Below are 56,725 nucleotides of genomic sequence, written 5' to 3' on the forward strand. Positions count from 1 at the left end.
GTTTCCAGCGAAGCCAAGTGCAACGAACTGAAGGCTGCCATCGAAGGCGGCGCCGATTTCGCCCAGGTCGCCCGCGAGAATTCGAGCTGCCCGTCCAGCCGCGACGGCGGCAACCTCGGCTCCTTCGGCCCGGGACAGATGGTGCGTGAATTCGACACCGTCGTCTTCAGCGCGCCGCTCAACGTCGTGCAGGGGCCGGTGAAGACCCAGTTCGGCTATCACCTGCTGGAAGTCACCAGCCGCGAAGACTGATCCTGCCCGCCCCACGCTTCGGCGTGGGGACGCAGTATTTTTTCCACCATCGCGGATGATTTCCGCCAAGCGGCGGTCCAATACGGCACGACCAAATCAAGAGGTATGTGCCATGGGACTGTTCGACAGAATCAAGGAAAAACTCGGCTTCGGCGATGCCTCCAACGAGGCGCAGAAACCGGTTTCCACCCCACCGGCGGATGTCGCCAGTACCAGCGCCGAAGGCGTCACACTGGACTCCGGCCGCCCCACCGCTACCGCCAATGCGACCACCCACACCGACGCCCCGGCCATGTCACAGGTCGACGTCGCGGCGAAGCTCGACGCCATGGCGGCCAGCCATCACGAGCAGCTCAACTGGCGCACGTCCATCGTCGATCTGCTCAAGCTGCTCGGTCTCGATAGCAGTCTGGACGCGCGCAAGGAGCTGGCCAACGAACTGCACTGCCCGCAGGACAAGATGACCGACTCCGGCACCATGAACATCTGGCTGCACAAGACCATCATGCACAAGCTCGCCACTCACGGCGGCAATGTGCCGCCGGAGCTGCTGCACTGACGCCGGCGAATGCCGGCCAATAAAAAAGGCTGCCCCGCATGACGGTGGCAGCCTTTTTCGTTACCGGCGCTCGCTGCGGTCAGGGCCGCTTGGAGCGATCACCACGACCGAAGCCGGGGCGCTGCCCTTCACCCGCCGGCGGACCGCGCCGCTTGGCCGGAGCCGGTTTGTCGCCGCCGGCGCCTTCGGGGCGCTTGCCACGCTTGCGATTCACATCGCTCGGACGCTCGGCAACCGGCGTGCCACGGCCCTGCTCGGCCGGACGCGGCTTGCGCGCCGGCTGCTCGCCACGCGGCTTATCGCCGATGCGCGGCAGGTCGGCTTCACCGGCCGGACGCAGCACACGCGGGCGGCGCTCGCCACGCGCCAGCGGCTTGGCCACCTTGCGCTGCAGACGGTCGATCTTCTCCTTGGCGCGGGCCTTCATCTCCGGCAGCGCGACCGGCGTCAGGCCGACCTCCTGACTGAGGATATCCACCTCGGCCTGCGACATCTCGCGCCAGCGGCCCATCGGCAGATCGGAGGTCATGAACACCGGACCGAAGCGCACCCGCTTCAGCCGGCTGACCACCAGCCCCTGGGATTCCCACAGGCGGCGCACCTCACGGTTGCGGCCTTCCATCACCACGCAGTGATACCAGTGGTTGAAACCTTCGCCGCCGGGTGCTTCCTGAATGTCGGTGAAGCGCGCCGGGCCGTCTTCCAGCATGACGCCGGTCTTCAGGCGCTCGATCATCTCGTCGTCGACTTCGCCGCGCACGCGCACCGCGTATTCGCGATCCATCTCGTAGGACGGATGCATCAGCCGGTTGGCCAGTTCGCCATCGGTGGTGAACAGCAGCAGGCCGGTGGTGTTGATATCCAGCCGGCCGATGTTGATCCAGCGGCCTTCCTTCGGCCGCGGCAGGCGGTCGAATACGGTCGGGCGACCTTCCGGATCGTTGCGGGTGCAGATTTCGCCGTCGGGCTTGTTGTAGATCAGCACGCGCCGTACCACGGCGGCTTCTTCGCGCTTGATCAGGCGGCCATCGACGGCGATCGCGTCGAGCCGGTCCACGCGCTGGCCGAGGCTGGCCACCGCGCCGTTGACCTTGACCCGGCCTTCGCTGATCCATTGTTCGATATCACGTCGCGAAGCCAGCCCCATGCGGGCCAGGACCTTCTGCAGTTTTTCGCCGTGGGCGACGTGAGGGGTGGAATCGTCATGCTCGGTCATTCTGGGCACCTCCCGGTGTGTCAGTTCCGATTGAAAGGGCGCGAATCATACGCGCATCGACGTCCGCACGCACGGTTTGCGCACGGATGCACCGACCGTTCAGCCGAGAGCGGCGAGCGCATCGGCGGTGGCCTGCCGGATACGCGCCCAGTCGCCACCGGCGAGGCTGGCCGCATCGATCATCCAGGTGCCGCCGACGCACATCACATTACCGAGCGCCAGGTACTGCGCGGCGTTGCCCGCGGTGACGCCGCCGGTCGGACAGAAGCGCACGTCGGCGAACGGCCCGCCGAACGCTTTGAGCGCGGCGATACCCCCGCAGACTTCAGCCGGGAACAACTTGAAGCGGCGATAGCCCAGCGCATAGCCCTCCATGATTTCCGTCGCCGTGGCGATACCCGGCAGCACCGGCACCGCACATTGCACGCCGGCCTCCAGCACCTCCCGGCTGGCACCGGGGGTGACCACGAACTGCGCGCCGGCCGCTTCCACCTGATCCATCATGCGGCGGTCGAGCACGGTGCCGGCGCCGATGCACAGCTCGGGACGCTCCTCGCGCAGCCGGCGGATCGCCGTCAGCCCGTGCGCCGAACGCAGGGTAATTTCCAGCGTGCGCAGGCCGCCCGCCGCCAGGGCATCGGCCAGCGGCAGGATCTGTTCCTCGCTGCCGATGGTGATCACCGGCAGGATGCGCGCATTCACGCACAGCTGCTCGATCAGATCGTTCTTCAGTTGCATGGTCATGGGCAATCCTCAGGGCTTCAGGGGCACCAGTAGATCTCCAGCGGTGAATGGATGAACGCGCGGATCGGCATTCGCAGCGCGTCGGCGTTCAAGGCCTGGCGCAGGGTTTCCAGCTTGGCCATGCCCTGGATCGCCAGACACTGCATGCGCGCCGAGGCCAGCAGCGGATAGGTCATGCTCAGGCGCTCGCGCGGCTCGGTCGGCGCGCACATCGCCACGCAGCGATCCGGGCAGTCGGCCCGCAGCGCGTGGTCGAGACGCGCACTGTCGGGGAACAGCGACGCGGTGTGGCCATCGTCGCCCATGCCCAGCACCAGCACGTCGATCGGCTGGCCGAGCTCGGCCAGGCGTCGGTCCGCCAGTCGTGCGGCTTCCTCCAGCGTGGCCGCCGGATGATACAAACCAATGAACTGCGCCACGGCTGCGGCGTTCTGCAACAGATGACGACGCACCAGCCCCTCGTTGCTGGCCGCATCGCTCGGCGGCACCCAACGTTCATCCGCCAGGCTGATCTGCACCCTGGACCAGTCCAGCTCACGGCGCGACAGTTCCTCGAAGAACGGCACCGGGCTGCGCCCGCCGGATACCACCAGGCTGGCCACGCCGTGGGTGCGCACCGCGTAATTCAGCACCTTGGCCGCGTCGTCGGCCATCAGCCGTGCCTGCCCAGCGGCGTCGGCCAGACTGTGGGCAACCACGCCGGTGGGCAGGTCGAGTTCAGAAATCGCCATACCAGGACCTCCCGTCACGAGTAATCAAGGCAATCGAAGCCACCGGCCCCCAGGAGCCGGCAGGATAGAGTTTGAGACTGTCGCCAATACGGGTCCAGCCATCGACCAGCTGATCGCACCATTGCCAGGCGTACTCGACTTCGTCGCGGCGCACGAACAGATTCTGATTGCCCTGCATCACCTCCAGCAGCAACCGCTCGTAGGCGTCCGGGATGCGCGCGCTCTTGTAGGTCTCGGAAAAATTCAGCTGCAGCGGCCCGCTGCGCAGGTGCATGCCCTTGTCCAGGCCCTGCTCCTTGGTCATCACCTGCAGGGAAATGCCCTCGTCCGGCTGCAGGCGGATGATCAGCCGGTTGCTGATCAGCGAGCGCTGCTCGGGCGCGAAGATGTAGAACGGCGGCTCCTTGAAATGGATGACGATCTGCGACAGCTTCTGCGCCATGCGCTTGCCGGTACGCAGGTAGAACGGCACGCCGGACCATCGCCAGTTACAAATGTCGGCGCGCAGGGCGACGAAGGTTTCCGTGCTGCTGGTGGCATTGGAATTCTCTTCCTCCAGATAGCCCGGCACCGGCTTGCCGCCGGCGATCCCGGCCGAATACTGGCCGCGCACCACGCGCTGGCTGAGGATGTCCGGCGTGATCGGCGCCAGCGCCTTGAGCACTTTTACCTTCTCGTCGCGGATGCTGTCGGCGGTGAGGTTGCTCGGCGGGTCCATGGCGATCAGGCAGAGCAGCTGCAGCAGGTGATTCTGGATCATGTCGCGCAACTGGCCAGCCTGGTCGAAGTAGCCCCAGCGCCCTTCGATGCCGACGGTTTCGGCCACGGTGATCTCCACATGCGAGATGTGGTGCTGGTTCCACTGCGTCTCGAACAGGCTGTTGGCGAAACGCAGGGCAATCAGGTTCTGGACGGTTTCCTTGCCCAGGTAATGATCGATCCGATAGATCTGGCTCTCGGCAAAGTACTGCGCGACTGCATCGTTGATCACCCGCGACGACGCCAGGTCATGGCCGATGGGTTTCTCCAGCACCACCCGCGCCTGCGCGGCCAGCCCGGCGCCGGCCAGGTGTTCACAGATCGCGCCGTACACCGCGGCGGGCGTGGCGAAATAGGCGATCAGCGGCAGCCCGGCGCTGACGTTCTGGGCCAGCACGGCGTAATCCTCGCCGCGGCGAAAATCCATGCGCAGACAGCACAGGCGCGCCAGAAAGCGCTGCAGCACGGCATCGTCCAGCTCGTGCGGCGGGATGTAACGGCGCAGGGCCTGATCGATCCGCGCCATCTGCTCATCCGGTTCGCCGCCCTCGCGTGACAGTGCCAGCAGCCGCGTATCGGCGTGCAACAGGGCGGCGCGGTCGAGCTGATAAAGCGCGGGAAACAGCTTGCGCAGCGCCAGATCGCCCAGCGCGCCGAACAGGGCAAAAGTAATGGGTTCAACGTTGATCGCAGGCATAAACGCTCGTGGTCAGTGCAGTGTGGGCTTCGGCGCCGCTCGAATGGCCGGGCACCGGCTCGCGGTCATACGTGCCGCGCGGCAAGGCACCCCTTCAGCAACAGACCGAGATCGTCGCAAAAGACTCGCGAGAATCGGAAAAAATTCTGTTCCGACGATGCACGGTGCCGGACGGCCGCGCCGTCATGGCTTGCGCTTCTTCGCCTTGCCGAGGATTGCGAGGCGCTCGGCCGCCTGTTGCCTGACGGCCTTGCGCTCTTTGTTCTTGAGCTTCTTCCAGCGTTTGATCTCGTCGCGGCTACGACCGCAGCCGACACAGATGTCATCCTTGAGCTTGCACAGATCCACGCAGGGATTGTCCACCTTGTTGCCCACGGCACCTCCAACGCAGGGCGGCCTCGCGTTGCGCAAGGCCGACCGGCGTCAGTGTTGCGTGCTCAACCGATCATTTCCACCAGTACTCCACCTGCACGCCGAAGTTGGAGCCGTGCTGGGCATCACCGAAGGCCCCGCTGTCCGAGAGCGCCGAGCCGGCAGCCATCAGGTTCGCCGCACGCTGGGCGGCGTCGTTCCACTGCGCATAGGTGTAATACAGGCGTACTTCCGGCCGCGCCCAGAACGCCGGGCCGGCCGGCGACCAGGTCGGCGCAACGGTGAATTTGCTCAGCTTGCGCGTGCCGTCGGCGGCGTCGATCTGATCGTGACCGAGCTCGGTCACCAGCTTGAACTGCTCGGTGAAGGCATAGGTCGGACGTACCCCGACCGACCACCAATCCTGGTCGCCGCCGTCGACACGTTTGTCCTTCTGGTAGACCACCTGGAACTGCCCGCCGAAACGGGGCGTCAGCTGCCAGTCGAAATACTCGACCACGCGCCAGCTCTTGGCGCTGTCGTCCAGCGTGACATCGCCGGTGTAGCCGAGCCCGGTCCCCGGGCCTTCACCGTACTGCAGTGCCAGGGTGTTGCTGCCGCCGAGAAAGCCGTCCTGCTTGTGCTGCGCGGTCACCGCCCAGCCGCTGTGGGCGTCCTCGCTGTCGGGCTTGTCGATGTAACTCACGCCGAACTCCAGCTCGCCGCCAGGATTGCTGTCAAAGCCGCCGACGTTGAAGTCGTGGCGATTGATGTAGTCCTTCTGGAACACGCTGTCCTTGCGTGAAAAGGCGTAGCTGTACTTCAGGCCGCCGATCTCCATATCTTCCACGCCGGCACCGGTGGCGCTCTGGTTCCAGTAGTAGAAGTCGGAGATATGGATGTCGTTACGTTTGTAGAAGCGCCGCCCGGCCCACAGCGAGCCGTTGTACAACGCCGGCACCTTGCTCCACTCGGCATAGGCCTGCACCATCCGCGCCCAGCCGTGATCGCCGGTGAATTCCGGGGTGTGGCCGTACTGGTTGTACAGCGCGGCCATGCCTTCCAGGCTGAGCACCGAGCCATCGGCAAAGGTGTAGAGATCCTGACGCAGATCGAGCTCGGCGTACTGCTCGCACTCGTTGCCGAGACGGTACTTGCTCGGCGCGCCGGGCAACTGGAAGCAGGATTGCGTCCCGCCCTCCACCGAATCGCCGACGCCGCTGCGCAGGTAGCCGGAAAACTCCAGCGCCTGACCGCTCAGCGGCAGCACGGCGCACGCCACGGCGGCAGCCAGACTCATTCCTGCGGATATTGTTATTTTCATGTCCACTCCGTTCGCTGTTGTTGTTATTCGTTATCTGCAGGTCAGCACGGCGACAAGCGCTGCCTGGGTCGAGCCGCTGCGCGCGCGTTAGCGGGCAATACCGCTGCGCTCGCGCCCGCTGTACGGCACGCCTCTTTCGCCAGGCGTGCGGCCGTTCGGCAAGGCCTCGATGACACCGAGCCGCCCGCTGCCCGCCGCGCGGGCAGCTCGCTGGTCCAGTCGCTCGCCGGTGTGCGCATCGAACAGCAGCACCTTGTGCGGATCGAACTGCAACTCGAGGGTTTCGCCGGCGCGCGGAGCCTGGTCCGGGGCCAGTCGGCACGACGCCTTGACCTCGTTCAGGCTGAAGAACACCAGGGTGTCCGGCCCGGTGGGCTCGACCACCTCGATCTGGCAGCGCAGCGAGCAGCCGTTGCCCGTACCGTCGGCCAGGCCGATCTGCTCCGGGCGGATGCCGAGAATCACGTCACGCGCGTGCCACTGCTCATCGGCCGGCAGCGCCAGCGGAATTTCACAGCTCGCCTGATCGCTGTTGAGCACGGCGACCCAACGCCCACTCTGCTGGCGCAGCCGCACGGGGACGAAGTTCATCGGCGGCGAGCCGATGAAGCTTGCCACGAACTGGTTGGCCGGGTCGTTGTAGATCTCGTGCGGCGTGCCGAACTGCTGGACGATGCCGTCCTTCATCACCGCGACTTTGTCGCCGAGCGTCATCGCCTCGATCTGATCGTGGGTGACATACACGGTGGTGGTCTTCAAGCGCTGATGCATCAGCTTGATTTCGGTGCGCATCTCCACGCGCAGCTTGGCGTCGAGGTTCGACAGCGGTTCGTCGAACAGGTAGATCTTCGGCCGCCGCGCCAGCGCCCGCCCCATGGCCACGCGCTGCTGCTGGCCGCCGGAGAGCTGCGACGGCTTGCGCTCGAGCAGCGCCTCGATCTGCAGCAGCTTGGCGACCCGCGCCACCTCCTCCTCGATCTGCGCCGCGGGCACCTTGCGCATCTTCAGGCCGAAGGCGATGTTGTCGCGCACGCTCATGGTCGGGTACAGCGCGTAGGACTGGAACACCATGGCGATGTCGCGATCCTTAGGGCTGGCCTGGCTGATGTCCTCGCCGTCGACCAGGATCTCGCCGCCGGTGATGTTCTCCAGCCCGGCGATGCAGTTCATCAGGGTGGATTTGCCGCAACCCGACGGCCCGACGAGGATCAGGAACTCTCCCGCATCGATCTTCAGGGCGATGTTCTTCAGTGTTTCGACCTTGGCGTTGCCGTAGGTTTTCTGGACGTTGCGCAGTTCCAGGGATGCCATGTTGTTGTTCTCCTCAACCCTTGACGGCGCCGGCAGTGAGCCCGCGCAGGAAGTACTTGCCGGCGATCACGTAGACCACCAGCGTGGGCAGGCCGGCGATCATCGCGGCGGCCATGTCGACGTTGTATTGCTTGGCGCCGGTGCTGGTGTTCACCAGGTTGTTCAGCGCCACGGTGACCGGCTGGGTGTCGCCACTGGCGAACACCACGCCGAAGAGGAAGTCGTTCCAGATCTGGGTGAACTGCCAGATCAGGCAAACCATGATGATCGGCACCGACATCGGCAGCAGGATGCGGCCGAAGATGGTGAAGAAGCCGGCGCCATCGAGCCGCGCCGCCCGCACCAGCGCATCCGGCACGCTGACGTAGAAGTTGCGGAAGAACAGCGTGGTGAACGCCAGCCCGTAGACCACGTGCACCAGCACCAGGCCGGCGGTGGTATTGGCCAGGCCGAGCTTGCCGAGGGTGAAGGACGCCGGCAGCAGGATCACCTGGAACGGCAGAAAGCAGCCGAACAGCAACAGGCCGAAGAACAGCTGCGAGCCGCGGAAGCGCCACATCGACAGCACGTAGCCGTTGATGGCGCCCAGCGCGGTGGAAATCAGCACCGCCGGGATGACGATCTTCACCGAGTTCCAGAAGTAGCCGCCGATGCTGTCCCAAGCCGTCAGCCAACCCATGGCGCTGAACGCTTCCGGCCAGCTCAGCAGGTTGCCGGTGCGGATGTCTTCCGGCGTCTTGAAACTGGTCAGCAGCATCACGATCAGCGGTATCAGATAGACGGCGCAGGCCAGCAGCAGCGTGGCGTGGATGGTCAGGCGCCCGAGGGTCAGGCGCGGTTGCGCGAAGTCAGACATGGCGCTTGGTCCTCAGCTCGGAATACAGGTACGGCACGATGATCGCCATCACCGCGCCGAGCATCAGCATGGCGCTCGCCGCCCCCAGGCCCATCTGGCCGCGGGTGAAGGTGTGGGCGTACATGAACATCGCCGGCAGATCGCTGGAGTAGCCCGGCCCGCCAGCGGTCATCGCCGCCACCAGGTCGAAGCTCTTAATCGCGATGTGAGCGAGGATCATCAGTGCGCTGAAGAACACCGGGCGCAGGCTCGGCAGCACGATGCGCAGGTAGATGGTGGGCAGGCTGGCGCCGTCCACCTGGGCGGCGCGGATGATCGACTGATCGACGCTGCGCAGGCCGGCGAGGAACAGCGCCATGACGAAACCCGAGGCCTGCCACACCGCGGCGATCACCAGGCAGTAGATGACCCGGTCCGGGTCCACCAGCCAGTCGAAGCGAAAACCCTCCCAGCCCCAGTCGCGCAGCAGCTTGTCCAGGCCCAGGCCGGGGTTGAGCAGCCACTGCCAGGCGGTGCCGGTGACGATCATCGACAGCGCCATCGGGTACAGGTAGATGGTGCGGATCAGCCCTTCGCGGCGGATGCGCTGGTCCAGCAGTACGGCAAGTACGACGCCGATCACCAGGCTGATGGCGATGAACAGGCCGCCGAAGACCAGCAGGTTCTGGCTGGCGACCCACCAGCGGTCGTTGTCCCACAGGCGCTCGTACTGTTGCAGGCCGGCCCACTTGTAGCTGGGCATGAAGCGCGAGTTGGTGAACGACAGCAGGAAGGTCCAGCCGATGTAGGCGTAGAAGCCGACCAGCACGATCAGCATGCTCGGCGCCAGCACCAGTTTCGGCAGCCAGCGCTGCAGGGCGTCGAGCGGCGAGGCCTTGGCGGGCCTGGCTTGAAGCGCGATGGAGCTCATGGATGTGATCCCTCATGGAAATCCGGGATGTCGTCGTCCGCGGCACATGCCAAGGCATGTACCGGGGACGCACGTTTCGGGAATCGGGCGGCGCTATCCGCCCGTAGCGTTACTGCACGGCCTGGATCGCCGCCGCCAGTTGCTTGGCCGCCTTTTGCGGGTCGGCCTTGGGGTCGTTGAAGAAGTTGGTGACAACGTCGAACACCGCGCCCTGCACATAGCTAGAAGCCGCCATGCCGTGGGCCAGGCTGGGCTGCAGACCGCTGTCCTGTGCGGCCGCCTTGAAGTCCTTCATCGACTGCTGCGCGCAGGCGTCGAACTCGCTCATGTCCATGTCCTGGCGAACCGGGATCGAGCCCTTGTTCTGGTTGAAGAACGTCTGGAACTCCGGCTCCAGCACCGTGCGCGCCAGATCGACTTGGGCCTTGCGGTTTTCCTCGTCGCTGAGCTTGAACATGGCCAGCGAGTCGATGTTGTAGGCGAAGCTGCCCTGGGTGCCGGGGAACGGCAGGCACTGGTAGTCCTTGCCGGCCACCTGGTTGGCGGCGGTGAACTCGCTCTTGGCCCAGTCGCCCATGATCTGCATGCCGGCCTTGCCGTCGATGACCATGCCGGTGGCGCGGTTCCATTCGCGGCCCGCGGCATCGGCATCGATGTAGCCGCGCAGCTTCTTCAGGGCGGCGAACGCCTGGACCATCTTCTCGCCGGTGAGGGTGTCCTCATCCAGTTCGACGAAGGCCTTGTGGTAATCCTCCGGGCCGAGAATGCTCAGCACGAAGTCCTCGAACACGGTGCCGTCCTGCCAGGGCTGGCCGCCGTGGGCGACCGCGATGAAGCCGGCGGCCTTGAGCTTGTCGGCCGCGACGAAGAACTCGTCGAGGGTTTTCGGCGGCGTGGCGCCGGCCTTCTCGAACACCTCTGGGTTGATCCACAGCCAGTTGACCCGATGCACGTTGACCGGCACCGCCACGTAGGAGCCGTCGTACTGCATGATCTTGGTCACTTGCTTGGGCAGCAGCTCTTCCCACTTGTCCGCCTTGGCGGTTTCGTCGAGGTTGGCCAACAGGCCCAGCTCACCCCACTCCTGAATGTCCGGCCCCTTGATCTGCGCGGCGGCCGGCGGATTGCCGGACACGGCACGGGTCTTCAGCACCGTCATGGCCGCCTCGCCGCCGCCACCGGCCACGGCGAAATCACGCCAGCTGTGGCCTTTCTTCTCGACCAGTTTCTGCAGCGTGTCGGCGGCGCGCTTTTCGCCACCGGATGTCCACCAGTGCAGCACCTCGACCTCGCCGGCATGGGCGGCGAGCGGCAGGGCGAGGGAAATGGAAAGAGCGAGGTGATGGAACGCTTTCATGTCTGAGCACCTTCTTGTTTTTATCGGGCAAGGCGTGGTCGCTTGCGTTGATCCGAGTCTATGCGCGCCGCAAGGGGCGCTGGGTAACGAAGGGATAGGCAATGGTCACCGTCTGGTTACAAACCGCGGTGAAATGTCACGCGCCGCGAAAACGGCGCGTTTCAGTCATCGCTCGACGCCTGGCGCGGCAGCGTCAGGGTGACCCGCAGGCCGCCTTCCGGCAGGTTGCGCATGCTCAGCTCGCCACCGTGGGCGTGGGCGATGTTGCGGGCAATGCCCAGCCCCAGGCCGTAGCCCTGCTGCTGGCCGGACAGCCGCACGTGCGGTTCGAACACCTGCTCCAGGCGCTGCTCCGGCACACCCGGCCCCTCATCGTCGACATGCAGCACCAGCAGCTCGGCGCTGTCCTCGAGACGCAGATGGGCACGCCCACCGTACTTCAGCGCGTTGTCCAGCAGGTTGCCGATGCAGCGCTTGAGCGCCAGCGGCTTGCCCGGATACGGCCGTAGCGCGCGGCCGGCGAGCGTCACGCAGTCACGGTCAGTGGCCTGATAAGGCTCGACGATATGTTCGAGCAGCACGTTCAGGTCGACCGCCTCGATGTTCTCGTGGATATCGGTGTCCTTCACGCACTGCAAGGCGCCCTTGACCAGCAGCTCCAGCTCGTCGAGATCGCGACTGAACTTGGCCTGCACGGCTTCGTCGTCGAGCAACTCGACGCGCAGGCGCAAGCGCGTGATGGGCGTGCGCAGGTCATGGGAAATCGCGCTGAACAGCTGGCCACGTTCGCTCAGGTAGCGATTGATGCGCTCGCGCATGCTGTTGAAGGCGCGGCTGACCTCCACCACCTCGCTGGCCCCCACCTCGGCGAGCGGGCGCATCTCCCCGCCCACCGCCATGTCCCGCGCGGCCTTGGCCAGGCGTTTGAGCGGACGGCTCTGCCAGCGCACCAGCAGACCAATGAACAGCAGCAGAAAGACGGTGGTGAGCACGATGAACCACAGCTGCTGCGCCGGCAGCCCCTCGTCTTCCAGGCTGACGTACGGCGCCGGCATCAGCGTGGCGAGGTACAGCCACTCGCCGGGCGCGATCTGGATCTGCGTCACCAGCACCGGAGGCGCCAGGGGCTCGAAACTCAGCGCATAGTGCGCCCAGGAGCGCGGCAGCTCGTCGAGCGCGATGCCGCTGTTGAAGATGCGCAGGTCTTCCGGGCTGACGAACTCAACCGTCAGGTCCACTGCGCTGCCGAGGCGTTGACGCAGCACCCGATCGACTTCGCCGAGCACCAGCCGCTTGCGCGGCGTTTCGGGCAGGATCTGCATCTGCAGCGGCCGGTCGTTGAGCGAGACGAAGAAACGCGTGCCGCCCATGCTGCGCAGCTGATCGAGCACCAGCGGCCGATACCCCAGCGGCAGCGAACGGAAGTAGCCGACGCTGGCGGCCATCGACTGCGCCAGGCTGCGCGCCGTGGTGATCAGCCCTTCGGTCTGACTGGCGCGCAGCTGCGACAGCCAGATCAGGCTCGACAGCCCCTGAGCGAGCAATACCGCCAGCAGCGTCAGCGCCAGCATGCGCCCCAGCAGCGAGCGCGGCACCGGCAACAACCGGCGCCGCCCGGTACGCAGGTTCATGATTGCGACGTCACCTGGGCCGCCAGCAGATACCCGCAGCCACGCACGGTACGGATCAGCCGCGGCGACTTGCCGGTATCGCGCAGGCGCTGGCGCAGGCGACTGACCGCCATGTCGACGATGCGCTCCAGTGGCATCACCTCGCGGCCGCGGGTGGCGTTGGCGATGGTGTCGCGGTCGAGAATCTGCTGCGGGTGGTCGAGAAACAGTTTGAGCAGGGCGAAGTCGGCGCCGGAGAGGAACACCTCCTCGCCATCGGCGTGGAACAGGCGATGGCTGACCATGTCGAGCCGCCAGTCATCGAAGGCCAGCACATCGCTGCCGCGCTCCTGAGCGAAGCTCACCCGGCGCAGCAGCGCCTTGATCCGCGCCAGCAATTCTCGCGGGCTGAATGGCTTGCCGAGATAATCGTCGGCGCCGAGTTCCAGGCCGATCACCCGGTCAGCTTCGTCGGAGCTGGCGGTGAGCATGATGATCGGCATCGACGCCAGGCGTTCGTGTTCGCGCACCCAGCGACAGAGGCTGAAACCATCCTCGTCGGGCAGCATCACGTCGAGGATCACCAGATCCGCCGGCTGCTCACACAGCGCCTGGCGGAACGCGGCGCCATCGGCCACGGTACGCACCTGGAAGCCGGAGCGGCTGAGGTAGGCCTGTAGAAGCTCGCGAATTTCCTGATCGTCATCGACCAGCAGCAGCTGTTTTCCCGTCTGGCTCACATCGCATCCCTTTTCTTGTTGTTATCCGGTCACCCGGCTGCGTCCCTGGTGCCGCGCCTCAGGCGCCCTCCAACAGCGGTTGCAGGGCGACGCCGGCACCTTCCAGCCCCGGATACGGAGCGGTCACCAGCCATACCGGCAGCTGATCGAAATAGCCGCTCATGCGCCCCTTGTCCCGCAGGCTCTGCTGGAAATCGCTGGCGAGGAAGAACTCGGCGAAGCGTGGCACCACCCCACCGACGATGTACACCCCGCCCCGCGCGCCCAGGGTCAGCACGTTGTCGCCGGCCACGCGCCCGAGCCAGCGGCAGAACTGCTGCAGCACCTCGACCGCATAGGGCTCGCCCGCCAGTGCAGCGGCGGTGACCGCCGCCGGCGAATCGACCGTCACCGCGCGGCCATCCAGTCCGCAGCTGGCGCGGTACAACGCCAGCAGCCCCGGCCCGCTGAGCACCGCTTCGGCATTCACGTGACCGAGCTGGCGATGCAGATGAGCCCAGATCGCGGCCTCACGCTCGCTGCCAACCGGCAGGCAGATGTGCCCGCCCTCGCCCGGCAGCGCCCGCCAGCCGCCGCCCTGCAATGGCAACAGCGTGGCGACGCCCAGGCCCGTGCCAGGCCCTATGACCAGACGCGGCCGGCCGGGTTCGGGCTCGCCTGGGCAAACCGTGATGCGTTCGCCCTCGTGCAGGCGCGTCATGCCCAGCGCCATGGCGGTGAAGTCGTTGATCAGCAGCAGCTGCGCAAGCCCGAGGTCCGCACAGAACGCCGCGCGGCTGAGTTGCCAATGGTTGTTGGTGAAACGGAACACGTCGCCGCCCACCGGCCCGGCGCATGCCAGGCAGACCGCCTCGAGCGTTTCCAGCGGCTGACCGACCGCCGCCAGATAGGCGCGGATCGCCAGCTCCGGGCAGGCGTAATCTGCCGTGGGCAGCACGCGGACCTGCTCGACGCGCTGATCGCGCCAGAGGGCGAAGCGCGCATTGGTACCGCCGATATCGCCGACCAGTGCCGTCTTCACTGCAACGCCTCCAGCCCGGTGGTGAACGCGCTGGCGCCCTGCTCCGCGCTGCTGAACGCCGCGCGCATGAAGCCGAACAGCTCACGGCCGCAGCCGATGCCCAGGTCTTCCGGGCGCGTGGCCGGCTTGCGCGCCGCCCATTCGAGCGGTTCGACCAGCACGCGCAGCACGCCGGTTTCGCCATCGACGCGGATGATGTCGCCATCGCGCACCCGCGCCAGCGGCCCACCGTCCAGCGCCTCCGGGCAGACATGGATGGCCGCCGGCACCTTGCCGGAGGCGCCGGACATGCGCCCGTCGGTGACCAGCGCCACCTTGTAGCCACGGTCCTGCAGCACGCCGAGGAACGGCGTCAGCTTGTGCAGTTCCGGCATGCCGTTGGCCTTCGGCCCCTGGAAGCGCACCACGGCGACGAAATCACGCTCCAGCTCGCCTGCCTTGAATGCCGCGGCCAGCTCGCTCTGATCGATGAACACCCGCGCCGGCGCCTCGACCACGCGATGCTCCGGCGCCACGGCGGAAATCTTGGTCACGCCGCGCCCGAGGTTGCCCTCCAGCACGCGCAGTCCGCCTTCGGGCGAGAACGGCCGCATGGCCGGACGCAGGATGTTCTCGTCCAGACTCTGCTCCGGGCCGTCGCGCCAGACCAGCTTGTCACCGTCGAGGAACGGCTCCTGAATGTAGCGTCGCAGGCCCTTGCCGACGACGGTATGCACGTCCTCGTGCAACAGCCCGGCGTCGAGCAGCGTGCGCACCATGAACGGCACCCCGCCACAGGCGTGGAAATGGTTCACGTCGGCCTGGCCGTTGGGGTAGACCTTGGCCAGCGTCGGCACCACCTCGGACAGGTCGGCCATGTCCTGCCAGGTCAGCTGGATGCCGGCGGCGCGGGCGAATGCCGGGATGTGCAGGGTGTGATTGGTCGAGCCGCCGGTGGCGTTGAGCGCGACTACCGAGTTGACGATGGCCTTCTCGTCGACGATCCGGCACAGCGGCGTGTAGCTGCCGCCCTGATGCGTCAGGCGGACGACCTGCCGCGCTGCCTCGCGGGTCAGCGCATCGCGCAGCGGCGTGTACGGATTGACGAACGACGAGCCCGGCAGGTGCAGGCCCATGATCTCCATGACCACCTGATTGGTGTTGGCGGTGCCGTAGAAGGTGCAGGTGCCGGGGCTGTGGTAGGACTTCATCTCCGACTCCAGCAGCTCCTCGCGACTGGCCTTGCCCTCGGCGTAGCGCTGGCGCACTTCGGCCTTTTCCTTGTTGGGAATGCCCGACGGCATCGGCCCACCGGGCACGAAAATCGTCGGCAGATGGCCGAAGCGCAGCGCGCCGATCATCAGCCCGGGAACGATCTTGTCGCAGATGCCGAGCAGCAGCGCGGCATCGAACATATTGTGCGACAGAGCCACCGCGGTGCTCATGGCGATCACCTCGCGGCTGGCTAGGCTCATCTCCATGCCCGCCTCGCCCTGGGTCACGCCATCGCACATCGCCGGCACGCCACCGGCGAACTGGCCGACCGAACCGACCTCACGCAGTGCCTGCTTGATCAGCTCGGGAAAGTGCTCGTAGGGCTGATGCGCGGAGAGCATGTCGTTATAGGCCGAGACGATGGCCACGTTGGCCTCGTTCATCAGGCGCAGGCGCTGCTTGTCTTCGCTCGAAGCACAACCGGCGACGCCGTGGGCGAAGTTGGCGCACTGCAGCTTGCCGCGCTGCGGACCTTCGCTGGCCGCCGCGGCCATCATCGCCAGATAGCGTTCGCGGGTCTTGCGACTGCGCTCCACCAGGCGCTCGGTGACCTGTTGAACTCGTGGATGCATGTCTTACTCCCGTTGCGAATTGAGGATTCCGACAACCATAAACCATCCGAGGCGGGTTGAAGTTCCGAGGCGATGGGAAGGTGAGTGCTTAGGCACGGAAGAACGGGTTCTTCGCACTTGGTTGTCTTAGGGCCGACGCCGAACGCAAGCGCCCACGACCGACGCCGGAGCGATCCCGCCGGTTCGCTTCCGGGTCGCGCGGATTCGACGACGTTTTGCCCGCCATCGCCGCATGCGTCACACTTGCGCCCTTCGAGGGCCCGGCCCCTTTCCACAGTCGAATCCAACGCATGACCCGCTCCCCCGTTCGCCGTCTGATCTTCTCCGCGCTGCGCCGCCTGCTGTACCTCTGGGTGCGTTCGGAAACCATCAACCAGTCCGCCTTCACCCTCAAGCTCGATCGCAGCAAGCCGGTGTTCTACGTGCTGCAACAGGCGTCGCTGAGCGATCTGGCGGTGCTCGACGTCGAGTGCGCCAAGGCCGGGCTGCCGCGCCCGGTGGCCGATGTGGCGGTGGGCGAGCATGTCGAGCCGGCGGCGTTCTTCTTTCTCAACCCGGCGGCGAGCTGGTTCGGCCGGCGTTCCCGGCTGGTCGCCCCGCCGACCCTGGTGCGGCTGGTCGGCGCGCTGGAGCACAACGCGGTGGAGAACGCGCAGATCATCCCGGTCAGCGTGTTCTGGGGGCAGTCGCCGAACCGCGAGACCAGCGCCTGGAAGCTACTGTTCGCCGACAGCTGGGCGGTCACCGGGCGCCTGCGCAAGCTGCTCAGCATCCTGGTGCTGGGGCGCAAGACGCGCGTGCAGTTCTCCGCGCCGATCCAGCTCAACGAGCTGGTGGCGCAGAACAAGGGCCACGAGCGTACCCTGCGCATGGTGCACCGCATGCTGCGCGTGCACTTTCGCAATCAGAAGACCGCGGTAATCGGCCCGGACCTGTCGCACCGGCGCAACCTGGTCAAGGGGCTGGTGCATGGCCCGCAGGTGCGCGAGGCGATCCGCGAGGAAGCCGCGCGCGAGAACATCGCCCTCGACAAGGCCGAAGCCCGCGCACTGCGCTACGCCAACGAGATCGCCTCGGACTACGCCTACACCGCCGTGCGCTTTCTCGAAGTGGTGCTGTCCTGGTTCTGGAACAAGATCTACGACGGCATCCGCGTCAGCCATATCGAGCCGCTGCAGGACGCCGTGCGCGGCTACGAGGTGATCTATGTGCCCTGCCATCGCAGCCACATCGACTACCTGCTGCTGTCCTACCTGCTGTTTCGCAACGGCCTGACGCCGCCGCACATCGCCGCCGGCATCAACCTCAACATGCCGGTGATCGGCGGCCTGCTGCGCCGCGGCGGCGCCTTCTTCATGCGCCGTTCGTTCAAGGGCAACCCGCTGTACACCGCGGTGTTCAACGAATACCTGCACACGCTGTTCAGCCGCGGCTTTCCGGTGGAGTACTTCGTCGAGGGCGGCCGCTCGCGTACCGGCCGCATGCTGCGACCGAAGACCGGCATGCTGGCGCTGACCCTGCGCAGCTACCTGCGCTCCTCGCGCCTGCCGATCCTCTTCGTGCCGGTGTATGTCGGCTACGAGCGCGTGCTGGAGGGCCGCACCTACCTGGGCGAGCTGCGCGGCGCGGCGAAGAAGAAGGAATCGATCTTCGACATCTTCAAGGTCATCGGTGCGCTCAGGCAGCGCTTCGGCCAGGTCTGGGTCAATTTCGGCGAACCGCTCAAGCTCAACGAATTTCTCGATCAGGAACAACCGGGCTGGCGCCAGCAGAACCATGCGCCGGAGTTTCGCCCCGACTGGCTCAACGCGACGACCAACCGTCTGGCCGAGCGTATCGCCCAGCGCCTGAACGAGGCGGCGGCGGTCAATCCGGTGAATCTGGTGGCGCTGGCGATGCTTTCCACCAGCCGTCAGGCGCTGGATCGCCGTTCGCTGGCGCGGATTCTCGATCTCTACCAGCGGCTGCTGCGCGCGGTGCCCTACTCGCCGCACACCACGCTGCCGGAGGGCGATGGCGAAGCGCTGATCGCCTACGTGCAGAGCCTCGAGCTGATCGCCGAACAGAAGGATGCGCTGGGCGACATCCTCTATCTGGACGAGCAGAACGCGGTACTGATGACCTACTACCGCAACAACGTGATGCACATCTTCGCCCTGCCGGCACTGCTGGCGAGCTTCTTCCAGAGCAGTTCGCGCATCAGCCGCGCGCAGATCCTGAGCTACAGCGAGGCGCTCTATCCGTATCTGCGCGCCGAGCTGTTCATGCGCTGGGAAGTGGAAGAACTCGCGGCGGTGATCGACCAGTGGCTGGCGGCGTTCGTCGAGCAGGGGCTGCTCAAGGTGGACGGCGAGAATTACGTGCGCCCGGCGCCGAGTTCGCGGCAGTTCGTCCTGCTCACGCTGCTCTCGCGGGTGATCGTGCAGACGTTGCAGCGCTTCTACATGGCCACCTCGCTGCTACTCAACAGCGGCCAGCACAGCCTGAGCGCCGAGGAGCTGGAAAACCTCTGCACGGTCATGGCCCAGCGCCTGTCGATCCTGCACGGGCTGAACGCGCCGGAGTTCTTCGACAAGAGCCTGTTCCGCCACTTCATCCAGGGGCTGCTGGAGCAGAACGTGCTCAGCGCCGATGCCAGCGGCAAACTCGGCTACCACGACGACCTCGGCGAGGTGGCCGAAGGCGTGGCCAAGCGCGTGCTGCCGGCGGAGCTGCGCCTGTCGATTCGCCAGGTCGCGCTGGAACGCCACGAGGACGAGACGGCGCAACAGCCGGATGCCGATCAGCGCGACTAGCTCAGTCGCGGCGCTCCAGCAGGCTGGCGTCGATCTGATCCAGGCGGTTGACGCCGCACAGCGCCATCGCCGTGGCCAGTTCGGCCTGCAGGCTGGCCAGCAGTTGCATCACCGCCGCCTCGCCGCCGGCCGCCAGCGCCCAGGCCCAGGGGCGGCCGATCAGCACGCCCTGCGCACCCAGGGCGAGCGCGCGGAGCAGGTCGACACCGCTGCGAATGCCACCATCGAGCAGAATCGGCAGCTGCCCGCCGAGTGCCGCGGCGACCGCCGGCAGCTGATGAATGGTCGAAGCCACGCCGTCCAGCTGTCGGCCGCCGTGATTGGAAACGACGATCCCATCGACGCCGCAATCGAGCGCACGCAAGGCGTCGTCCGCCTCCATGACGCCCTTGAGCACCAGCCGCCCCGGCCATTGCGCGCGCAGCCAGCGGATATCGTCCCAACTCACGCGCGGGTCGAACTGCGCATCCAGCCAGGCCTTGAAGGCGCGCAGGTCGCTGGGGTCGGCCACGCGGTCGCTGAGGTTGCCGAAGTGATGCGGCTTGCCGCGAATCCCCACGTCCAGCAGCCAGCCAGGACGCTGCGCCAGCTGCGTGGCCTTGGCGAGCCGACCGCGCCAGCTGGCGTCGAGCATGCCGTTGCGTATGTCGCGCCGACGAATCCCCGCAACCGGCAGATCGACGGTGAACAGCAGCGTGTCGCAGCCGTTGCGGCGTGCCTGCTGCAACAACCCCAGCACCGCATCGCGGTCACGCAGCATGTAAAGCTGGAACCAGCACTTCTGCGCAGTCGCCGCATGCACCTCGGCCAGCGCGCAGATCCCCACCGTGGACAGACTGAACGGCACGCCGACCGCCGCCGCTGCCCGCGCCGCCTGCACTTCGCCGCGGCGCGCATAGAGGCCGGCCATGCCCAGCGGGGCCAGCGCCAGCGGCATGCTGGCGGCCTGACCGAGCAGTTCGCAGCGGGTGTCGAGGTTGTCCACGTCGCGCAGTACGCGCTGACGCAGGTTGAGGCGCTGCAAATCCTCGCAGTTGGCGCGCAGGGTCTGCTCGTCGTTCGCGCCGCCGTCGATGTAATCGAACAGAAAGCGCGGCAGGCGCTGCCGGGCCAGGCGCCGGTAGTCGGCGCAGCTGGCGGCCAGACGATAGGACGCAAGGGTCATGGCGTGCTCCTCAACCGGTCACCCGCCGCCACAGCGCCCGGCTCACCACGCGCAGCTTGTCGCGCGGGGTGAAGCGCTTGAGTGTGGCCTTGACCACGCCCTCGGTGAAGCGCGTGCGCTTGCTGTAGTCGATATGCACGTCCACCAGCACCGGCCTGCCCTCGCCGGCCAGCGTCATCGCCCGGGTGATGCCGTCGGCACACTGCTCGTTACTCTCGATGGCGACGAACGCCGCGCCGGTGGTTTCGGCCAGCGCGGCCAGGTTGAGCGGCCGCAGCACGGTGCAGGTCTTGCGGTTATAGGGAATCTCCTGCGCCTGGGCGATCTGCGACAGCTCACCATCGTTGAACACGAACAGCACCAGATCGAGCCCCAGGCTGCTGGCAGTGACCAGTTCCAGGCCGGTCATGCGCAGCGCGCCGTCGCCGACCACGCCCACCACCTGGCGCTGCGGATTGGCCAGCTTGGCACCGATCATGCCCGGCACGCAGTAGCCCATCGCATTGAAGTCGCTGGGCGAGATGAAGCCGCGCGCGGCGTGGATCGGCATCAGCTCGGCCAGCAGAAAGGTGTGGTTGCCATCGTCGGCGACCACGATCGCCTGGTCGCTGAGCTGCGCGCGCAGTGCCTGGCAGAACACCGCCGGATTCACCCGCCCGTGGCTGTCGTGCTGCAGCCACTCCTTGACGTACGCAGCCTTGTCGGCGGCGATCCGTTGCGCCAGCTCGCTGCGCGGCGGCGCGCTGCGCATGGCGCGGACCTCGGCCAGCAGCGCCGGAATTAGCTGCTCGGCCGCGCCGGCCAGGGCGACGCGCGCGGGGTAGTTGGCGCCGAACACCTGCGGGTTGATGTCCAGGTGAATCAGCTTCGCCGGCACCGGCATGCTGTAGCTGCCGGTGGGGATTTCCGCGAAGCGCGTGCCCACCGCGAGCAGGCAGTCGCAATCGGCGAAGGCATTGGCCGCAGCCGGCACCGCGTAATCGCCGAAGCCCATGCCCACATGCAGCGGATGCGTGGCCGGAAAGGCGCTGAGCCCCTGCAGCGTGGTGCACACCGGCGCGGCGAGCAGTTCGGCCAGCTGGATCAGCTCGGCCTGCGCGCCCATCGCGCCCCAGCCGAGAAACAGCCCGGGCTTGCGCGCGTCGACCAGCAATCGCGCGGCCTGGCGCAGCAGCGCCGGATCGAGCTGCGGGGCCGGTGGTTCGGCGGTGAAGGCCGGCATCTCCTCCACCTCGCCGAGGAAGTTGCCGATGTTGTACGGCAGCTCGACGAACACCGGGCCCGGCTCGCCAGTGGTGGCGATGCGATAGGCCTCATACAGCGTGGGAATCACCTCGGCGTGACTGAGGATGCGAAAGCTCGCCTTGGTGATCGGCGCCAGCAGCGCGTGCTGGTCGATGTCATGCAACTGGAACTGCCGACCGCTTTCGCTGTGGATGCCGCCGGAAAGGATCAACATGGGAATGCCGTCCAGCCCTGCTTCGCCGATGCCGCTGGCCGCATGGGTGACGCCGGCGGCGGGCACGATCACCAGCGTGCCGATGCTCGAGCCGGTGCGGCTGAACGCATCGGCCATGAAGGCCGCGCCGCATTCGTGCGTCACCAGCACCGGCTGGATGCTTGGCGAGGCGTTCAGCTCGTCGTACAGCTCGGTGTTGTGCACGCCCGGAATGCCGAAGGTGTGGCTGACGCCCAGCTGTTCCAGGGCAAAGCGTGCGAGTGCGGCGCCGGTCTTCTTCATGGTGGTTCTCCTTGTTCTTATGCTTGTTCTTATATGTCAGGCGTCGCCGGCGATGGTCTGCGCGGCGCGACGACCGTTGAGGATGCAGTTGGAGAGAAAGGTGCCTTCCAGCGAACGGATGCCGCTGATGCCACCGCCGCCGAAGCCGGCTGCCTCGCCGGCCGCATACAGGCCGGGCACGGGCTCGCCGTGGCCATCGAGCACCCGTGAATGCAGGTCGGTGAGCATCCCGCCCATGCTCTTGCGGCTGATCAGCCGGGTGCGGATGGCGATCAGCGGGCCGCTGCCGGCATCGTGGATCGGTCGTGGCGCGCAGGTGCGGACCCGGTCGCCGCGCCACTGGCGCAACTGCTGCAGGCGGCGCAGCTGTTCGTCGTTGTACAGCGCCGGACCACGACGGATGCCGGCGTCGTAGCGCGCCAGCGTGGCCGCCAGCAGGTCCTGGTCGAGTCGGCCGTCACCAGCCAGCGCAGCCATCTTCGCGGCCAGTTGCGGCAGCGTGTCGGCGGCCAGCACATCCGGGCAACGCTCGACCATCCAGCGCACCAGCTCGCGGTTGCCGGTGGCGAGCTGCCAGAGCAGCGGCAACAGCCTGCGGTCGCGAAAATGCGGGTTGCTGTCGGTGCCGGAAATCGCCAGCTCCTTGATCGCGATGCGCCAGTTGAGCAGCTGCCAGCCGTACTGGCCGGGCAAGTGGCCGATGCGCTTGCACTGGTCATGGGTATCGAAACCACCTACCAGCGGCTGCGGGCCGATGCGTTGGCCGCGGGCATCGAGCCACAGCGCCGAGCGCGAGGGAATCAGGCTCAGCCCATGCTGCGGATACTGCGGCTCGGGATGGGCGATGCCGGCGGCGTAGTTCCACATCCGTCCGAGCTTGACCACCTGGCCACCGGCCGCCTGCACTTGCGCATGCAGTTCGCCGTCGGCGCGCGGGTCGGTGCCGTTGAGGATGTTCTCCGGGTACGGGCCGTACAGCGGGTCCCAGTGCTGGCGGACCTTGGCCAGGTCGCCATTGATGCCGCCGCTGCACAGCACCACATGCTCGGCGTCGATGCGAAACTCGCCCGCGTCGCTGCGGCCGTGGCAGCCCACCACGGCCCCGTTGCGCGTTTCCAGGCCTAGCACGCGATGCTCGAACAGGCAGCTCAGGCCAGTATGCTCGAACATCCGCCGCGCCAGCGTCTGCGCCACGCCGCGGCCGCAGCCCCAGGCGACGTGATAGCGCGGCAGCGCGTTGCCGTCACCGAAATTGCCGCGCTCGACCCACTGCACCGCCGGGAAGAAGCTCACGCCGCGCTGGCGCAGCCAGTCGTAGATGTCCGCCTTGTTGCGCTCGGCATAGTGCTCGGCCCAGCGCCGCCCCCAGTGGTCGTCGGCGTCGAAGGCGGCTACCCGTAGCCAGTCCTCCAGCAGCAGCTCGGGCGAATCCTGCACCTTGTTGCGCCGCTGTTCCGGCGTGCCGCAGAGCAACATGCCACCGAACGCATCGTTGGCCTGACCGCCGCACTGACTGCGCGGCGCGGCGTCCAGCAGCAGCACCTGGCAGCCACGTTCGAGCAGTTCCAGCGCCGTGCTGATGCCGGCCAGCCCCGCGCCGATCACCAGGGTTTCACAACGATGATGCGTAGGCTGCATGTCCGGCCTCCTGGCAGAAGTGCGATTCGATGCCCCCAGCCTAGGCAAGCGCCGCGTCGGCAGCCTGACTTTTCACGAATGCCTGGTTGACATATTGCGAATCCACGCCCGCAATGCCCCCGTCGCCCAACGGATGCCGAACATGACCCAGATCGCCCGCAGCGCCGTGTTCATCGGCTTCGACAGCCTGTGCCGGCGCTACGACCTGAATCCGCACGAGCTGCTGCGCCGCTGCGATCTCGACCCTCTGGTGCTGCGCCGGCCGGATCTGTACGTGCCCTACGCCAGCTTCGCCCGCGCGCTCAACCTTGCCGCCGCCGAGGGACCGGCGCCCAGCTTCGGCCTGCAGTTGAGCGAGTATCACGACTACCTGGTGTTCGGCCCGTTCGGCCTGCTGCTGGCACAGGCCGAGAGTTTCGCCGAGGTGCTCAAGCTCACCCAGCAATACGTGCATTTGCATGCGCAGGGCATCGCCCTGCATCTGCACAGCGAAGGCGACCGACTGCGTGTCGAATACCGCCTGCAGCTGCACGATGCAGTGGACCTGCGCCAGCTGCGCGAGCTGGGCCTGGGGGTGATGCAACGAACCATGACCGGCCTGTTCGGCGCCGGCTGGCAACCTCGCGAGCTGCTGGTCGGCCACGCGGCGGTGGGCGAGCCTGCCGACTACGCGCGGGTATTTCCCTGCCCGGTGCGGTTCGAGCAGCGCAGCAGCGGCTTCGTCACCGACAGCGGCATCTTCGACCTGCGTCCGCTGGAGCAGCGGCATCAGCTCAAGTCGCATTTGATCGAGCAGTACCATCACAACCGGCACTTGCCGACCGACCTCGCCGAGCAAATCCGCTACGTGTTGCAGTCGATCCTCTCCACCGGCGAGGCGCGGCTGGACGTGGTCGCGCGCCTGCTCGGTCAGCATCCGCGCAGCCTGCAGATTGCCTTGCAGCGCGACGGGCACAGCTTTCGCGGGCTGCTCGACCAGGTGCGCTATGCCGAGGCGCGCCACCAGCTGCGGCTGTCCGCCCAGTCGATCACCGATCTCGCGCTGCACCTGGGCTACGCTGACGAAACGGCGTTTTCCCGCGCATTCAAGCGCTGGAGCGGGATGGCACCGCAGCTGTGGCGCAAGGGCAACTTCGACGTCAGCTGAACGCTCTCGAAGCGCCACGGCAGCTGTTAAGCTCGCCGTCACCCATTCGGAGGAACCACCCATGCTTCGCATCGCCACCTTTGCCGCCGGCCTGCTGCTGTCTGCCGGCGCCTTTGCCCTGTCGCTCTCGGACCTGACCCAGAGCGACGCCAGCGCCGGCCTCAAGGATGCCCTCAGCCAGGGCGCCAAGGTTGCGGTGCAGCAGCTCGGCCGCCCAGGCGGCTTCAGCAGCGACCCGGATGTGCGCATCGAATTGCCGGGCAACATCGGCAAGGCCTCACGCATGCTGAAGATGCTCGGCATGGGCGCGCAGGTCGAACAGCTGGAAAACAGCATGAACCTCGCCGCCGAGAAGGCCGTACCGGAAGCCCAGCAGTTGCTGCTGGATGCCGTGCGCAAGATGACCGTGCAGGATGCCAAGGCGATTCTCGCCGGCGGTGACGACTCGGCTACCCAATACCTGAACAAGTCCAGCCGCGAGCAGATCCGCGCCAAGTTCCTGCCCATCGTCAAGCAGGCCACCGATCAGGTCGGCCTCGCGCAGCAATACAACGCGGTGGCGGCGAAGGTGCCGACCGGCCTGTCCGGCGGTTACGCCAATATCGAAAGTTATGTGACCGAGCAGGCGCTGGACGGCCTGTTCACGGTGATCGCCGAGCAGGAAGCGAGCATCCGCAAGAATCCGGCCGCAGCGGCCACCAGCCTGGCGAAGAAGGTGTTCGGCGTTCTTTGATTCGTCCTACCGAGTCGCCAACCGCGTGGATGGCTTCGGCCATCCACCCTACCTTCATCACCCGCCGTAGGGTGGAAAACGCGCGCAGCGCTTTTCCACGCATCCCCTAGCGCTGCCTCAGCGCGGCCCCATGATCGTTTCCAGTACATCCGGCTGCGGTGCACCCTGGTGCTGTTGCAGCCGGCCGTTGGCGTCGAGGTAGAAGATCGCCGGCGTGGCCTGGGCGCCCAGCTCGCTCATCAGCATCAGGTTGTCGGTGAGCTGTTTTTCCAGCGCTGCGGGAATCTTCTCCAACGGCTTCAGCTTGCTCGCCTTGCCGGCCGCCTCGTGCTCGTTGAGCGCTGCCTGCGGATCCTTGGCGCTGAGCAGCGCGGCGGACTTGCCGGCGCTATCGGCGCGCAGCATGCCGACCATGATGTGCCGCAGCTGTACCTTGCCGGACTCGACCCAGGGCCGCGCCTGCTTCCAGAACATGTTGCAGTACGGGCAGTTCGGATCGCTGAACATGTAGATGATGCGCGGCGCATCGGCCTTGCCGTCGGCGATCCAGGTGCTGTTCTCCATGCGCGTCCACATCTCCTTGGCGAGCGGTTCGTAGACCAGCTTCTCCAGGTGCGCGCGGGTCAGGTCCTCGCCCTTGGCATCGAGCAGGCTGCCGATCAGCACGTGCTCGCCATCGGCGGTCAGATAGAGCGCCATGCCCTGGCCGTTGTAGCGTGCGGCATAGCCTTTCATGCCACCGGGCGCATCGAAGCTGCCGACGACCTCGGCGCCACGCGCCTCGACGGCCTTGATCGCCTCCGGCAGTTCCTCGGCCTGAGCCACGGACAGGGCCAGCAGGCTGGCGCCCGCCAGCAGGTAAGGTAACGGCTTGAATCGAATCACTGCACAGCATCCTCTTTCAGTTTTTCCAGCGCGCGCGCCAGGCTGGCGTGCGAGAGTTCGCCGAGATGGCTGCCGATCTGGCGGCCATCGGCGTTGTAGAACAGCGTGGTCGGCAGTGCCGTGGAGCCCACGTGCTGGCCGAGACGCCCGCCGCTGTCGAGCAGGACGTTGTCCAGCGTCAGCCCTGCGGTTTCCAAGAAGCGGCCGATCTCGCCTTCGCCTTCGCCCTGATTGACAAAGAGGAACAGCGTGTCGCTTTCGCGCGCCTGCGCCTCGGCGAGCACCGGCATCTCGCGCCGACACGGCGGACACCAGGTCGCCCAGAGATTGACCACCAGCGGCTGCCCGGCGTAATCCTCCAGCGCCACCGAGCGACCCTGGCTGTCGCGCAGGGCCATTTCCGGCAGGCGCGTGCCTTGCTCGAGGGAATGCCAGGCCAGATTACTGAAGCCCCAGCTGAGGACGCCCACCGTGAGCGCGATGCCCAGCGGCTTGCGCAGTTCGCGGTCGCGCCAGCTCCACCAGATGCCGAGCGCCAGCGCGGCGAACAGCCCCGGCCAGGCGATGAAGCCTCCGTCGCGGATATCGATGACGCTCAGCCAGTCATCCTGGTAGTACGCCCAGTACATCGCGACAAAGGCCAGGCGAGCCACGAACAGCGCCACCAGCAGCAGGCGAAACAGCTGCCGCTCCGGGTTGCGCTCACTGCGCCGGCCAACCCACCAGCCGGTCAGGGTCGCCAGCAGCAGGCTGCCCAGCAGCAATACATGGGGCACCGCCAGGGCCAGCGGCCCGATATTCACAGTCAGCATCAACCTTGCTCCCGGGTCTGGTTCCAGTTCTGCAGAAAGTCCCTGGCACCGACCTCGCCGGTGATGCGACGTTCACGGCGCTCCTCGCCATCCGGACCGATCCACAGCAGCGTCGGCGGGCCGAGCACCCGATAACGGTCCAGCAACTCGCGACTGGCGGCGTCGCTGCGGGTCACATCGGGGCGCAGCACGCGCACACCGTCCAGACTCGCCTGCACCTGGGCATTGCCGAAGACCTCCTTCTCCATGACCTTACAGGAGACGCACCAGTCGGCGTAGTAATCGATCAGCACCCACTGGCCCTGCGCCTTGGCTGCCGCCAGCTCACGATCCAGCACCGCCGGATCGCTGAAACCGAGCGCGTGGGATTCGACAGCCGCAGCCGTCGCCACGCCGCCGGCATAGATCGCCAGCGGCCGACGCGGATCATCCGCGCCGCCGGCCGCGCCGAGCAGCATCGCCGCGCCCCACAGCCCCAGCAGAACGCCGCTGGCCTGACAGAGCACGCGCTGGCGTTGCACTGCCTGCGCCACATGCAGCAAGGCGGTCGCGAGTACCACCAGCAGCGCGCCCCACAGGCCCAGCCACAGCCAGTCGGCCATCAACGGACGCGCGACGAACAGCGCTGCCGCGAGGAAGAGAAAGCCGAACACCACCTTCACGCGATTCATCCAGGCGCCCGGCTTGGGCAGAAAGCGCTGGCCAACCGTCACCAGCAACAGCAGCGGCGTGCCGATGCCCAGGCCCAGCGCGAACAGCACCAGGCCACCCTGCAGCGCACTGCCGCTTTGTGCGATGAACAGCAGCGCGGCGGCCAGTGGCGCGGTCATGCAGGGGCCGACCAGCAGGCCGGAGAGCAAGCCCAGCGCGCCAGCCCCGGCGAGGCTGCCCCCGCGCTGGCGATCACCGACACGCTGCAGGCGATCACGCAGCGCCACCGGCAATTGCAGCTCGAACAAACCGAACATTGGCAGCGCCAGCAGCACGAACAACACGGCGAAACTGGTCAGCAACCAGGGTTGCTGCAGCGCCGCCTGCAGGTTGGCGCCGAGCAGCGCCGCCAGCACGCCAAGCCCGGCGTATACCAGCGCCATGCTGACCACGTAAGTCACCGCCAGGGCAAAACCACGGCGCGAGGTGGCACCGCTGCCGACCACGATGCCCGCCAGAATCGGCAGCATCGGCAGCGAACAGGGGGTGAAGGCCAGCAGCAGACCGAGGCCGAAGAACACCAGCAGGCTCCAGGCCAGTGCCTGATTTTCGAGGCCGCTGGCCAGCGCCTGATCTTCGGCCTGCCCGGAGGCTGCCGAGGCGATGCCGTCACCGCTCAGCGATACCTCACGGGTCTGCGGTGGATAGCAGAGCCCGGCATCGGCGCAGCCCTGCCAGCCGAGGCGCACACTGTTCTCCGCGCCTGGCGGGATCAGCAGTTCGAGACTGTCGCGGTAGATCTGCGAATCGCCGAAAAACTCGTCGCTGTAGGGCTCGCCCTCGGGCAGCGGCGGCTGGCGCTCCGGCGGTAGGCCGTCGAACCGCAGACGCTGCTGATAGAGGTAATAGCCCGGTGCGATCCGCCAGTGCAGCAGCGTCGCGCCGTTCTCCTGCGGGCTGACCGTCAGCGCGAATGCCTCCTCCGCCGGCAGAAAATCACCCTGCGAGCCGCCGCCAAACAGCCCGCCGGCCGGCAGCGCCAATCCGGGCGCCAACAGAAACAGCAGAAGAACCAATGTGCGCATGAGAGTCCTGGCCGAGAAATGACTGCCGCGCAGCATGCCGGGGCGGGATTAACGCGCCATTAACGCCATGGCACGGGCTGCATAACGCTGCCTTAATCGCTAAGGTCCACCCTTGAGCTTTTTCTACGGACCCTCCCATGCACGTGCTGCTTGCCGAAGACGACGCGCTGATCGCCAGCGGTATCGTCGCCGGGCTCAACGCCCAGGGCCTGATCGTCGACCATGCCGCGACCGCGGCGGCTGCCGAAGCCCTGTTGCGCGCGGCGCACTTCGATGTGCTGATCCTCGACCTCGGCCTGCCCGACGAAGACGGCATCGCCCTGCTGCGCCGCCTGCGCCAGCAGGGCCTGGAGCTGCCGGTGCTGGTGCTCACCGCGCGCGATGCGGTCAGCGACCGGGTCACCGGCCTGCAGGCGGGTGCCGACGATTACCTGCTCAAGCCCTTCGACCTGCGCGAGCTGGCCGCGCGCTTGCACACGCTGATGCGGCGCATGTCCGGGCGCAGCGTCAACCTCATCGAGCATGGTCGGCTGAGCTACGACCCAAGCCGCTGCGAAGCACGCCTGGACGGCCGCCTCGTCGACCTGTCGCGCCGCGAACAGGCACTGCTGCAGGCACTGCTCAACAATCAGGGCCGGGTGCTCAGCAGCGAGCAGCTCAAGGACGCGGTCTACGGTTTTGCCGATGATGTCGAGAGCAATGCCCTCAACGTGCATATCCACCACCTGCGGCGCAAGCTCGGCAGCGGCATCGTCGAAACCGTGCGCGGCCTCGGCTACCGCCTCGGCCCGGCAGGCGACGAGGACGCGTCATGAGCCTGCGCCTGCGCCTGACCCTGATGCTCGGCTCCGCCTTCGTGCTGCTCTGGGCGCTGGCCGCGACCTGGATGCTGGTCGATCTGCGCAGCCAGATGATGCTCTCGCTCGACCAGCGTCTGGCGGCCTCGGCGCGCATGGTCGCCGGCCTGCTGGTGCAGTTGCCGCAGCCGGTGCCCGGCGACGGCCCGCCGCAGCGCCTGAGCGCCGAGCAACTGGGCATCCCCAACGGCCTGGCCTGCCAGGTCAGCTCGCTGCGTGGCGAGGTGCTGGCGCGCAGCCACAGTGCGCCCGACGAGCAGCTCGACGCCGAGCAGAACGGCTTTCGCGACCAACTGATCGACGGCGTGCCCTGGCGCAGCTTCACGCTGGTGCAAGGCGAGCTGCGCATCACCACGGCCGACCGCCTGGATGAACGTGCCGCGCTGAAGCGCTCGGTGTTGCTGGCGGCAGCGCTGCCCGTGGCGGTCGCCCTGCTCGGCAGCCTGGGTCTGCTCTGGCTCGGCCTGGGCCGTGGGCTGGCGCCCCTGCGCAGGATTCGCGAGGCCCTGACCCGACGCAGCGCCGACTCCCTCGAACCCTTGCCGGTCGAAGGCCTGCCGGCGGAGCTGCTGCCGCTGGCGCAGACGCAGAATCAGCTGTTCCAGCGCATCGCCCAGGCCATCGAACGCGAACGCCGGCTGACCGGCGACGCCGCCCACGAACTGCGCAGCCCACTGACGGCGATCAAGACCCACCTGCAGGTGGCACGCATGACCGAAGGCGCCGCTGCCGAACAGGCACTGGCCAACGCCGAGGCCGGCGCCGATCGGCTGCAGCGCACGCTGGAACAGCTGCTGTTGCTGGCCCGGGTGGAAGGCAGTCTGGATTTCGACGATGGTCTGCAGTGCACCGCCGCGGAGGTCGCGCGGCTGGCGATTCAGGACGCCAGTGGCGGCGATGGCGCGCCAATCCTGTTGCAGGTTCCGGCGGAATTGCCCGACACGCCGCTGGCCATGCCGCCGGTGCTGGCCATCGCCGCGCTGCGCAACCTGCTGGAGAATGCCCAGCGCCACACCGCGCCGGGCAGTGCCGTCACGCTGACCCTGCTGCCTGAAGCGGAGCGAGTACGCTTCGAAGTACGCGACCAGGGCCCGGGCATCGCTGCCGAACATCTCGAGCACCTGACCCGGCGCTTCTGGCGACACGCCGCCAGCAGTGGCAGCGGCCTGGGCCTGGCCATTGTCCAGGCGATCGCGCAACGCTGCGATTGCACCCTCGCCTTCGACAGCCAGGGCGACGGCCTGCGCGTGTCGCTGACGGTGCCGTTGCAGCGCTGAGCATGCGCTTAGCCGGGGAATTCCAGGCGGAAGGACGTCCAGCCCTGCGCGGAGGTGCAATGAATACGGCCCTGATGGGCCTGAACGATCGAACGGGTGATCGCCAGCCCCAGGCCGGCATTGCTCGGGCTGCCTTCGCGGCGCGCCGGGTCGACCCGGTAGAAGCGGTCGAACAGTCGCTCCAGATGCTCGGGCGCGATGGTCGCGCCGGGATTGCTCACCTCAAGCGTCACCTGATCAGCGCCGCGCTCGATGGCCACGCGAATGCGCTCGCCGTCGGGGGTGTAGCGCAGCGCATTGGACAGCAGGTTCGACAGCGCCCGACGCAGCATCGACAAGTCGCCCTGAATCGTACCGGCACCGGACAGCTCGAAGCGCACCCCGCGCTCGTCGGCCGAGAGCTGGTAATAGTCCAGCAGCTGCGCGCACAACGCCTCCAGCGCGACGGGCTTGGCGTCCGGCACGATCAGCCCGTTATCCGCCTTGGCCAGAAACAGCATGTCGTCGATCATCCGCGACATGCGCTGCAACTCCTCCAGATTCGAATGCAGGTTGTCCTGGTACTGATCCAGCGTGCGCGCGCGGGTCAGCGCCACCTCGGTGTGGGTCATCAGGTTGCTCAGCGGCGTGCGCAGCTCGTGGGCGATGTCGGCGGAGAAGTTCGACAACCGCACGAAGGCGTCTTCCAGCCTCGCCAGCATGGCGTTGAAGGCCTGCACCAGCTGCTGCAGCTCGGCCGGGGTCGACTCGTCGGGGATGCGCTCGCGCAGCGAGCGGGCCGACACCGAGGCCGCCACCTGGGTGACCTCGCGCAGCGGCTGCAGGCCGCGACGCACCAGTGCCCAGCCGAGCAGCCCGCTGAGCGCCGCGCAGAGCACCAGCGCCCCCCACAACCAGCCGCTGAAGGTATGGAAGAAGGCCTTGTGCACGGTGACATCCAGCAACACGAGCAAGGTCAGGCGCTGCGAGCCGACCCGCACATGCCCCGCCTCGCCGCGCCAGACGCGCCCGTCCAGCTGCAGCTCGCCGGCCCGCCGCCCGACCAGCTCCAGCAGCTGCGGCTCGGCCATCGCGCGCGGCGCTTCGGGATACAGCTGCGCACCCGTCTCGTCGAAGATGAAACCCCGCATCTCGCTGTGCCCGCCGAGCAGCGCCTGCAGCTGCGGACGCACCTGCGCGAACGCCTGCGCATCTTCCAACCCGCCGAGCAGGCGGCTAGCGGCCTCGAGCTTCTCGTGCAGGGTGTGGCGGTCCAGTTCGTCGAAGTGGTGCTGGCTGAGCTGACCGAAGAAGTAGCCAGCCGCCGCCAGCACGCCAGTGACGGCGAGCATGAACATCAGGCTCAGCCGCGCGGTCAGCGACAGCTGCGTCATGGGGCGTCCGGCTCGTCGAGCATGTAACCCATGCCGCGCGCAGTGTGGATCAGCCTCGGCTCGAAGCCGTCGTCGATCTTCGCCCGCAGACGGCGGATCGCCACCTCGATGACGTTGGTGTCGCTGTCGAAGTTCATGTCCCACACCTGCGAGGCGATCAGCGACTTGGGCAGCACCTCGCCGCGCCGGCGCAGCAAGAGCTCCAGCAGGGCGAATTCCTTGGCGGTCAGGTCGATACGCTGGCCGCCGCGCGTGGCGCGGCGCTTGAGCAGGTCGACCTCGAGATCGGCGACCCTGAGCTGGGTTTGCAGCGTCGCCGCATTGCCACGCCGCAGCAGCGTGCGCACCCGAGCCAACAGCTCGGAAAAGGCGAACGGCTTGACCAGGTAGTCGTCGGCGCCCAGCTCCAGGCCCTTCACGCGATCCTCGACGCGGTCGCGCGCGGTCAGAAACAACACCGGCACCTCGCTGCCCGAGGCGCGCACCAGGCGCAGCACGTCCCAGCCGTCCAGGCCGGGCATCATCACATCGAGGATCAGCAGGTCGTAGGGCGTGCTCAGCGCATGCTGCAGGGCATCGGTGCCGGTGGTGACGCGGTCGACGGTGAAGCCGGCCTCGCTCAGGCCCTGCTGCAGGTAGGTGCCGGTTTTCGGCTCGTCTTCGGCGACCAGCAGTTTCATGTCCTTTCCTCGGCTCGACGGTGGACGAAGTGTGGCAGCCGCAGCGGCCCGCACGCCATCAGCTGACAGAAACGTAATCTTTTCATCAGCTCCATGTAAGGCCGCGAGGTCTATCTTGAAGCCATCCATCCCGGAGGCCGGCCATGCAACGCAGCGGAACTCCCCAGCCGTTCTGGCGCAGCCCCGCCGGCATCGCCCTGCTGATGCTGGCGATGATCGGGCTGTTCTACCTGCTGCGCGAACACGTGACGCATGGCGCCCGGCTGCTGCCCTACCTGATCCTGCTGCTCTGCCCGCTACTGCACCTGTTCGGCCACAGACACGGAGGCCACGATGGCGACCGCTGACCAGTCCGGTAACCACGCCCACGTACACGCGCATCATCGCCCCTCCCAGCACTCGCACCCGCCCCACTCTGCCGAAACCGCGACCGAACAGGATCCGGTGTGCGGCATGCCGGTGGCCGGCGACAGCCCGCTGCATGCCAGCCATGGCGGGCGTGACTACCACTTCTGCAGCCAGCGCTGCCTGGACCGCTTCGTCGCAGAGCCGCAACGCTATGCCGGTGCCGAGCCCGCGGCGGCGGTCGCGGCCGACCCGACTGCCGAGTACACCTGCCCGATGCACCCGGAGATCCGCCAGATCGGCCCCGGCACCTGCCCCAAGTGCGGCATGGCGCTGGAGCCGGTGATCCCCGAGCTGGAGGAGCAGGAAAACCCCGAGCTGCGCGATTTCTCCCGGCGCTTCTGGTGGAGCCTGCCGCTGACGGTGATCGTCACCCTGCTGGCGATGGCCGGACATTCGCTGGCGCTGTTCCACGGCGCCACGCAGAACTGGGTGGAACTGCTGCTGGCGACGCCGGTGGTGCTCTGGGCTGGCTGGCCGTTTTTCGTGCGCGGGGTGCAGACGATCCGCCAGCGCAGCCCGAACATGTGGACGCTGATCGGCCTGGGTACCGCCGCGGCCTATGTCTACAGCGTGGCAGCGACACTGGCGCCACAGCTGTTCCCGGCGACTTTCCTGGAGGATGGGCGCATCGGCGTCTACTACGAGGCGGCGGCGGTGATCATCTCGCTGACCCTGCTCGGCCAGATGCTCGAGCTGCGCGCGCGCTCGCAGACCTCGGCGGCGATCAAGTCGCTGCTCGGCCTGGCGCCGAAGACCGCGCGGCGGATCAACGCCGACGGCAGCGAGGAGGACATCGCCCTGACCCACGTTCACCTCGGCGACCGCCTGCGCGTGCGCCCCGGCGAGAAGGTGCCGGTGGACGGTCGCGTGCTCGAGGGCGAAAGCGCGGTGGACGAGTCGATGCTCACCGGCGAGCCGCTTCCGGTGACCAAGCGCAGCGGCGACGCGTTGATCGGCGCCACGCTCAACACCCACGGCAGCCTGGTGATGGAAGCGCAGAAGGTCGGCTCGGCGACCATGCTCGCGCAGATCGTGCAGATGGTCGCCCAGGCCCAGCGCAGCCGCGCGCCGATGCAGCGCCTGGCCGACCTGATCGCCGGCTGGTTCGTGCTGGTAGTGATCGCCATCGCCGTGCTGACCTTCTTCGGCTGGGGCCTGTTCGGCCCGCAGCCGAGCTGGGTGTTCGGCCTGATCAACGCGGTCGCGGTACTGATCATCGCCTGCCCCTGCGCGCTGGGGCTGGCCACGCCGATGTCGGTGATGGTCGCCACCGGCAAGGCCGCCGGCAGCGGCGTGCTGTTCCGCGACGCCAGCGCCATCGAGAACCTGCGCAAGATCGACACGCTGATCGTCGACAAGACCGGCACCCTCACCGAGGGCCGCCCGGCCTTCCACAGCGTGGTCGCCGCGCCCGGCTTCGGCGAGGACGAGGTACTGCAACTGGCGGCCAGCCTCGATCAGGGCAGCGAGCACCCGCTGGCCCACGCCATCGTCGAGCGCGCCCGCGGGACCGGCGTGCAACTGAGCCCGGTCGAGCACTTCGAGTCGGCCTCGGGCATCGGCGTGCGCGGGCGCGTCGCCGGCCGGCGCCTGCTGCTCGGCAACACGGCGCTGCTCGATGAGGGCGGCGTCGACAGCGGCGCACTGCGTCAGCGCTCCGAAGCGCTGCGCGCCGAAGGCGTGAGCATCATGTACCTGGCGGTCGACGGCACGCTGGCCGGGCTGCTGGCGGTGGCCGATCCGATCAAGCCGACCTCGAAGCTGGCGGTCGAGCGGCTGCAGGCCGATGGCGTCCGGGTGGTCATGGCCACTGGCGACGGGCTGACCACCGCGCGCTCGGTGGCGCGCCAGCTGGGCATCGAGGAGGTGCACGGCGAGGTCAAACCACAGGACAAGGAGCGCCTGGCCGCCACCCTGCAGCAGGCCGGGCACCGCGTGGCGATGGCCGGCGACGGCATCAACGACGCGCCGGCGCTGGCGCGCGCCGACGTCGGCATCGCCATGGGCACCGGCACCGACGTGGCGATGAACAGCGCCCAGGTCACCCTGGTCAAGGGCGATCTGCTGGGCATCCTGCGCGCCCGCAGCCTGTCGGTGGCGACGGTGCGCAACATGCACCAGAACCTGACCTTCGCCTTCCTCTACAACAGCCTGGGCATACCTCTGGCCGCCGGCCTGTTCTACCCGCTGACCGGTCACCTGCTGTCGCCGATGATCGCCGCGCTGGCGATGAGCGTCAGTTCCGCCTCGGTGGTCTTCAACGCGCTGCGCCTGCGCAACGCCGCCATCGACGGTGACAGCGCTTGACCTTGCCACAATGTCAGGGATGAACATCCAACCACGTTCACGCAACCATCCTGGGAGACGCACATGAACAGCATCGAACTCAAGGTAACCGGCATGACCTGCGGCCATTGCGTCAAGCATGTCAGCGAAGCGCTGCAGGCCGTGTCCGGCGTCACCGCCGTCGAGGTCGACCTGGCCGCCGGGCTCGCCCGTGTCGCCGGCCAGGCCGACAGTCCGGCGCTGATCGCCGCGCTCGACGAAGCCGGCTATCCTGCCGCCATCAACACCGCCGCATCCACCCCCGCCGCGCAGACTGGCTGCGGCGGCAACGGTGGCTGCGGCTGTCGCTGAAACCCTGATCTGGAGACGTACATGAAGCCTTACCTCACCGCCCTCGCCGCCCTGCTGATCTCCGGCGCGGCACACGCCGCCGATGTGATCGATGTGCATCGCGACGCCAACTGCGGCTGCTGCAAGGACTGGATCAAGTATCTGGAAGCCAACGGCTTCGAGGTGCGCGACCATGTCGAGGCCAACATGTCGGCGGTCAAGCAGCGCGCGGGCGTGGCGCCGCGCCTGGGCTCGTGCCACACCGGGGTGATCGACGGCAAGTTCGTCGAAGGCCATGTGCCGGTCGCGGCGATCCGTGAGCTGCAGCAGCGCGACGATCTCGCCGGCGTCGCGGTACCGGGCATGCCGGCCGGCTCGCCGGGCATGGACTACGGCCAGCCGCATGAGCGCTACCAGGTGATTGGCCTGACCGAACAAGGCCGTGACGTGGTGATGGGCGATTATCTCGGCAGCCAGCCGGTACGCTGAGTCTCGCGGCAGCGCGTCACCGGGGAACCCCCATGGCCTGGATCGTCACCAAGTTCCTGCTGACCGCCGCCGTGGTGGTGCTGGTCTCGGAAGCCGCCAAGCGCAGCGACAAGCTGGGCGGCTTCCTGGCCGCGCTGCCATTGATCACCCTGCTCAGCCTGATCTGGCTGTACATCGAGCGGCAGCCGAGCGAGAAGATCGCCAACCACGCCTGGTACACCTTCTGGTACGTGCTGCCGACGCTGCCGATGTTTCTCGTATTCCCCCGCCTGCTGCCACGCCTGGGCTTCTGGCCGACGCTGCTGGCGTGCGCGGTGCTGACCGTCATCTGCTTCGGTGCGCTGGCACTCGTACTGCGACGCTTCGGCATCGAGCTGCTGTAACGCCTAGGGCGGGCCACATCAAGCTGACAGAACGGTAATCTTCGGCTCAGCTGCGAGTCAGCTGAGCGCCCTTATGATGACCAGACATGTTTGCCGCGCGCGTCCGCTGGAGCAGCGCGAACAGCCACTATCGAACAGGACCTGCATGCACTCGAATAGCTCTCGGCGCACCTTCGTCAAAAGCCTCGCCGCCGGTGGCGCTTTCGCCGGGCTCGGGCTATGGCGCCAGCCCGTCTGGGCGCTGACCAGCCCCGGCCAGCCGACGACACTCAGCGGCACCGAGTTCGATCTGACCATCGACGCCATGACGGTGGATTTCACCGGCAACCGCCGCACCGCCATGGCCATCAACGGCAGCATCCCCGGCCCGCTGCTGCGCTGGCGCGAAGGCGACAGCGTGACCCTGCGCGTGCGCAACCGCCTGCCCCACGACACCTCCATCCACTGGCACGGCATCCTGCTGCCGGCCAACATGGACGGCGTACCCGGTTTCAGCTTTGCCGGTATCGCGCCGGACGGTATGTACGAGTACCGCTTCAAGGTGAAGCAGAGCGGCACCTACTGGTACCACAGCCATTCCGCCTTCCAGGAGCAGCTCGGCGTCTATGGCCCGCTGGTGATCGATCCCATCGAGCCGGAGCCGTTCAGCTACGAGCGCGACTACGTGGTGTTCCTCTCCGACTGGACCGACGAGAGCCCGGCGCGGGTACTGGCCAAGCTGAAGAAGCAGGCCGACTACTACAACCTGGGACGCCGCACCCTTGGCGATTTCATCGAAGACGTGGCCGACAAGGGCTGGCGCGAGAGCTTCAGCGAGCGCTGGGCGTGGGCCAAGATGAACATGTCACCCACCGATCTCGCCGACATCAGCGGCGCCACCTACACCTACCTACTCAACGGCCAGGCGCCGGACGGCAACTGGACCGGACTGTTTCAGCCGGGCGAGCGCATTCGCCTGCGGCTCATCAACGGTTCGGCGATGACCTATTTCGACTTCCGCATCCCCGGCCTCAAGCTCACCGTGGTCGCCGCCGACGGCCAGTACGTCGAACCGGTGACCGTCGACGAAGTGCGCCTGGCGGTGGCCGAAACGCTCGACGTGATCGTCGAGCCGGACGGCAGCCAGGACGCCTACACGCTGTTCGCCCAGGCGATGGACCGCTCGGGCTTTTCTCGCGGCACCCTGGCGGTGCGCCAGGGCCTGCAGGCACCGGTGCCCGAGCCCGATCCGCGCCCCGAACTGAGCATGGACGACATGGGCCACGGCGATCACACCGCGCATGGCGCCGCCTCCACGGGCAGCGACATGGAACATGGCGGCATGGATCACGGCCAGATGAAACACGCCGACATGGGGCACGGTACGAACGCCGAAACCGCGATGCAGACGCACCCGGCCAGCGAGACGAACAACCCGCTGGTGGACATGCAAACCATGATGCCGGTGCCCAAGCTGGACGATCCGGGCATTGGCCTGCGCGACAACGGCCGCCGCGTGCTGACCTACGCCGACCTGCGCAGCAGCTTCGCCGATCCGGATGGCCGTCAGCCGAGCCGTACCCTCGAGCTGCACCTGACCGGCCACATGGAGCGTTTCTCTTGGTCATTCGACGGCATCCCTTTCGCCGATGCCGAGCCGATCCGTCTGCAGTACGGCGAGCGCGTGCGCATCGTGCTGGTCAACGACACCATGATGCACCACCCCATCCACCTGCATGGGCTATGGAGCGACCTGGAGGACGAGCACGGCAATTTCCTCGTACGCAAGCACACCATCGATATGCCGCCGGGCGCGAGACGCAGTTACCGTGTCACCGCCGACGCCCTCGGGCGCTGGGCCTACCACTGCCATATGCTGATGCACATGGACCTCGGGATGTTCCGCGAAGTCCGCGTAGAAGAGTGAAGGAGAAATCTATGAACACGCTCAAGCAAAACATCCTGATCGCCTGCGGCCTGGCTGCCGCCTTGCAGCTGACCACCGCGCAGGCACAGCAGAACCAGCACGACGGCCACCATCCCGAGATAACGCCGGCCACCTCGCAAGCCGACCCGGCCCAGCAGCAGCGAGGCGCTGCCAAGCAAGGCATGGATCAGGGCAACATGATGCAGATGCACGACGAGCACATGGGCAATGGCCAGATGATGGACCACGACAACATGGGCCAGAGCATGCAGCACCGTGACGTGAATCAGGGTCAGGGCCTGGAGCATCGCAACATGGAGAACAGCCAACGGGACAAGAACCCGTCCAAGGGGAACGCCAAGGACAAACCACGTGACCGCTGAGCGGCAACTGATCGGCATTGCCGGCGCTGCCGGGGCGAAGCTGGTTCTCGCCCTGGCCGCCGGCATGGTGGCGGCGACGGCACAGGCGCAGCAGGGCATGGATCATTCCGCGCATGACAGCCACGCCGGAGCGGCACAACACAGCCCGATGCAACATGACGGCATGGATCACGGCTCGATGGCGCATCCGCCCGTCTCCGCCCCGTCGCCGGCCGCATCAGTGCCGCCGCTCAGCGATGCGGATCGCGCCGCCGCCTTCCCAGACCTGCCGCCACACGCGATGCACCAGGGAGGGAGCCACTTCCTGTTCCTGGCCGATCAACTGGAATGGCAGGACGCCGATGAAGGCAGCGCGCTGGCCTGGGATATCTCCGGCTGGTATGGCGGTGACATCGACCGCCTGGCCTTCCGTTCCGAGGGCGAGCGCACCGACGGTCATACCGAAGAAGCCGAGCTGCAGCTGCTCTGGAGCCATGCCGTCGGCCCCTGGTGGGAAACCGTTGCCGGCGTGCGCCAGGACTTCAAGCCTGGCTCGCCGCAGACCTGGGCGGCCTTCGGCGTGCAGGGCATGCCGCTGTTCGGCCTGGAAACCGAAGTCACCGCCTTTCTCGGCGAAGGCGGCCAGAGCGCGCTGCGCCTGGAGGCCGAGTACGACATCCTGCTGACCCAGCGCTGGGTGCTGCAACCCACCGCCGAACTCAACCTGCACGGGCGCAACGACGAGGCCCGTGGTGTCGGTTCGGGGCTCAGCGATGCGGGCTTCGGAGTGCGCCTGCGCTACGAGATCAATCGCCAGTTCGCGCCCTACATCGGCGTTACCTGGAATCGCGCCTATGGCAACACCGCCGACCTGCTGCGTGACGAAGACGAGGATGTCAGCGACACCCGCCTGGTCGCCGGCATACGATTCTGGTTTTGAGCAAAGCCGCACGCATGAAAACAACAATCAAGACTTTGGCGCTGGCCGGCGCCGTGCTGGCCGTCGTCGGTGGCGGCGCCATCTACTCCGGTGTCTTCAACGTCGCCGCCGATGCGCCGCACTCGCAAGTGGTCGAGCGCCTGCTGGAAATCGCCCGTGAGCGCTCGATCGCCGTGCGCAGTCGGAGCATCGACGTGCCTGATCTAAACGATGCGGCGCTGATCCGTTCGGGTGCGGGCAACTACCGCGCCATGTGCATCGGCTGCCATCTGGCGCCGGGCATGAGCGACACGGAACTGAGCGCGAGCCTCTACCCCGCGCCACGCCAGCTTCACCAATTCGGCACCGGCGGCGATCCCGCGCGCGCCTTCTGGATCATCAAGCACGGCATCAAGGCCAGTGGCATGCCGGCCTGGGGCAAGAGCATGAGCGACCCGTACATCTGGGGTATGGTGGCGTTTCTCGAACGTCTGCCACAGCTCGACGTGGCGCAATACCGCGCGCTGGTCGCGCAGAGTGAAGGCCACCAGCATGGCGGCGGGGAAGCCGACATGCACGACCACAGCGGCCAGCATTCCAGCCACGACGCACCGACCGAAGGCACCCATCACCCTCCCGCCGATGCACCCGATACCACCGTCCAGCGCAACGTGCACCGGCACGCCGACGGCAGCCAGCACCTGCACTGAACACAGGGCACTCGGGAAACGCAGAGAAGACGAGCCAGCTCAGCCCGGCTCTTCGAAGCGAACCCGCTGCGCGCGGGTTCGAGGGGACGCACTGGCCACGTTGCCGGGCAACGTGGCCAGTTGCGGTTTCAGGAGCCGGCGGACGATGCCCTGGAGCGCTGGTAGGCGTCGTGCCAGGCCTGATAGCGCGGATCCTGCCAGATGCGCTGATGAAGGCGCGCCATGCCGTTGGGGTCGTTGAGCAGACGCCAGCGCGCCGCTTCGGCAGCACCATCGGGGCCGGCTTCGAGAATCTGCTGCATGCGCTGCTCGCGCAACTGCTCGGCCGCCGGCACCACCTTGGCGTGGCGCGCACGCGCCATTCCACAGACCAGCGCGTTGTACAGCGGGTCCACCGTCGCGGCGATGAAGCCGTCGTGCAGGGCGTTGTCGTGGTTCTCGCGGGCGTAGCGATCGGTCGCCGCCAGCTCCTGCGGCGGATTGAACTCCTCGGGAATCAGGAACAGCTTGCGCCGCAGCGCCGCCAGCCCCAACCCGGTACGGCTGGTAATCACCGACACCGGCGCCGAGAGGATCAGCGAGCCGACGATCGGCGCCAGCCACCACAGGAACGCCGGGTCGAGCCAGGCCACCAGTGCTGTCCAGAGCACGCCCAGCAGCATCTGCGGACCATGCCGCCGTAGGGCCTCGCTCCACGGGGTGGCGTTGTCGGCACGTTGCGGCGACTGCCACTGCACCGACCAGCCGAGGAACGCGGCGGTGACGAACACCGTGTGGAACAGCATGCGCACCGGCGCCGCCAGCATCGAGAACAGCGACTCCAGCAGCATCGACAGCAGCAGCCGCAGCCGCCCACCGTACTCGTTCGCGCCCTTGATCCAGATGAGCAGTACGCTCAACAGCTTGGGCAGGAACAGCAGCGTCAGCGTGGCCGAGAACAGCATGATGGCCTCTTCCGGATGCCACTGCGGCCACAGCGGATAGAGCTGGTTCGGCTGCAGGAAGTACTCCGGCACCATCAGGGTGTGAATCGCCAGCAGGCCGGTGGACAGCACCAGGAAGATGAACCACAGCGGCGCCGACAGGTAGGACATCACGCCGGTGAGGAACACGAAGCGGTGCACGGTGTGCATGCCCTTGACCAGGAACAGGCGGAAGTTCATCAGGTTGCCGTGGCACCAGCGACGGTCGCGCTTGAGTTCGTCGAGCAGGTTGGGCGGCAGTTCCTCGTAGCTACCCGGCAGGTCATAGGCGATCCACACACCCCAGCCGGCGCGGCGCATCAACGCGGCCTCGACGAAGTCGTGGGAGAGGATGGCACCGGCGAACGAGCCCTTGCCCGGCAACGGCGCCAGCGCGCAGTGCTCGATGAACGGCTTGACCCGGATGATCGCGTTATGCCCCCAGTAATGCGATTCGCCCAGCTGCCAGAAGTTGAGTCCGGCGGTGAACAGCGGGCCGTAGACGCGCGTGGCGAACTGCTGCATGCGCGCATAGAGGGTGTCCATGCCCGATGCGGTGGGCGCCGTCTGAATGATGCCGGCGGACGGATTGGCCTCCATCAGCCGCACCAGGCTGGTCAGGCAATCGCCGCTCATCACGCTGTCGGCATCGAGCACCACCATGTAGCGGTAGCTGCTGCCCCAGCGACGGCAGAAGTCGTCGATGTTGCCGCTCTTGCGCTTCACCCGGCGCCGGCGCCGGCGGTAGAAAATATGGCCGAAGCCGTCGACCTCGCGACACAGCTCCAGCCAGGCCTTCTGCTCGGCTACGCAGATATCGGGATCGTTGCTGTCGCTGAGCACGAAGATGTCGAAGTGCTCGATCTGCCCGGTGGCCAGCAGCGATTCGTAGGTCGCGCGCAGACCGGCGAATACTCGCGGCACGTCTTCGTTGGCGATGGGCATCACCAGCGCGGTGCGCGCTTCGCGTGGGATCGGTTCGTTGCCCAGCGTGCTGGCGGAAATGTTGTAGCGGTCGCGGCCCTTGAGCAGCTGGAAGAAGCCCATCAGTGCCGTCCAGAAGCCCACCGATACCCAGCAGAACAGCAAGGCGAACAGCAGCAGGATGCTCGTCTGCACCACGTAGGGCAGGATCTGCCGCGCCGATTCCTGCCACGGCTGCTGGAATACCTCCTGCAGATCGACCAATGCCCAGCCCTGATAGGGCAGCACGGACTTCATGTGCCAGGTGGCAATGACGGTCTGCACCAGCATCAGCGTCAGCAGCAACGTCCGGCGCAGGGCAACCACCTGGCGCCAGCGCGAGTCGCGCTCGACCGGCGGCGGCACCTCCACGGCGCGGTTTTTCTTGCGCAGCAGGCGCCACCAGCTCAGGCGCAGCACGTTGGTGTGCCACGGCTCGGGCACCATGCGGGTACGCACGATCGGCGGCGTCGAGCGGATGCAGACGCGCGCCTGGTGATCGCGCATCAGCGCACGCCCACGCTCGAAGGTATCGCCCCAGCCGAGCTTCAGCCGCGCCGCGACCGAGCCCAGCGCACCGGCCGAAGGCGGCACGCCGGGCGCGGTGTCCGGCGTCTGCTGAGCGAGGACGCGATGCAGGTCGTCGAGCGTGCCGCCCTCGCGCGCGACCTCATCGGCCAGCGCCTGGCGCTCGGCGTCGGCCAGCGGCAGTTGATCGAGATAGTGTCCGCCGAGGGACGCTGACGCCAGGTTATTCATGGATCGGAATCTGGTAGCTCCAGGTTTCGGAAAGCGTCTTCTCGCCTTCCACCAGTGCAGCGCGCAGCTCGACCGGACGCGCCGGATCGCGCACTTTCAGTCGCAGCGTCAGGCGCCAGCCCTTGCTCACCGGGTTGTAGCGCAGGCTGTTTTCCACCAGTTCGGCGTTGTCGTCGGTACTCACCCGGGTGCTCACCGGCGCATCGGCCGGCAGCGCTGCAAGGTTGGGGCCGACGAAATCGACGATCAGCGCGATGCTGCCGTCAGGCTGGCGGATCAGGTTCGACTGCTTGACGTCGCCAGTGGACAGGCGCGTCTGGCTGACCCAGGCGAGAGCCGGGTCGTGCAGCGCCGGTTCATCCATCGTGAAATGCAGGCGATAGGCAAAGTCCAGCGGCTTGCCGGGCTCCGGGCGCTGCTCGGGTACCCAGAAGGCGACGATGTTGTCGTTGGTCTCATCCGGCGTGGGGATTTCGATCAGCTCGACGTGCCCCTTGCCCCAATCGCCGGTCGGCTCGACCCAACCGCTGGGGCGCAGCTCGTAGCGGTCGTCCAGATCCTCGTAGCGGCCGAAATCGCGGGTGCGCTGCAACAGACCGAAACCACGCGGATTCTCCACGCTGTAGCTGCTGATGTTCAGGCGCTTGGGGTTGTTCAGCGGTCGCCAGATCCACTCGCCGTTGCCAGCATGAATCGCCAGGCCTTCGGAATCATGCAGCTGCGGACGGTAGTTGCGCTGCACGCTCGGCTGGTTGGCGCCGAACAGGTACATGCTGGTAAGCGCGCCGAGCCCGAGCTTTTCCACGGGCTCGCGCAGGTAAACCCGCGCCTGCACGTCGACGGTGCTGTCCTTGCCTGGCGTCACCACCATGCGATAGGCACCGGTGGCGCGCGGCGAATCCAGCAGTGCGTAGATCACCAGGTTGCGCCGGTCGGCCTGCGGCCGCTCGATCCAGAATTCACGGAAGCTCGGAAACTCCTCGCCGCTCGGCAAGGCGGTGTCGATGGCCAATCCCCGCGCCGAGAGGCCGTAGACCTGACCCTTGCCGATCACGCGAAAATAGCTGGCGCCGAGCAGGGTGATCAGCTCATCGGCCTTTTTTGGCTCGTTCAGCGGATAAAGCACCTTGAAGCCGGCGAAACCGAGGTTCTCCAGGGCGGCAGGTTCGATCTGTACCTGGCCGAAATCGAACATCTGCGGGTCGTAGCGGACTTCCTTGACGCCCTTGCTGGTGATCTCGTTGATCTTCACCGGGACGTTGAAATGCATGCCCTGGTGATAGAACTGCACCTCGAACGGGGTCTTCGCGTCGTGCCAGAGCGCCTTGTCGGGACGGAAACGCAGTTGCTGGTAGTCGGCGAACGCCATGCTGCGGAACACTTCCGGCAGGTTGCTTTGCGGCGCGGCGTAGTTGGCAGCCGCCAGCTCCTCGGCCTTCTTCGCCACGTCGTCAAGGCCGAATGCCCAGCCGTTGCCGGCAAACAGACTCATGGACAGGCCCAGCGCCATGCCCAGCAGGCGTCCGCTACGCGTGCCTGCCCTGAAACCAATGTTTCGTGACACATCCCCTCCTGATTTTCACGATGATGCCGGCCATCGATCGGCGCCGGTCTGTCTGTTGGTCTGCCGTCGGGTTAAATGATTCCCGCGCCGGGTCAATCGAGGCGGCGCATCATCCCACGCCGGACACAGGCCGGATAGATGGTCGCGCACCTTACCTGCGGCCAGCTGCCGCATCGGCAAGCCGGCGGCAGGCGGGCGTCACAGTCACTCAGCGCAAGATGAATGCGGCGCTGCGTACCTGCTGCGAATCGAGCCCGATCTGCACCTCGAATTCGCCAGGCTCGGCCACCTGCCGCAGCTGGGCATTGAAGAACCGCAGATCTTTCTCGCCGATGTCGAAGCGGACCTCACGCTCCTCGCTGGCCTTGAGCATGACCTTGCGAAACGCCTTGAGTTCTTTGACCGGGCGAATCACCGACGCCACCTGATCGCGGATGTACAGCTGGACCACCGCAGCACCGTCACGCGAACCGCTGTTCTTCACCTTCACGCTCGCCTGCAAGGTGCCCGGCAGGCGCAGCTCGGCACTCGACAGCGACACGTGCGACAGCTCGAAATCGGTATAGCTCAGGCCGTAGCCGAACGGGTACAGCGGGCCGGTGGGTTCCTCGAAGTACTGCGAGGTGTAGTTGCCCGGCTTGCCCTCGACATAGGGGCGCCCGACGCGCAGGTGATTGTAGTAGGTGGGAATCTGTCCCACCGAACGCGGAAAGGAGATCGGCAGCTTGCCGGAAGGGTTGTAGTCGCCGAACAGCACGTCGGCGATCGCATGACCGCCTTCGGTGCCGCTGAACCAGGTTTCCAGGATCGCATCAGCGTTGGCCTTGGCCCAGCCAAGCTCCAACGGCCGGCCGTTCATCAGCACCAGCACCAGCGGCTTGCCGGTTGCCTTGAGCGCGCGTAGCAGCGCCTGCTGGCTGGGTGGAATCTGCAGACTGGTGCGGCTCGAACTCTCGTGGGACATGCCGCGCGATTCACCGACGGCGGCAATCACCACATCGGCACGTTCGGCGGCAGCGACCGCTTCGGCGATCATCTGCGCGGCCGGGCGCGGGTCCTGCACCACTTCGGGCGTGTCCCAGTTGAGGAAGTTCAGGTATTCGACGAGGTGCGGATCGTCGGTAATGTTGGCGCCGCGGGCATGGAGCAGCGTCGCCTTGCCGGCCAGTGCCGCGGTCAGCCCCTGACGCAGCGTCACCGCCTGCGCGGCAACACCGGCGGCCGACCAGCTGCCGAGCATGTCGAGCGGCGAATCGGCCAGCGGGCCGACCAGTGCGATGGTGCCGCTTTTCTTCAGCGGCAGCGTCTGCGCGCGGTTCTCCAGCAGCACCAGCGATTCGCGCGCCACCGCACGCGCCTCCGCCCGGTGCAAACGGCTCTCGGCATTGACGTCCTGCGGATCGTCGGCGGCTGCACCGATGCGCCGCAGCGGATCGTGGAACAGGCCCATGTCGTACTTGGCGCCCAGCACCTCGCGCACCGCAGCGTCGATCTCGCCGATCTCGACTTCGCCATCACGTACCAGCCCGGGCAGTTCGTCGCGGTACAGCGAGTCGGCCATGCTCATGTCGATGCCCGCCTTGAGCGCAAGCCGCGCCGCCTCGCGCCCGTCCTGCGCGACGCCGTGGCGCAGCAGCTCGCTGATCGCGCCGTGGTCGCTGACGGTCACCCCGCGAAAGCCCCAGTCGCGGCGCAACAGGTCACGCAGCAGCCAGCTGTTGGCGCTCGCCGGCACGCCGTTGATGGCGTTCAGCGCGACCATCACGCCACCAGCGCCCGCCTCCACGGCCGCGCGGTACGGCGGGAGGAAGTCCTGGTGCATGCGCATCGGGCTCATATCGACCACGTTGTAGTCGCGCCCGCCCTCCACCGCGCCGTACAGCGCGAAATGCTTGACGCTTGCCATGATGCTGTTCGGCGCCGCGACGGATTCGCCCTGATAAGCCTTGACCATCGTGCGGGCGATTTCCGAAACCAGATACGGATCTTCGCCGAAGCCTTCGGAGGTGCGCCCCCAGCGCGGGTCGCGGGAAATGTCCACGGTTGGCGCGAAGGTCATGTCCAGGCCGTCGGCGCTGGCCTCGATGGCCGCCACGCGACCGCTGCGGGCGATGGTCGGCAGATTCCAGCTCGACGCCAGGCCGAGGCCGATCGGGAAGATCGTGCGGTGACCATGCACCACGTCGTAAGCGAAGAAGATCGGAATTCCCAGGCGGCTGCGCTGCGCGGCTTCCTGCATGGGGCGGTTGTCGTGGCGGGTGACGCTATTGAAGGTGCCGCCGATGTGGCCCGCCTGCAGTTCCTCGAGAATCTTCGGCTGCGGCATGTCTGCGCCGATGCTGATCAGCCGCAACTGGCCAATCTTCTCCTCGAGGGTCATGCGCTCGATCAGGCTGTCGATGAACGCCTGCTTGTCGTCCAGCGCAGGAGACTCGGCGGCGATGGCGGCGTGCATGAAAAATCCGGCGAGCAGACCGAACACGGGGAGTCTTTTCACCAACGGCAGTTGGGGTTTCATCGGGAATCTCGTTGCTGCGGGAAGGTACGGTCGCTACGACCGCTAAATGAGACCTCGGCGCCGCAGGATGCATGCGACCACACCGAGCGCTCGGCGCAGAAGTATGACGCGCCGGACCCCGGACAAACCAGAGGGGCGTCGCCAAACAGGAGAAGGGCCGAACGGCCAGGCGGCCGCCCGGCTTTCAACAGGGGGGAACGCCGCACCAGCGGACAGCCGGCACGGCGGGTGCAGCAACGCCGCGCAGGCGCGCGGCACGGGAACGGCGGCGCAGCCTCAGCCCTTGAGCTTCACCGTCAGCTTGGCGACGTGCTCGCCCTGGAAGCGCGCAATGTTCAGCTCCTTCTGCGAAGGCTGGCGAGAGCCGTCGCCGCCGGCGATGGTGGTGGCGCCATAGGGTGTGCCGCCATTGGTTTCGGAGATGTCGAACAGCTCGCTGGTGCCATAACCGATCGGCACGATGATCATTCCGTGGTGCGCCAGGGTGGTCCAGGTCGAGGTGATGGTCATCTCCTGGCCGCCGCCGGTGCCGGTCGAGCTGAACACGCTGGCCACCTTGCCATGCAACGCGCCCTTGGCCCACAGGCCGCCGGTCTGGTCGAGGAAATTGCGCATCTGCCCGGACATGTTGCCGAAGCGGGTCGGCGTACCGAAGATGATCGCGTCGTAGTCGGGCAGTTCGGCCGGGCTCGCCACGGGCGCGGCCTGATCGCTCTTGCCGCCGGCATTCTTGAATATCTCGGCCGGCATGGTTTCCGGCACGCGCTTGATGGTCACCTCGGCACCGGCGACGCGGCGCGCGCCCTCGGCCACGGCATTGGCCATCGTTTCGATATGGCCGTACATCGAGTGATACAGCACGAGAATCTTCGCCATCTTGCTATCTCCTGGGAGGGTTCGGGGTTTCTGAAAGTGCGGGTTGTCCATCGTTCCGGCAACCCGGTGAAACAGGTGCAACGTCAATCCGGCTCAGGTCACGTCAACCAACACGATCTCGCTGTCTTCCAACGCCGTGACGGTCAGTTGCGCTTCATCGCGCACCGCCACGCCGTCACCGGCCGCGGCCTGCACGCCGTTGATGTCGAGGCGCCCACTGGCGGGCACCAGATAGACCTTGCGGCCGTTCCCTATGGAATAGTCGGCGCTTTGCCCGGCCGCCAGCGTCGCCGCCACCAATCGTGCGTTGGCACGGATCGGCAGCACCTCGGCATCGTCCGGTATGCCGCTGGCCAGCGTGACGAACGCGCCGGCACGCTCGCCGCGGGGAAACGGCCGGGTGCCCCAGGACGGCGCCAGGCCGGAGCGCTCGGGGAAGATCCAGATCTGGAAGATGCGGGTTTCCTCGTCCTCGAGGTTGTACTCGCTATGGACGATGCCGGTGCCGGCGCTCATGACCTGCACATCGCCGGCAACCGTGCGGCCGCGATTGCCCAGGCTGTCCTCGTGGGTGATGGCGCCCTGGCGCACGTAGGTGATGATTTCCATGTCGCGGTGCGGATGCGCGGGGAAACCGGACTGCGGTGCGATCGTGTCGTCGTTCCAGACGCGCAGCCGGCCCCAGTGCATGCGTGCCGGGTCGTGATAGTCGGCGAAGGAAAAATGGTGACGGGCATTCAGCCAGCCGTGATGGGCATGGCCAAGGCTGTCATGGGGACGCAGTTCGATCATGGCAATCTCCTTTGAGGCTGTCCGGCCGGGGCCGGCGCAGCGAACGTGGAGCCATGATGTATTGATTCAATGACGAAATGAGTGCAATTTTCGCGCGCCAAACATCGAACAATTCGATTATTTACGTCCGATACCGCTCCGCAGACGTTACTTCTTTGCCGCCGGGAAGCGCTTGACCGTCTCCAGCCAGGCGCTATCCAGCTGCCGCTGATCGATGTCCATGCCCAGCGACTCCATCAGTTCGCGGTGCTGGTCGATCTCGCGCGTCGCATCGCTGAGCGCGACGCTGTTACCGTCCAGCTGGTGCATCTGGGAGAGCCCCAGATGGTAGAAACGCAGCAGCTGTATGGCCTGCGGATCACGTGCGGCGACGCCGGCCTGCACCTGATGCATCAGGTTGGTGACGCTCATCAGGCTGCGCTTGAGCCGCCAGCCATAGGCGGCAGCCGCCATCCAGGGTTGTTGCCAGAACAGCGCACGCACCAGCACCACGGTGAGCAGCAAGCCAGCCAGCACGCCGCCGATGTTCCAGCGCAGGTTGTCGCCGCCCGGCTCGCCGAACAACGCCACCGCCACCGCGGCAAGCCCCATTGCCAGCACGGCGAAGATCGCGATGACCACCATCGTGCTGCGTCGCGTCTGCTGCCGATAACGCTCGGCGCTCATCGGTTGGATCTCGAAAACCACCATGACGGATTCCTTTGCGGGGTCGAACGGGGCGTGGATTATCGCCACAAATGCGCCCACCCCGCTCGGCATTCCTCACCCCAGCGCGAACGGCAGCAGCAGCGCGATCAGAATGCCCAGCAGACTCATCCCCAGCGCCGCGAAGGCGCCGCACTCGTCCCCCTCCTCCAGCGCCCGGGCGGTGCCGATGGCGTGCGCGTTGATGCCGTAACTCAAGCCGCGCGCCGCCGGGTGCTCCACGCCCGCCCAGCGCAGCAGCAGCGGTCCCAGCGCGGTACCGATGACACCGGTGAGCATGACGAACACCGCCGCCAGCGAAGCCAGGCCGCCCAGCTCCTCGGCCACCAGCATGGCGATCGGCATGGTCGCGGACTTCGGCGCCAGGCTCATCAGCACCGGCAGTTCGGCGCCCAGCAGCCAAGCGATTGCCAGGGTGAGCGCCACACAGAGCAGCCCGCCGACCACCAGCGTGATGACGATCGGCCAGAACAACTGGCGAATGCGCCGCAGGTGACGGTACAGCGGCACCGCCAGCGCCACGGTCGCCGGCCCCAACAGCATGGCGATCGGTGCGGCGCCCTCGCGGTAGCGCGGGTACTCCACGCCGACCAGCGTCAGCGTGGCGACCACCAGCAGCATGCCGATCATCACCGGCTGCAACACCAACCAGCCGCTGCGCCGGTACAGCATCAGCGCCAGCTGGAAGGCAATCAGCGTAAGCACCACGGCAAACAGTGAATGCGCCAGCACGTCATTCCAGGCCAAGCGCCAGTCGAGCACGCTCATGTCTGATCCTCCGCACGTCGCTCCTGACGGCGGATCAGCCGCTGCATCAGCCAGCCACAGAACGGCACGGTAATCAGCAGCGACAGCACCAGCCCCGCGGCGATGGCCGGCAGGTCATCGAGCAGTGCCGAGCCGCTGGTCATGATCCCGGCGGCCGGGACGATCAATAGCAGCGGCAGGTACTGCAGCAGCAGCGCGGCGGTCTTTTCCAGCGACTCGGGAATTCCGCGACGCGCCAGCAGCAGGACGAACAGCAGCAGCATGCCGAGAATCGGCCCCGGCAACGCCGGCAGCAGTACGAGATTCAGCACATGGCCAAGCAGCTGCAGCAGCACCAGCCAGGTCAACCCTTGAAGAATCATCGTGCGCCCTCCCCGTGCCGCGGTTGCTGGTTCATTGCCGGCGTCCCCCTCAATGCAAAAGGCTCCGACTATGGACGCAGCGGCCGTTGCGCAACAGGATCAGATGCACGCAAAAAAAGCGGATCAGCTGTATACAAAGCAAGGTGCTGATACAGGTCAACTGCGCGCGTCAGCACGGTTTTGCCGCGGCACTGAACGCCATCTGATCCGTATTTATGCGTTTCATCTGAGTCTGTTATGCAGTTGCTGCGCCACCGATCATCCGCTCGCCCGAACTGCCCATGAGGCGAGCGCCAAATGAACGACCGCATCCCCGCACAACTCATCGAAACCGTCGACGCGAGCACGCCTATTCGCCTCACGCCCGCGCAAAGCGGCGGGCCGATTCACACCCGCAGCTTCAGCGGCGATTTCCGTAACCTGCGCCTGTTGGGCGGCGGCCTGCTCATGCTGCTCTACTTCGGCACCGTCTGGCTGAACTGGAACGGTCGCCAGGCGGTGCTGTGGGATCTCGGTCAGCAGCAGTTCCATATCTTCGGCGCGACCTTCTGGCCGCAGGATTTCATCCTGCTCTCGGCGCTCCTGATCATCGCGGCGTTCGGCCTGTTTTTCATCACCGTACTGGCCGGCCGCGTCTGGTGCGGCTACGCCTGCCCGCAGAGCAGCTGGACCTGGATGTTCATGTGGGCGGAGAAAGTCACCGAAGGCGACCGCCTGCAGCGCATCAAGCTCGACGCCGCGCCCTGGTCGCCCGGCAAGCTGCTGCGCCGCAGCGCCAAGCACGCGCTGTGGCTGGCGATCAGCCTGGCCACCGCGCTGACCTTCGTCGGCTACTTCACACCAGTGCGCGAACTGGTGGGCGACCTCACGCGCCTGGACATCGGCCTCACCAGCGCCTTCTGGCTGCTGTTCTTCACCGCCGCCACCTACCTCAACGCCGGCTGGCTGCGCGAACAGGTGTGCCTGCACATGTGTCCGTACTCGCGCTTCCAGAGCGTGATGTTCGACGCCGATACCCTGCTGGTCTCCTATGATGCCGCGCGTGGCGAAGCCCGCGGCGCGCGGCGCAAGGACAGCGACCCACGCGCGCAGAATCTGGGCGACTGCATCGACTGCACGCTGTGCGTACAGGTTTGCCCCACCGGCATCGACATCCGCGATGGGCTGCAGCTGGACTGCATCAGCTGCGGTGCCTGCATCGACGTCTGCGACGGCGTCATGGACCGGATGGGCTATGCCCGTGGCCTGCTGCGCTACACCTCCGAACGCGCACTCAGCGGCGGCGCGACACGCTTCTTCCGGCCACGCCTGGTCGCTTATGCCGTGGCGCTGATGGCGATGATCGGTGCCTTCATCTGGGCGCTGGAGGCGCGGCCGCAACTGCAGTTGGACGTCACACGCGACCGCACGCTGTACCGCGAGAACATGCAGGGGCAGATCGAGAACATGTATCGCCTCAAGCTGATCAACAAAACGCAGCAACCGCGCCGCTACGCACTGACGCTGACGGACGGTCCGTTCGCGCTGCACGGCCCGGCCGAGGTCAGCCTGGCGCCGGGCGAGATCGCCGATCTGCCGGTCAGCGTCGCGCTGCTCGACGACACGCGCGAATTCAGCCAGGAAGTGCATTTCGAGGCCCGCGACCTGGCCCAACCGGCCAGCCGGGTGCGCACGCCGAGCACCTTCGTCGCTCCCCTCGCCGCGCTGCACCAGTAGACTGGCCGCTCTACCCGCCACCATCAGGGTCCCGATGAAGCGCTACGAAAAGTTCGCCGACGAGATTGCCGAGCTGATCCGCAGCGGCGTGCTCGCCCCCGGACAGAAGGTGCCCTCGGTGCGCCACGCCAGCCGCACCTACGGCGTCAGCCCGTCCACGGTGTTCCAAGCCTACTACCTGCTGGAGGATCGCGGGCTGATCCAGGCGCGGGCCCGCTCGGGCTATTTCGTCCGCGAACACGCCAAGCGTCCGCTGCACGAGCCGGAGATCGGCGCGCGCCCCGCGGAAACCACCGATGTGGACGTCAGCGAACTGGTGTTCTCGGTGCTCGCCTCGCTGCGCGATCCGGCCACGGTGCCGTTCGGTTCGGCCTTTCCCAGCCCCGAGCTGTTTCCGCTGCCGCGCCTGGCGCGCTCGATGGCGCAGAGCGTGCGCGACATGCCGGCGCGCGAGGTGATCGCCGAGATGACCGCCGGCAATCCCGACCTGCGCCGGCAGATCGCCCTGCGCTACATGGTCAGCGGCGTGATGCTGCCGATGGACGAGCTGGTGATCACCACCGGCGCCATGGAGGCGCTGAACCTCTGCCTGCAGGTGGTGACCGAGCCGGGCGATCTGGTGGCGATCGAGGCGCCGGCCTTCTACGCCACGCTGCAGGTGCTGGAACGGCTCAAGCTCAAGGCGGTGGAGATTCCCGTGCATCCGCGTGAAGGCATCGATCTGGACGTGCTCGCCGACCGCCTGGCGCACCTGCCGATCAAGGCCTGCTGGTTCATGAGCAGCCTGCAGAACCCGCTGGGCGCGAGCATGGGCGAGGCGAAGAAGCAGCAGCTCTACGATCTGCTGCAGCACCATCAGGTGCCGCTGATCGAGGACGACGTTTACGCCGAGCTGTACTTCACCCGCGAGCCGCCGCGCCCGGTAAAGAGCCACGACCGCGACGGCCTGGTGATGCACTGCGGCTCCTTTTCCAAGAGCCTGGCGCCCGGCTACCGCGTCGGCTGGGTCGCCGGCGGGCGCTTTGCCGAACAGATCGCCCGGCTCAAGCTGATGACCACTATCTCACCCTCGGTGCCGGCGCAGGCCGCCATCGCCGACTACCTGCAGCATGGCGGGTATGACCGTCACCTGCGCAAGCTGCGCCATGCGCTGGAAATGCAGCAGGGCGCGATGCTCGCCTCCGCCGCCCGGCATTTCCCGGCCAGCACGCGGGTCACGCGGCCCAGCGGCGGTTATTTTCTCTGGTTCGAATTCCCCGAACAGGTCGATTCGCTGCAGCTGCTGCAACTGGCGCTGGCCCAGGGCATCAGCCTGGCACCGGGGCCGATCTTCTCGGCGACCCGGCGCTTTCGCAACTGCGCGCGGCTGAACCACGGACACCCGTGGGACGCGCGGAGCGAAGACGCAATGGCGCTGCTGGGGCGGATGCTCAAGTCGTTCTGAACGCCCGGGCACGCTTGCCAGGGCCCGCGATTCCTGCGAAAAAGCCGCCCCTTTCCCAACGTTTACGAGACGACGATGAGCGACGAGCTGCTGATCGAGGATATCCAGCCCGGCGACGGCAAGGCCGTGGTCAAGGGCGCGCTGATCACCACCCAATACCGCGGCACGCTGGAAGACGGCACCGTGTTCGATTCCTCCTACGAACGCGGCAAGCCCTTTCAATGCGTGATCGGCAGCGGACGGGTGATCAAGGGTTGGGATATCGGTCTGATGGGCATGAAGGTCGGCGGCAAGCGCAAGCTGTTCGTGCCAGCGCACCTGGCCTATGGCGAATGCCAGGTCGGCGCGCACATCAAGCCGAATTCGAATCTGCACTTCGAGATCGAACTGCTGGAAGTGATGACCCGCGACGATTGAGTCAGGCGCAATCCAGCGGCTGCTGGCGGCGGCGCGCCTTGATCAGGTACATGCGGTCGTCGGCCTGCTTGAGCAGTTGCGCCTCGGCCTCGCCGTCCTCGGGGTAATGCGCGATGCCGATGCTCAGGCCAGCAACCAGCTGGTGGCCGACCAGATCCACCGGCTGCTCGAACGCCGCGCGAATCTTGTCGACGACCCGCTCGGCGTCCGCCGGATGCGCGATGCTTTCCAGCAACACCACGAACTCGTCGCCGCCCAGCCGGGCGACCGTATCGCTGTCGCGCACACAGTGCACCAGCCGCTCGGCGACCGCCCGCAGCAGATGATCGCCGGCACTGTGGCCGAAGCTGTCGTTGACCTGCTTGAAACGATCCAGATCGATGTAGAGCAAGGCGAACCGTCCACCGTTGCGCCGCACCCGTGCCAGCGCTGTGCCCAGGCGGTCGGCGAAACAGGCACGATTCGGCACGCCGGTCAGTTCATCGTACTGGGCCATGCGCTGCAGGCGTGCGTACAGCTGTTTGCGCTCGATGGCGGTGACCACCTGGGTGGACACGAACTGCAACAGCTCCTGGTCTTTCTCGGTGTACGGCACGCCTTTGCTCTTCAGCAGCAGCGCGCCGATCACGCCTTCGCGCGAGTTGAGCGGCACGCCCAGCCAGCACGCCGCATCGGCGCTGTTCAACGGCAGCACCAGCATCGGCACCGATTGCGCATTGAAGCGCAGCGGCTGGCCGCCATGCAGCACGGAAAAACACAGGGAAGCCACCGGCTCCGGCGGTGGGGCCAGCGAATCGGGCGCGAGCGCCTGGTAGGGGTAGCCCAATTCGCCGCTGGCGGAATCACGAATGGCAACGATGAAATCGTCGACCGGCAGTAGCTGGGCCACGGTCAGGTGGATCTGCTGATACAGCGCGGCAAGGTCCTTGGCCGCGTGTGCCGCTTCGGAGATCGAATAGAGCGCCGCCTGCATCGCTTCGGACTGCTTGCGCCGGGTGATGTCCCGCGCCACGCCGATGCGCAGCTTGTTGTCGGTCGACCAGCAGGCCGACCACATGATGTGCACGACCGTGCCGTCCTTGCGCACGTAGCGGTTCTCGAAATGCAGCAGCGGCTGGCCGACCATCACCTCCTCCGCCGCGGCCAAAGTACGCGCTCGATCCTCGGGATAGACCATCTCGATCATCCGCTTGCCGAGCATCTCCTCCGGCGTATAGCCGAAGATGCGCTCGCAGGCCGCGCTGACGAAAACGAAATTGCCCTGCGCATCGACGACGCAGATGGCGTCGAGCAACAGATCGATGACACTTGCCAGCGGCGCGTAGTTTTCCGTTTTCATCGCGGCAGACCTGCTTCGGCTCTTCGGCACGATTAGCCAATCAGACTGTGACGCAGTCTTCACGTTTGGCACATCATGGCTTAATCCGCCTGGCAACGCATTGCCTAAATGGAGGTTGTTCGTGAGGTTTTTTTACCGCGTCTCGCCTTCACTGAATCCAGCGTGGATAAAAGCCCAGCGCGGCTTGCGCAGCGGCCTCCGTCAGCGGCGCAACGGCCGCTGCCGCCTCAGGTCGCTGCGCAGATTGACCGTCGCCACGGAAGAAGAAGCGGCGTCCGTCGGCCAGCGTCAGGAAAATTCCAAGCGCGCCATGCCCTTCCAGCGGCACCAGCACCAGCGCACCGTCACCGAACAGGTCCAGACTCCGCGCATAGCCAAGATACGGTCCGGACTCGAACTGCAGCGTCTGCCAGCGGACCGCATGGCGGAACTGGCTCGGCAACACCGCAGGCGGTGTCGCGGCCCGCAGGTAGCGCAGACTGCCCGCACTGGCCGCGACAGGCACCTCCGGATAATCGGCTAGCCCCGACGCGTGCTCCCAGCGCACGCAGCCGAGCAGAATGCGATCGACCGTCAGACCGTCACGCTCGAGCTGGTCGCGTACCGCATGTACCTCACCGTAATGCTTGAGGCGCCACGGCACC

The 56,725-nt window shown here is 66.8% G+C and carries 52 protein-coding genes (2 of these 52 only partly in view); 20 read left to right on the forward strand and 32 right to left on the reverse strand.

Translation table 11 applies throughout. The features are described from left to right. Positions 1-252, forward strand: the 3' portion of a protein-coding gene (locus HU825_RS16975; protein ID WP_003289417.1) for a peptidylprolyl isomerase. It extends 30 nt beyond the left edge of the window; the window shows 252 of its 282 coding nt (coding positions 31-282); its start codon lies beyond the left edge, outside the window; the stop codon is at positions 250-252. Positions 253-364: 112 nt separating this feature from the next. After that, entirely contained in the window at positions 365-811 is a 447-nt protein-coding gene (locus HU825_RS16980; RefSeq protein WP_234302535.1) for a DUF3597 domain-containing protein, read from the forward strand. Positions 812-890: 79 nt separating this feature from the next. On the opposite strand, the gene rluB is transcribed toward HU825_RS16980, so the two are convergent. The 14 genes from rluB to edd all read right to left on the reverse strand — a co-directional run bounded on the left by rluB (position 891) and on the right by edd (position 16,264). After that, positions 891-2,027, reverse strand: a complete 1,137-nt coding sequence (rluB, locus tag HU825_RS16985; RefSeq protein ID WP_138300138.1) for a 23S rRNA pseudouridine(2605) synthase RluB — start codon at positions 2,025-2,027, stop codon at positions 891-893. A gap of 99 nt (positions 2,028-2,126) precedes the next feature. Then, positions 2,127-2,771 (reverse strand): bifunctional 4-hydroxy-2-oxoglutarate aldolase/2-dehydro-3-deoxy-phosphogluconate aldolase, encoded by a 645-nt coding sequence (locus HU825_RS16990; RefSeq protein ID WP_234302536.1) that lies wholly within the window; start codon positions 2,769-2,771, stop codon positions 2,127-2,129. 17 nt (positions 2,772-2,788) lie between these two features. Continuing rightward, positions 2,789-3,502: a 6-phosphogluconolactonase gene (gene pgl / locus HU825_RS16995; RefSeq protein WP_043297206.1), complete on the reverse strand. Its 714-nt coding sequence runs from the start codon at positions 3,500-3,502 to the stop codon at positions 2,789-2,791. Continuing rightward, positions 3,489-4,958 (reverse strand): glucose-6-phosphate dehydrogenase, encoded by a 1,470-nt coding sequence (zwf, locus tag HU825_RS17000; RefSeq protein WP_077682979.1) that lies wholly within the window; start codon positions 4,956-4,958, stop codon positions 3,489-3,491. The genes pgl and zwf overlap by 14 nt, the downstream gene beginning before the upstream one ends. Positions 4,959-5,141: 183 nt before the next feature. Then, complete coding sequence (locus tag HU825_RS17005) at positions 5,142-5,333, reverse strand: DUF1289 domain-containing protein (RefSeq protein ID WP_077682978.1); 192 nt, start codon at positions 5,331-5,333, stop codon at positions 5,142-5,144. A gap of 70 nt (positions 5,334-5,403) precedes the next feature. Continuing rightward, positions 5,404-6,609: a maltoporin gene (locus HU825_RS17010; RefSeq protein ID WP_370518337.1), complete on the reverse strand. Its 1,206-nt coding sequence runs from the start codon at positions 6,607-6,609 to the stop codon at positions 5,404-5,406. Positions 6,610-6,720: 111 nt separating this feature from the next. Then, positions 6,721-7,944 carry an ABC transporter ATP-binding protein gene (locus tag HU825_RS17015; RefSeq protein WP_054093273.1) on the reverse strand — a complete coding sequence of 408 codons (1,224 nt, stop codon included), beginning with the start codon at positions 7,942-7,944 and terminating at the stop codon, positions 6,721-6,723. A 13-nt stretch (positions 7,945-7,957) separates the two neighbouring features. Further along, positions 7,958-8,800 (reverse strand): carbohydrate ABC transporter permease, encoded by an 843-nt coding sequence (locus HU825_RS17020; RefSeq protein WP_043297211.1) that lies wholly within the window; start codon positions 8,798-8,800, stop codon positions 7,958-7,960. Then, positions 8,793-9,710 (reverse strand): carbohydrate ABC transporter permease, encoded by a 918-nt coding sequence (locus HU825_RS17025; protein WP_043297212.1) that lies wholly within the window; start codon positions 9,708-9,710, stop codon positions 8,793-8,795. The genes HU825_RS17020 and HU825_RS17025 overlap by 8 nt, the downstream gene beginning before the upstream one ends. A gap of 109 nt (positions 9,711-9,819) precedes the next feature. Next, complete coding sequence (locus HU825_RS17030; RefSeq protein ID WP_234302538.1) at positions 9,820-11,067, reverse strand: ABC transporter substrate-binding protein; 1,248 nt, start codon at positions 11,065-11,067, stop codon at positions 9,820-9,822. A gap of 161 nt (positions 11,068-11,228) precedes the next feature. Then, positions 11,229-12,662: an ATP-binding protein gene (locus tag HU825_RS17035; RefSeq protein WP_234303416.1), complete on the reverse strand. Its 1,434-nt coding sequence runs from the start codon at positions 12,660-12,662 to the stop codon at positions 11,229-11,231. A 32-nt stretch (positions 12,663-12,694) separates the two neighbouring features. Further along, entirely contained in the window at positions 12,695-13,417 is a 723-nt protein-coding gene (locus tag HU825_RS17040) for a response regulator (protein WP_008570338.1), read from the reverse strand. A gap of 58 nt (positions 13,418-13,475) precedes the next feature. Then, positions 13,476-14,438: a glucokinase gene (locus HU825_RS17045; RefSeq protein ID WP_008570339.1), complete on the reverse strand. Its 963-nt coding sequence runs from the start codon at positions 14,436-14,438 to the stop codon at positions 13,476-13,478. Continuing rightward, positions 14,435-16,264 carry a phosphogluconate dehydratase gene (gene edd / locus HU825_RS17050; protein WP_043297217.1) on the reverse strand — a complete coding sequence of 610 codons (1,830 nt, stop codon included), beginning with the start codon at positions 16,262-16,264 and terminating at the stop codon, positions 14,435-14,437. Before edd ends, HU825_RS17045 begins: the two co-directional genes overlap by 4 nt. 290 nt (positions 16,265-16,554) lie before the next feature. Between edd and plsB the strand changes: the two genes are divergently transcribed. Continuing rightward, positions 16,555-19,059: a glycerol-3-phosphate 1-O-acyltransferase PlsB gene (gene plsB / locus HU825_RS17055; protein WP_234302539.1), complete on the forward strand. Its 2,505-nt coding sequence runs from the start codon at positions 16,555-16,557 to the stop codon at positions 19,057-19,059. Between the two features lies 1 nt (position 19,060). On the opposite strand, the gene HU825_RS17060 is transcribed toward plsB, so the two are convergent. The 3 genes from HU825_RS17060 to HU825_RS17070 are packed head-to-tail and all read right to left on the reverse strand — an operon-like array spanning position 19,061 to position 23,603. Further along, complete coding sequence (locus HU825_RS17060) at positions 19,061-20,224, reverse strand: L-lactate dehydrogenase (RefSeq protein ID WP_234302540.1); 1,164 nt, start codon at positions 20,222-20,224, stop codon at positions 19,061-19,063. A 10-nt stretch (positions 20,225-20,234) separates the two neighbouring features. Beyond that, on the reverse strand, positions 20,235-21,965 hold the full coding sequence (locus HU825_RS17065; RefSeq protein ID WP_234302541.1) for a thiamine pyrophosphate-binding protein: 1,731 nt from the start codon (positions 21,963-21,965) through the stop codon (positions 20,235-20,237). Positions 21,966-22,001: 36 nt separating this feature from the next. After that, positions 22,002-23,603, reverse strand: coding sequence for an FAD-dependent oxidoreductase (locus HU825_RS17070; RefSeq protein WP_234302542.1), 1,602 nt, complete (start codon positions 23,601-23,603; stop codon positions 22,002-22,004). 142 nt (positions 23,604-23,745) lie between these two features. Between HU825_RS17070 and HU825_RS17075 the strand changes: the two genes are divergently transcribed. Then, positions 23,746-24,750 (forward strand): AraC family transcriptional regulator, encoded by a 1,005-nt coding sequence (locus HU825_RS17075; RefSeq protein WP_234302543.1) that lies wholly within the window; start codon positions 23,746-23,748, stop codon positions 24,748-24,750. 61 nt (positions 24,751-24,811) lie between these two features. Beyond that, positions 24,812-25,483: a DUF4197 domain-containing protein gene (locus tag HU825_RS17080; protein WP_008570347.1), complete on the forward strand. Its 672-nt coding sequence runs from the start codon at positions 24,812-24,814 to the stop codon at positions 25,481-25,483. Between the two features lie 117 nt (positions 25,484-25,600). Here HU825_RS17080 and dsbG read toward each other — a convergent pair whose 3' ends face one another. The 3 genes from dsbG to dsbD are packed head-to-tail and all read right to left on the reverse strand — an operon-like array spanning position 25,601 to position 28,916. After that, positions 25,601-26,368 (reverse strand): thiol:disulfide interchange protein DsbG, encoded by a 768-nt coding sequence (gene dsbG, locus HU825_RS17085; protein WP_234302544.1) that lies wholly within the window; start codon positions 26,366-26,368, stop codon positions 25,601-25,603. Continuing rightward, positions 26,365-27,180: a TlpA disulfide reductase family protein gene (locus HU825_RS17090; RefSeq protein WP_234302545.1), complete on the reverse strand. Its 816-nt coding sequence runs from the start codon at positions 27,178-27,180 to the stop codon at positions 26,365-26,367. Before HU825_RS17090 ends, dsbG begins: the two co-directional genes overlap by 4 nt. Then, positions 27,180-28,916: a protein-disulfide reductase DsbD gene (gene dsbD, locus HU825_RS17095; protein ID WP_234302546.1), complete on the reverse strand. Its 1,737-nt coding sequence runs from the start codon at positions 28,914-28,916 to the stop codon at positions 27,180-27,182. The genes HU825_RS17090 and dsbD overlap by 1 nt, the downstream gene beginning before the upstream one ends. Before the next feature lie 137 nt (positions 28,917-29,053). Here dsbD and HU825_RS17100 point away from each other — a divergent pair, with 137 nt between their 5' ends. After that, positions 29,054-29,731 (forward strand): response regulator, encoded by a 678-nt coding sequence (locus HU825_RS17100; RefSeq protein ID WP_234302547.1) that lies wholly within the window; start codon positions 29,054-29,056, stop codon positions 29,729-29,731. Then, positions 29,728-31,050: a sensor histidine kinase gene (locus HU825_RS17105; RefSeq protein WP_234302548.1), complete on the forward strand. Its 1,323-nt coding sequence runs from the start codon at positions 29,728-29,730 to the stop codon at positions 31,048-31,050. The genes HU825_RS17100 and HU825_RS17105 overlap by 4 nt, the downstream gene beginning before the upstream one ends. 8 nt (positions 31,051-31,058) lie before the next feature. Here the strand turns inward: HU825_RS17105 and HU825_RS17110 are convergent, their stop codons facing one another. Together HU825_RS17110 and HU825_RS17115 are read right to left on the reverse strand one after the other, a co-directional pair. Further along, positions 31,059-32,423 carry a heavy metal sensor histidine kinase gene (locus tag HU825_RS17110; RefSeq protein ID WP_043297227.1) on the reverse strand — a complete coding sequence of 455 codons (1,365 nt, stop codon included), beginning with the start codon at positions 32,421-32,423 and terminating at the stop codon, positions 31,059-31,061. Further along, on the reverse strand, positions 32,420-33,103 hold the full coding sequence (locus HU825_RS17115; protein WP_043297228.1) for a heavy metal response regulator transcription factor: 684 nt from the start codon (positions 33,101-33,103) through the stop codon (positions 32,420-32,422). Before HU825_RS17115 ends, HU825_RS17110 begins: the two co-directional genes overlap by 4 nt. Before the next feature lie 143 nt (positions 33,104-33,246). Between HU825_RS17115 and HU825_RS17120 the strand changes: the two genes are divergently transcribed. The 9 genes from HU825_RS17120 to HU825_RS17160 all read left to right on the forward strand — a co-directional run bounded on the left by HU825_RS17120 (position 33,247) and on the right by HU825_RS17160 (position 40,896). Next, positions 33,247-33,450 carry a DUF2933 domain-containing protein gene (locus HU825_RS17120; RefSeq protein ID WP_138300148.1) on the forward strand — a complete coding sequence of 68 codons (204 nt, stop codon included), beginning with the start codon at positions 33,247-33,249 and terminating at the stop codon, positions 33,448-33,450. A 106-nt stretch (positions 33,451-33,556) separates the two neighbouring features. Continuing rightward, positions 33,557-35,818, forward strand: a complete 2,262-nt coding sequence (locus HU825_RS17125; protein ID WP_234303417.1) for a heavy metal translocating P-type ATPase — start codon at positions 33,557-33,559, stop codon at positions 35,816-35,818. Positions 35,819-35,881: 63 nt separating this feature from the next. Continuing rightward, positions 35,882-36,148, forward strand: coding sequence for a CopZ family metallochaperone (locus HU825_RS17130; RefSeq protein WP_008570357.1), 267 nt, complete (start codon positions 35,882-35,884; stop codon positions 36,146-36,148). Positions 36,149-36,169: 21 nt separating this feature from the next. After that, positions 36,170-36,616, forward strand: a complete 447-nt coding sequence (locus tag HU825_RS17135) for a DUF411 domain-containing protein (RefSeq protein ID WP_008570358.1) — start codon at positions 36,170-36,172, stop codon at positions 36,614-36,616. A 32-nt stretch (positions 36,617-36,648) separates the two neighbouring features. Next, positions 36,649-36,999: a DUF3147 family protein gene (locus tag HU825_RS17140; RefSeq protein ID WP_077682962.1), complete on the forward strand. Its 351-nt coding sequence runs from the start codon at positions 36,649-36,651 to the stop codon at positions 36,997-36,999. A 145-nt stretch (positions 37,000-37,144) separates the two neighbouring features. Continuing rightward, a complete protein-coding gene (locus tag HU825_RS17145) occupies positions 37,145-38,905 on the forward strand; it encodes a copper resistance system multicopper oxidase (RefSeq protein ID WP_234302549.1) in 1,761 nt (586 codons plus the stop codon). A gap of 11 nt (positions 38,906-38,916) precedes the next feature. Beyond that, positions 38,917-39,288, forward strand: coding sequence for a hypothetical protein (locus tag HU825_RS17150; protein ID WP_234302550.1), 372 nt, complete (start codon positions 38,917-38,919; stop codon positions 39,286-39,288). A 97-nt stretch (positions 39,289-39,385) separates the two neighbouring features. Continuing rightward, positions 39,386-40,207, forward strand: a complete 822-nt coding sequence (locus tag HU825_RS17155; RefSeq protein WP_431978479.1) for a copper resistance protein B — start codon at positions 39,386-39,388, stop codon at positions 40,205-40,207. 14 nt (positions 40,208-40,221) lie between these two features. After that, positions 40,222-40,896: a c-type cytochrome gene (locus HU825_RS17160; protein ID WP_102829651.1), complete on the forward strand. Its 675-nt coding sequence runs from the start codon at positions 40,222-40,224 to the stop codon at positions 40,894-40,896. A gap of 128 nt (positions 40,897-41,024) precedes the next feature. On the opposite strand, the gene mdoH is transcribed toward HU825_RS17160, so the two are convergent. The 8 genes from mdoH to HU825_RS17200 form a co-directional block, all read right to left on the reverse strand. Then, positions 41,025-43,580 carry a glucans biosynthesis glucosyltransferase MdoH gene (gene mdoH / locus HU825_RS17165; RefSeq protein WP_102829614.1) on the reverse strand — a complete coding sequence of 852 codons (2,556 nt, stop codon included), beginning with the start codon at positions 43,578-43,580 and terminating at the stop codon, positions 41,025-41,027. After that, positions 43,573-45,090 (reverse strand): glucan biosynthesis protein G, encoded by a 1,518-nt coding sequence (locus HU825_RS17170; protein WP_077682957.1) that lies wholly within the window; start codon positions 45,088-45,090, stop codon positions 43,573-43,575. The genes mdoH and HU825_RS17170 overlap by 8 nt, the downstream gene beginning before the upstream one ends. A 262-nt stretch (positions 45,091-45,352) precedes the next feature. Continuing rightward, positions 45,353-47,641, reverse strand: coding sequence for a beta-glucosidase BglX (bglX, locus tag HU825_RS17175; protein WP_234303419.1), 2,289 nt, complete (start codon positions 47,639-47,641; stop codon positions 45,353-45,355). 297 nt (positions 47,642-47,938) lie between these two features. Beyond that, positions 47,939-48,538, reverse strand: coding sequence for an NAD(P)H:quinone oxidoreductase (gene wrbA, locus HU825_RS17180; protein ID WP_156714966.1), 600 nt, complete (start codon positions 48,536-48,538; stop codon positions 47,939-47,941). 93 nt (positions 48,539-48,631) lie between these two features. Then, a complete protein-coding gene (locus tag HU825_RS17185) occupies positions 48,632-49,330 on the reverse strand; it encodes a pirin family protein (protein ID WP_077682955.1) in 699 nt (232 codons plus the stop codon). 147 nt (positions 49,331-49,477) lie between these two features. Next, complete coding sequence (locus tag HU825_RS17190) at positions 49,478-50,020, reverse strand: DUF3087 domain-containing protein (protein ID WP_043297238.1); 543 nt, start codon at positions 50,018-50,020, stop codon at positions 49,478-49,480. 72 nt (positions 50,021-50,092) lie between these two features. After that, positions 50,093-50,803 (reverse strand): LrgB family protein, encoded by a 711-nt coding sequence (locus HU825_RS17195; RefSeq protein ID WP_043297239.1) that lies wholly within the window; start codon positions 50,801-50,803, stop codon positions 50,093-50,095. Further along, positions 50,800-51,165 (reverse strand): CidA/LrgA family protein, encoded by a 366-nt coding sequence (locus HU825_RS17200; protein ID WP_043297240.1) that lies wholly within the window; start codon positions 51,163-51,165, stop codon positions 50,800-50,802. The genes HU825_RS17195 and HU825_RS17200 overlap by 4 nt, the downstream gene beginning before the upstream one ends. Before the next feature lie 70 nt (positions 51,166-51,235). Between HU825_RS17200 and HU825_RS17205 the strand changes: the two genes are divergently transcribed. From HU825_RS17205 to HU825_RS17220, 4 genes are all read left to right on the forward strand, one after another. Continuing rightward, positions 51,236-51,466 carry a hypothetical protein gene (locus HU825_RS17205; protein WP_139346430.1) on the forward strand — a complete coding sequence of 77 codons (231 nt, stop codon included), beginning with the start codon at positions 51,236-51,238 and terminating at the stop codon, positions 51,464-51,466. Then, the gene (gene ccoG / locus HU825_RS17210; protein WP_234302551.1) at positions 51,463-52,881 is read left to right on the forward strand and encodes a cytochrome c oxidase accessory protein CcoG; all 1,419 of its coding nucleotides are present in this window, start codon (positions 51,463-51,465) and stop codon (positions 52,879-52,881) included. Before HU825_RS17205 ends, ccoG begins: the two co-directional genes overlap by 4 nt. 34 nt (positions 52,882-52,915) lie before the next feature. Then, positions 52,916-54,325 carry a GntR family transcriptional regulator MpaR gene (gene mapR / locus HU825_RS17215; protein ID WP_234302552.1) on the forward strand — a complete coding sequence of 470 codons (1,410 nt, stop codon included), beginning with the start codon at positions 52,916-52,918 and terminating at the stop codon, positions 54,323-54,325. A gap of 75 nt (positions 54,326-54,400) precedes the next feature. Continuing rightward, positions 54,401-54,742 carry an FKBP-type peptidyl-prolyl cis-trans isomerase gene (locus HU825_RS17220; protein ID WP_234302553.1) on the forward strand — a complete coding sequence of 114 codons (342 nt, stop codon included), beginning with the start codon at positions 54,401-54,403 and terminating at the stop codon, positions 54,740-54,742. Position 54,743: 1 nt separating this feature from the next. Here HU825_RS17220 and HU825_RS17225 read toward each other — a convergent pair whose 3' ends face one another. Continuing rightward, on the reverse strand, positions 54,744-56,081 hold the full coding sequence (locus HU825_RS17225; protein ID WP_077682952.1) for a GGDEF domain-containing protein: 1,338 nt from the start codon (positions 56,079-56,081) through the stop codon (positions 54,744-54,746). Positions 56,082-56,229: 148 nt separating this feature from the next. Continuing rightward, positions 56,230-56,725: the 3' portion of an MBL fold metallo-hydrolase gene (locus HU825_RS17230; protein WP_234302554.1), read on the reverse strand. 221 nt of this gene lie beyond the right edge of the window; only the last 496 of its 717 coding nucleotides appear in the window; its start codon lies off the right edge, out of view — the gene reads right to left on this strand; its stop codon occupies positions 56,230-56,232.

The sequence above is a fragment of the Pseudomonas phenolilytica genome (assembly GCF_021432765.1).
Lineage (GTDB): Bacteria > Pseudomonadota > Gammaproteobacteria > Pseudomonadales > Pseudomonadaceae > Stutzerimonas > Stutzerimonas phenolilytica.

Bases quoted from the DNA above. Each gene is read 5' to 3' on its own strand.
- HU825_RS17075 (WP_234302543.1), top strand. From the start codon at position 23,746: ATGACCCAGATCGCCCGCAGCGCCGTGTTCATCGGCTTCGACAGCCTG.
- HU825_RS17155 (WP_431978479.1), top strand. From the start codon at position 39,386: ATGGATCATTCCGCGCATGACAGCCACGCCGGAGCGGCACAACACAGC.
- HU825_RS17125 (WP_234303417.1), top strand. From the start codon at position 33,557: ATGCCGGTGGCCGGCGACAGCCCGCTGCATGCCAGCCATGGCGGGCGT.
- HU825_RS16980 (WP_234302535.1), top strand. From the start codon at position 365: ATGGGACTGTTCGACAGAATCAAGGAAAAACTCGGCTTCGGCGATGCC.
- ccoG (WP_234302551.1), top strand. From the start codon at position 51,463: ATGAACGACCGCATCCCCGCACAACTCATCGAAACCGTCGACGCGAGC.
- HU825_RS17105 (WP_234302548.1), top strand. From the start codon at position 29,728: ATGAGCCTGCGCCTGCGCCTGACCCTGATGCTCGGCTCCGCCTTCGTG.
- HU825_RS17135 (WP_008570358.1), top strand. From the start codon at position 36,170: ATGAAGCCTTACCTCACCGCCCTCGCCGCCCTGCTGATCTCCGGCGCG.
- HU825_RS17070 (WP_234302542.1), bottom strand. From the start codon at position 23,603: ATGCAGCCTACGCATCATCGTTGTGAAACCCTGGTGATCGGCGCGGGG.
- HU825_RS17060 (WP_234302540.1), bottom strand. From the start codon at position 20,224: ATGACCCTTGCGTCCTATCGTCTGGCCGCCAGCTGCGCCGACTACCGG.
- HU825_RS17090 (WP_234302545.1), bottom strand. From the start codon at position 27,180: ATGCTGACTGTGAATATCGGGCCGCTGGCCCTGGCGGTGCCCCATGTA.
- HU825_RS17065 (WP_234302541.1), bottom strand. From the start codon at position 21,965: ATGAAGAAGACCGGCGCCGCACTCGCACGCTTTGCCCTGGAACAGCTG.
- HU825_RS17185 (WP_077682955.1), bottom strand. From the start codon at position 49,330: ATGATCGAACTGCGTCCCCATGACAGCCTTGGCCATGCCCATCACGGC.
- zwf (WP_077682979.1), bottom strand. From the start codon at position 4,958: ATGCCTGCGATCAACGTTGAACCCATTACTTTTGCCCTGTTCGGCGCG.
- dsbD (WP_234302546.1), bottom strand. From the start codon at position 28,916: ATGCGCACATTGGTTCTTCTGCTGTTTCTGTTGGCGCCCGGATTGGCG.
- plsB (WP_234302539.1), top strand. From the start codon at position 16,555: ATGACCCGCTCCCCCGTTCGCCGTCTGATCTTCTCCGCGCTGCGCCGC.
- HU825_RS17025 (WP_043297212.1), bottom strand. From the start codon at position 9,710: ATGAGCTCCATCGCGCTTCAAGCCAGGCCCGCCAAGGCCTCGCCGCTC.
- HU825_RS17020 (WP_043297211.1), bottom strand. From the start codon at position 8,800: ATGTCTGACTTCGCGCAACCGCGCCTGACCCTCGGGCGCCTGACCATC.
- mapR (WP_234302552.1), top strand. From the start codon at position 52,916: ATGAAGCGCTACGAAAAGTTCGCCGACGAGATTGCCGAGCTGATCCGC.
- HU825_RS17160 (WP_102829651.1), top strand. From the start codon at position 40,222: ATGAAAACAACAATCAAGACTTTGGCGCTGGCCGGCGCCGTGCTGGCC.
- HU825_RS17115 (WP_043297228.1), bottom strand. From the start codon at position 33,103: ATGAAACTGCTGGTCGCCGAAGACGAGCCGAAAACCGGCACCTACCTG.
- HU825_RS17120 (WP_138300148.1), top strand. From the start codon at position 33,247: ATGCAACGCAGCGGAACTCCCCAGCCGTTCTGGCGCAGCCCCGCCGGC.
- HU825_RS17145 (WP_234302549.1), top strand. From the start codon at position 37,145: ATGCACTCGAATAGCTCTCGGCGCACCTTCGTCAAAAGCCTCGCCGCC.
- HU825_RS17140 (WP_077682962.1), top strand. From the start codon at position 36,649: ATGGCCTGGATCGTCACCAAGTTCCTGCTGACCGCCGCCGTGGTGGTG.
- HU825_RS17130 (WP_008570357.1), top strand. From the start codon at position 35,882: ATGAACAGCATCGAACTCAAGGTAACCGGCATGACCTGCGGCCATTGC.
- HU825_RS17220 (WP_234302553.1), top strand. From the start codon at position 54,401: ATGAGCGACGAGCTGCTGATCGAGGATATCCAGCCCGGCGACGGCAAG.
- rluB (WP_138300138.1), bottom strand. From the start codon at position 2,027: ATGACCGAGCATGACGATTCCACCCCTCACGTCGCCCACGGCGAAAAA.
- HU825_RS17110 (WP_043297227.1), bottom strand. From the start codon at position 32,423: ATGACGCAGCTGTCGCTGACCGCGCGGCTGAGCCTGATGTTCATGCTC.
- HU825_RS17010 (WP_370518337.1), bottom strand. From the start codon at position 6,609: ATGAGTCTGGCTGCCGCCGTGGCGTGCGCCGTGCTGCCGCTGAGCGGT.
- pgl (WP_043297206.1), bottom strand. From the start codon at position 3,502: ATGGCGATTTCTGAACTCGACCTGCCCACCGGCGTGGTTGCCCACAGT.
- HU825_RS17015 (WP_054093273.1), bottom strand. From the start codon at position 7,944: ATGGCATCCCTGGAACTGCGCAACGTCCAGAAAACCTACGGCAACGCC.
- HU825_RS17170 (WP_077682957.1), bottom strand. From the start codon at position 45,090: ATGGCGCTGGGCCTGTCCATGAGTCTGTTTGCCGGCAACGGCTGGGCA.
- HU825_RS17195 (WP_043297239.1), bottom strand. From the start codon at position 50,803: ATGAGCGTGCTCGACTGGCGCTTGGCCTGGAATGACGTGCTGGCGCAT.
- mdoH (WP_102829614.1), bottom strand. From the start codon at position 43,580: ATGAATAACCTGGCGTCAGCGTCCCTCGGCGGACACTATCTCGATCAA.
- HU825_RS17200 (WP_043297240.1), bottom strand. From the start codon at position 51,165: ATGATTCTTCAAGGGTTGACCTGGCTGGTGCTGCTGCAGCTGCTTGGC.
- HU825_RS17080 (WP_008570347.1), top strand. From the start codon at position 24,812: ATGCTTCGCATCGCCACCTTTGCCGCCGGCCTGCTGCTGTCTGCCGGC.
- HU825_RS17225 (WP_077682952.1), bottom strand. From the start codon at position 56,081: ATGAAAACGGAAAACTACGCGCCGCTGGCAAGTGTCATCGATCTGTTG.
- HU825_RS17150 (WP_234302550.1), top strand. From the start codon at position 38,917: ATGAACACGCTCAAGCAAAACATCCTGATCGCCTGCGGCCTGGCTGCC.
- HU825_RS17205 (WP_139346430.1), top strand. From the start codon at position 51,236: ATGGACGCAGCGGCCGTTGCGCAACAGGATCAGATGCACGCAAAAAAA.
- wrbA (WP_156714966.1), bottom strand. From the start codon at position 48,538: ATGGCGAAGATTCTCGTGCTGTATCACTCGATGTACGGCCATATCGAA.
- HU825_RS17030 (WP_234302538.1), bottom strand. From the start codon at position 11,067: ATGAAAGCGTTCCATCACCTCGCTCTTTCCATTTCCCTCGCCCTGCCG.
- HU825_RS17190 (WP_043297238.1), bottom strand. From the start codon at position 50,020: ATGGTGGTTTTCGAGATCCAACCGATGAGCGCCGAGCGTTATCGGCAG.
- HU825_RS17100 (WP_234302547.1), top strand. From the start codon at position 29,054: ATGCACGTGCTGCTTGCCGAAGACGACGCGCTGATCGCCAGCGGTATC.
- edd (WP_043297217.1), bottom strand. From the start codon at position 16,264: ATGCATCCACGAGTTCAACAGGTCACCGAGCGCCTGGTGGAGCGCAGT.
- HU825_RS16990 (WP_234302536.1), bottom strand. From the start codon at position 2,771: ATGACCATGCAACTGAAGAACGATCTGATCGAGCAGCTGTGCGTGAAT.